The organism is Dyella sp. M7H15-1 (assembly GCF_004114615.1).
GTDB lineage: Bacteria > Pseudomonadota > Gammaproteobacteria > Xanthomonadales > Rhodanobacteraceae > Dyella_B.
The window spans coordinates 2,360,461-2,418,131 of the sequence record NZ_CP035300.1; the positions used below are offsets into that span (position 1 = coordinate 2,360,461).

Genomic DNA, 57,671 nt, shown 5'->3' on the forward strand with positions numbered 1-57,671 from the left:
AGTTCTTCATCAGTAGTTCGATCGGCTGACTGGTGTCCTTAGCGGCAGTTATCGCATCCTTGATCGCATCGGGATCGTAGCTGTGCCCGTTCACCGCAACGATCGTCATGCCAGGCGATACCCCAGCGTTGAAGGCCGGACCATCCCACAGTACATCGTTGATGGCGCCGTCCTTGCCGACCGAGACGCCCAGCGAGAAGGTGAGATCGGCGGTGTGGCGGAACGCTTCCATCGCTTTGATCGCGTCGGATGGTTTGTCGTTGTAGACCAGTTTCCAGCCGTGCGAGGCCAGACCACCAATCAACGGGCCATGACCATCCAGGCGCGTGCGCAGGTAGCTCGCCCAATCATACGGTGCAATGTCATTGAGCGTTTTGACCACATCCTCGAAGGTGTAGGGGTCCACGTCCCATGCACCGGGATTCACACCGAAGAATGCTTTGGCGAAATCGTCGATGCTCTTCTTGTTGCCGGTGAGTTCGCGCAGCTTGCCGTCCACATCCAGCCAGATCATCTGGCCCGCCGAGTAGTAATCCTCGCTGCCCTGGTAGTTGCGATACGGCAGTGGACTGCGTTGGGCGATGGTCGGGTCGTTGGTGGTGTCCTGCACGTTGCGCCAGCTCGCCAGACCCGGACGACCCTTGTCGTAGGTGGCAGCGACGAAGGCGAGCACCTCGTGGAATTGATCGCTGCTCCACAATCCCGAACGCGCGGCAACCACGTGACCCCAGAACTGGGTCTGGCCTTCATACACCCACAGTAGCGAATCGCCCATCGGCACATTGAAGTTCGGCGTGGCTAGGTCGGCGCCGCAGCGGTATTTTCCGTCCCAGGAATGGTTGAACTCGTGCGAGAGCAAGTCACGCATCAACCAGTTCTTGTCCCATTCGGTGAAGTAACCGGAGGGCGTACCATTTTCACTGGACCGGTGATGCTCCAGGCCATTACCACTCATCTTGTCGCTGAGCGAGAACAGGAAGTCGTAATGATCGTAATGATGCGCACCGTACAACTTATACATCTGCCGAATCAGTTGCTTGTGGACCTTGATCTGCTCGGGCGTGATTTGGAGATACTTCGGATCGTCCGCGACCAAGTCCATGTGCACCGGCGTGCTGGCGCCCGGATCAAGGTCGATGCGCTTTAAGTACTTGCCAGCATAAATCGGCGAATCGACCAGATCGTCGTAGTTGATCGACTTGAAGTGCGTGGTCTGGCCATCTTGTGAGGCGACCTCCAACGCTGATCCAAACTGCCAGCCTACGGGAAGCTTCACGCTGGGCTCGGCTTGAATCTGACGTGCGAAATAGCCTGCTGGATACAGGGAAACCGTGTTCCACTGCAGGTTGAGCATTTCCGGCGTCATCACCACGCGGCCCTGGCGGGTGTCCTGCGGCGAGAGATACTGGAATTCGACCTCCACGGCATTCGCGCCCTGCGGTACATCCACATGGAAGGCGTAGACGTTGTATTCGTCACGCGTCCACGACAGCACCTGACCGTTGGCTTTCACCACCAGGCCGGCGAACTTGTCGACCGGGCCGCTGGGCGAGTGATGGCCCGGAATCCATTGCGGATACAGCAAGGTGAGCGGACCCGGCGCTGCCGGCACCACTTCGTGCACGCGGAACACGCGATGGGCGACACCGGTGGCATCGACATCGATCTTCAGCGTACCTGCGCTATAGGGCACGTTCTGCGGAGCAGGCACATCGTCGGCATGAACAGCGAAGGCGGTGCATCCCAGCGCGGTGGCGAGCATGACGGCAGTAAGTGGATGTCGTTTCAAAGTGTTCTCCTGGAGCGGCAATTGGCTGCGGGTCACAGCGTGCTCGATCACGGACGTGTTTGATCACGGACGTGCTCAATCACAAAAGTGAACGCGGCATAAGTGCCCGATGCTAGCTATCCGCATGCATCGCTCTCTCCTGCCAGAGGTAACGGGCTAAAACAGGATTTGTTGGTTTTCGGCGCTGTGCAAGAGCGCGGCCTGGATCAGCAAATTCGTCAATTTTCGTAAGAGATCACGTAATTGTTTGTGACGGTTAAAACTGAACAGTAGCTTCCGCGTAGAAGGTTGCAGAAAGTTTGCGGTAAGAGAGATGTTACAATGTCGTTACATCGCGTATCCCCGCGCGATCCGCACTGTGACATCCCCATCACTAGTGTCGGCCAATAAAAAGAGATGGAGTCCTCCATGAACAAGCTAGCTCTCTCGGCCGCTGTGGCCGCCCTTGCCCTCTCCCCCGTGCTGAGCCAGGCCGCCCCCGCGGACGACACCAGCACCGCCACCTACGGCGCCAACGTCAACCCGAATTGGCAGGATAATTTCTTCGTTGCCGGTAACCTGGGCCAGACCCAGGCCCGTACCAGCGAACTCGACCACAAGAACAGCGTGTTCCAGAACGTGCGTTTCGGCTGGCGCTGGAATGGCATTATCGGTCCAGAACTCGGCTACGTGTACCTCGGACGTCCCAAGGCCGACATCGGTAACGGCTTGGCCTCGCTTTCGGCCAAGCCACAGGCCGCCACGATCGGCCTGAACGCCAAGTACAACTTCTACCAGGGCTGGTATGTGACCGGCCACGCAGGCTACCTGCGCTCGCGCACCAAGGCGACGCTTACCAGCGGCGACTATCAGTTCCGCGATCAAACCTGGAACAACGGCCTGTACGCTGGCCTGGGTATTGGCTACGACGTCACCAAGAACGTCAGCGTGGCGTTGAACTACGACGATTACCGCATCCAGACCGGCAACAATACTGACACCAATCTGCTGGGCCACAGCCGCACCAACATCGCTGCGTACTCTGCCTCGGTGGAATACCGCTTCTAAGCGAGTGCTTGACCACCATGCTCCGGCATGGTGGTCACCCTCAAAAATCCCCCCTCGTTTCTTGATCACATTGTTTGATCCATGGCCCGCATGGCGAGTTCATAGCCCGCCAGGCGCTCTTGAAGTCGAAACCAGCCATGCTAGATCGTGTCCCATTCGGGACGACCCGTTCGCTTGGTGTCGGGTTACATTCAGGCGATGCCCAAGAGAAAAATGGATGCTCCATCGCGTCAATGAAACGTGAAGAAGATCCGCTACTATCTACCTATCAAACATTTGCGCACGTATGCAAGACACTACTCTTTTGCACACATTTCCCCTGCTACATTGTTGCTTCCGGTAGGCAACTACCATTTACAAGGGGAAATCCCATGCGCACTAAAGCAAATTTCATTCGTAACGCCACACTGACCAGCCTGTTTGCTCTTTGCGCAAGCTCGACAGCCTTTGCCCAGACTGCCACGCCCTCCACCGGGCTGGGCCAAGCCTGGCCGAACGCTACCGACGTCAGTGCCAGCCCGAACTGGCACGTGTATGTGTTCGTACTCAACGGCGTGAAGTACATTCAGGTCAATGATTTGAACGGTACCGTGCACGCGGCGGTTGCTACCGCAAACGGCACGCTGATGGCACTTCCCGTGGGCGTGGACGCTCAGAATGTCACAACGACAACGGCAGCTCAGTCCGTGTCTTCGACAAATTCCGCCACGCAGACCGTTTACAACGACGGCACTACAGCCATCACCGCAACACCGCAGAGCAGCGGCGCCACGCAGATCAAGGTAAAGACAAACGCTTGCCCCACATTGGATTGCAGTGGTGGCTCCATCATGAGCGGTGGTTCGCTGTAATTGTTATTTCACCCAGAGGCGCAGAGGTGCGGAAGCCGGTTTTGAGCTCCGCACCTCTCGTGCTGCGTCATGCAGCAGTGCGGTAACTTGCAACTTGTTCCCAGGCGTGCGCGTATGCAGCACACCATCAAAGATGCGCACTTGATCGCGCATTTCTACCACGTCAAGCGCACTAGCTCCTAGCTTTGAAGCCAACCGCTGGCGCTCCTCGGACAGATAGACGGCGTTGGCGACGCCAGTTTCATCCAGGGATCCTTCCACACGTAGCACCACCCAACGCTTTCCATTGGTTTCTCCGCCGCGAAGCACCAACTTGACTCTTGTGCAGGCAAGCCGAGAGCTTACATAGACAACTGCCTCGCACGCCGTACGGTAGGTTGCGGTAAGCACAGCTGGCGCCAGACGCGTAAACCCACGCCCGGTGATTTCGCAGCGATAAGCAATGCCCGCTTCATCAAGTGCGCGCGCAATGGTCTCGTTCAATGCCGCCGGCAAGCCCCGTTCGCGCCACGCAACCGGGTGCATGCTTTCCGCGAGCTGATAGACCTGATTTTGCGTTGCCATTGCCTGTTTATAGAACGCATGGCTTTCAATGTTCGGCACGATACGCCGCATCTGCTCAAGCAGGCGCCCATTGGTGATGTGCAAGGTACCCGCAAGGTACTCCAGCGCCTGTGACGTCTGCCGCATGCGTTGCTCGCCAAGCTGAAGGCTTTGCCTTGCGATGCGTTGCACATTCAACATGCTTTCCCGTTCACACTCTTCTTGCATTAGCTGCGCACTGATACGCGCGCCCAGCGCAAACAGTCCCGTAACCGCAAGCATCAGAAATGCCTGCGGTGCATACATCCTGACATCCGGCTCGCTGGTGTATGACAAGGAAACGCAAGCAATGGCCAGTGGCGCACCCATCCCTACTGCCCGCCAGCCATATTTAAGCGTAAGCCAAGCTAACGGAATAAACATCGCCATGGGAGCTATTTGCTTAATTTCGTTACCACCCGAAAATTCCAGCCAAGCAAGAACAGCCAATGTAGGCATGAAGATAGCGACAATATCCAACAGCAATTTGCTGCGTAAAATCTGGTGCACTTGCTCCTTCACATGACCTGCGCGGTAATCCAGCTTTGCCATCACTGCCCATGGCATGACAGAAAGAATGGCCAAGTAAGGCCCCATGAAGAAAGCCGCAACGATTAAGGGATCCGAGGAGATCGGATGGCTTTGATCGATACTCAGCGAATAAACAATAGAGCTGTTAGCCGTGCCTGCCACGGAAGCGAGCAAAACACAGGCAATCAGTGCCCTGATATCCACAAGATGTTTGGAGGGGAAAGGAGGCATCCAGGTACGACACCACCAGATGACTGGCATCACCAACAACGAAGGTGGAACCGCGCGAGCCAACACCCAATTCAAGCCCTGAGAATCTAGGCATGCATAAGCGTTGTACGCATTAGGCAGTGCCTCACCCAACAGAAAGGCCGGCCAAAAGCGGTAAGGAAGCAACAGCAAGCCGACAAAACGCACGCCGGCAACGATTGGCCAATGCGCGGTCGAATAAGGGTGAAGGACGACGTAAAGCAAGGCATAACCGACAGTGACGCCGATCTGCGCCAACCACTCGTTTTTCCACAATACCTTTCCCATGCTCAGCGCCCCTTCTCGAACCACTTTTTGCGCCCGCCGCGTAGCTATCAGTATGCCTATAAAACTAATGAATTATGAAACAATTTCCGGCGTGAAGTCGGCGTGAGCCACACTCGGCGGCCACAGCCCCGTTCATAGTGTTGCCATCCTATACATATCAATGGGTTAACTGCATTACGCTATAACTTTCCAAGTTTAGACATTCATGAATGACCCACTTTGCTGCAGCCATCTATCCATACTTTCCGGCTCCGGGTTGGCTCGGATCTTTTCGACTGGCAACACCTATCGCGAGATGTCACGATCATGTGAATTTCAGCAGCACGACTCCCGCCATGATCCATGCCAAACCCAGCCATCCCGAAGCTCGCAGGCGCTCCCCAAACAGGGTGATGCCGAAGACAGCCGTGGCAATCAGACCCACGCCACCCCAGATGCCATAAGCCACTGAGAGCTGGATGCCTTCGATCGCATAGCTCAACGCCGTGAACGCAGCCAGCGCACAAACAATCGCCGTTACGGCGGGTAGCTTGCGCCGGAAGCCCACGGAAAATTTCATCAGCACGTTGGCGGCGATTTCCAACGCTATCGCGATGGCAAGGTAAAGCAGATGGATGGGCGCGAAATCAGGCAGCATGATCGCCTCCTGTCGCCATGGCATGCGACTTTTCATCGGTACCATGCTCCAGCAGCACGATGCCCGCGATGATTACAATGATCGCAACGATCTTAAGCACACCCAGCGACTCGGCAAACAGCCACGCGCTGCAAAGTGTGATCAGCACCAGTCCCAGGCTTTCCCAGGCGCCATACGCCACCGCCAGCGGAATGCGCGCCACCGCCAGGGCGAGTGTGGTGTAGGAAAGCACCAACATCACATACATCACGCCAAGGCCAAGCAGATGGGCGTTGTGGCTGGCGCCGTATTTCATGGCAAGGGTACCGATGACTTCGGTGAGAATGGCGCAGGCCATGAATAGCCAGTGACGCATGGGTCGACTCCTTATACCTGAATCAGGATCGCTTGCATCGATCATATCGACTTGCAATCAACGCTTTACACCAGAACGCTTCGATCATCAGTGCATGGCAATCAATGTTTCTTGCGCCTTGAAATGAACGCGACAGTTATGCATCCCGTCACATTTATGTCATAATAGTACGAATTACCCTCATCATTAGAGCTTTTTTCTTGGAAAAGATATCGCACGGACGCCGTTGTATTGCAGCTTGCTGCATGTTACTCGGCACAACCATCGCTTGCCCCGTCCAGGCCAGCAACAGTCCTTATTTATTGGGTGACTGGAACGGTGAACGTACTCACCTTTCCGATCAAGGCATTGATTTCAACTTCGGCTACACCAGCGAATTGGCGCACAATTTCAACGGTGGCACCCGACACCTGACGCGCTATACAGATCAGTGGAACTTCGGCGCCACGTTTGACCTAGACAAGCTGTGGGGCTGGAAAGGTAGCCGTTTCCAGATCATGGTGTCCGAACGCAACGGCCGCAATCTCACCGCTGATGCGCATTTGCCCGTGTATCAGCAGGTGCAAGAGGTGTATGGCCGCGGTCAGACCTGGCACCTGACCATCTTCGCCTTCAACCAGAGATTCTTCGGCGACAAACTCGAATGGAGTATCGGCCGCCTGCCGGTGGGCTCGGATTTCGACAGTTTCTCCTGCGATTTCCAGAACCTCACGTTCTGTGGCTCGCCGCCCGGCAATATCGCGGGTGACTACTGGATCAACTGGCCGACCAGCCAGTGGGCCACTTGGCTGAAGTGGAACACCACTGAGCAGACTTACATCAAGCTCGGTGCGTATCAACTCAATCCCAAGTACATCGACAACGACTGGGCGCGTACCAATGGCTGGAAACTCAATTTTCCCGGCGGCACCACCGGGGCGCTGATTCCGCTTGAATTCGGCTGGACGCCCAGTGTCAATGGCCTGCCCGGCAGTTACAAAGTGGGCGGCTGGTACAACAACGCTGGCGGCTCGGATCTCTATTACGACATCAATCGGCAACCGATCGCCATCACCGGCGAAGCGCCTTTGCAGGATAGTTCGCGTTACGGCGGCTATCTGGGTTTTCAGCAACAGATCAGCGGTATCGCTGGCGGAAACGGCGTAACGGTGTTCGCCAATGCCACCATGACTGATGCGCAGACATCGCCAACGGATCGCCAGTTCGCCATCGGCGCCGAGTACAAAGGACCGTTCAATCGCGACAACGACATGATCGGCTTCGCTGTCGGCGCCACCCATGGAAGCAGTCGCCTCGCGGCTTACCAACGCCTGTATAACCAGCTCAATCCGAACAATCCGGTACCTGTGCAAAGCGGCTACGAATACGCTGCCGAACTTTTCTACAGTTGGTCGCCGATCCCATCGATCCAACTGCGACCCAACTTGCAGTACGTAGCCCATCCAGGTGGCACCAGCCAAAACGGCCACGTGTTCGTGCTTGGCCTGAAGAGCATCATCGCGTTCTGACAAGACAGGGCCCAGTCTTGCGCCTGGGCCCTGTTGCACATCAAAGATGCGCATCCATGCGCATCACAACACACTCAGAAGTCCAGACCCCAACTGTTCAAGGTACCCGTGGTGCGCGAACTGGAGTTATAGATCTCCAAGTCCCAGGTGCCGTTGGCCCCTACGGCAGAGGCATTCACCGTCCAGGTGTTGTTGCCATGGGTGTTTTGCACCGGCAGTTCTGCATAGCCACCGTTCGGCGCCACGATGTAGACCGACAGCCCGTTCGCCGATCCGCCGTAAGTGATGTTTGCACTTACCTGAAGATTGGACGGCGCCTTGCTCGCCTGACCCGACACTGCGATGCTGCTGACGGCCCAGTTGTCGCCAGTGATGGCTACCGGCGTGTTGTTGGAGAACACACCTGAACCGCCACTACTGCTCACCGTTACCGATTGGCTGGCGCTATTACTGGCACCGGTGTTATCGGTCACCTGCAGTGTCACTGTGTAGGTGCCTGCAGCCGAGTAGGTGTGGCTGGGACTGGCCGACGTGGATGTGCTGCCGTCACCGAAACTCCATGCATACGAGCTGATCGTGCCACCCGTATCCGTAGACGTGTTGGTAAAGGCCACGGCCAAGCCATTTACACTATCGGTGAAGCTGGCCACCGGCTTGCCTGTAGCACCCGACGACACGGTCACCGAACCCGTCTTGGTATTGGTGGCACCGGTGCTATCGGTCGCTTTCAGGCTCACGGTGTAGGTGCCGGCCGCTGTATAGGTATGACTTGGACTGGCCAACGTTGAAGTGCTGCCGTCACCAAAGCTCCATGCGTACGATGTGATCGTGCCACCCGTATCGGTAGAGGTATTGGTGAAGCTCACTGTCAAGCCGCTCACTGTATCGGTGAAGTTGGCAACCGGATTTCCGCCCGAAGAACTGCCACCACCAGCAAGGCTGCTGAACTGACCCACGATCGCGCTACCCCAGCCGGTGGTGTAATCCCAGCCGGGACCGGCGGTTTCACCACTATTGTTACCCGAGGTAATGTCGTGGAAGGCGTTGGCGTAATTCGTCGACGAGGACTGCGCCACCTTATAGATCACCGGGGCGGCGAAGCCTAGACTGGTGCCATTGGCTTGCAGCACATGCGCCCAAAAGCCGACCGCCAACGGTGCCGCAAGGCTGGTGCCGCCGATCTGCTGATTGGCCTGGCCGTCCACTGTCACTAGCGCGCCGCTAACAGGGCTAGCATCGAAAGCGATATCCGGTACGCCACGGTAGGTCTGGTTGGTGATGCCGGCTACGCCTACCTGCCAGCTCGGGATCGGCTCGAAGGTACTGGGGCTGCCGCCGGTAGCACCTTCGTTTGCGCTGAGGTTGTTCCACACCGTTTCACTAGTCCAGGTGGTGGTACCCGTGGTGTACAGCTCCGTGCCACCCACTGCTGTCACATACGCCGAGCTGGCCGGCCAGCTCGGCGTGATGCCGCCGGTACCGCATTCGTCCGCACCGGAATCGCCGGCAGAGACGAAAAACGTCTGACCCTGAGCAACGGCTTGCTTGAACGTCGTGTCGTTCGATGCGGCAGAGCCGCTGGACTGCGCGTCGGTTTCGCATTCGCCCAATGACACGTCGATCGCCTTGAGCGAGTTATCCGAGACGACTTTCGCGTAATCGGTCTGAAGATCCGAATCATTCAGCGAAGCAGCATTGTAGAAGTAATACTGCTTGACACCCGTGAGCGCGATGATGTCCTGACTATCTAGATCCCATTCGCCATCACCGCTGTTGCTGCCAGTGCCGGTGTCGTTGTCATTATCGATGGTAATCGTAACACCCGAATCCATCGACTTCAGGTCGCTAAGCACATTGCCCATCGGACCGGAGGATATCGAACCCACCGGCACTGTCGTGACATTGCCCAGACTGCCAACACCATAGATCGCCGAAAAATCGGATGGCTGATGCCCCTCTGCGGTGCCGGATGCATCTGGATGCGTCGCCAATGCATGCGCAGCGATCGGATCGTGATAACGGGCAAAGACATTCGCGCGGTGCACGTTCTGCATGCCGAGTACGGCTTGCACGACCCCCTGCAGGCTGGCTGGAATCTGCACGGCACTGCTGTTGGCATACGCATCACGTCCGTCATGCGTCTTTACATGCACGAAGTTTGTGCTGAACGCTGCCTGGGCCGTATCAGCATGGCCATCTGCTTCAACCAGCGCGTTGTTGGCCGCAATCGTCACGTTGGTGAAGCCAGCCTTGGTCAGGTAAGCCGCTACCGACTGCGCCTGATCCGCGGTAGGCGCGTATTGCGCATTGAACTGTGCCGAGGTCAGCGGCGTGAAGCCGGGCTTGGCAATGTACGCATCCAACTGCCGCTCATTGCGCAGTTTCAGCGTCACAACAACATGGATCGGCTGCGTAAACGCCAAAGGCCCTACCACGTTGTCACCCTTTCGCAAGGCCACGGCCGGGTGCAAGGTCACCAGCGAGGGGCTGGCAACAGCAGCCACAGCATTGCTGGCTGCCGGCTGTGCCACGATACCCATGGAACCGCCTAATGCAACAAGACCTATAGCCACAACAAGGGCTTTCACACGGAGATTGCTTGGCATTTCTAAACTCCTCAAGAATTGAGGACAAACGACCTCGTTGAGGTCGCAAGTACCCCATGACAGTAAAGTCGCGTATCAACGCGACACCGTTGTTTCAATAGAGATTGCCCAGCGATTCCCTCGAGCCTCGGTGTATTGCCGTTCCCCTCTGTTTCCGGTGTGGGCAGTGCCGACGCATCGCTCGAACAACGCATAGTCCCCAGACAGTGGCGCCGTTGCGGAATCATTCGCCGCATGCTCCTCGCGACGAATGCGATCGAAATTATCTGTCGAACAAATCTTCGTCAAGCCACAAAGATAGAGCCCATTCGCAAAAATTCATGACATTTCAAGGCCCATAAAAAGGCCTATTCTCTTCACAAAAATTAATGAACGACCGTGGCGCATGAACTTGCATGATGTTATCGATAGTAGTTTCGATGCTTGCAAAAATCGCAAATTGCCATCCGCTGTGAAGCACGCTGCGCATCAACGTTTATGGTGTCGATGTGCCCTGAAGACGAAGATGTCTTCCACGCAAGATATTTCGGAAAATGATCATGGACAACGTGCGCACGCACGGCACACACCATCGACCGACAGCCACGTGTAAGCAAGCATTGCATCAACTGTCATGTAGCATGCTTCCGAATTTCACGTTTGCTCGATCTAAATAATCAAATGTTTCGATGGATTGCATGGCACATCGCATCAAAAGCATGAACGGATGCTGACAAACACACTCCCACCCATGAGTGATTTATTAGGTGCCGCGCGGTTTAGCACGATGCGTAGGCGTGGCCGTCCACGGATCATCCGGCCAAGGATGCTTGGGATAGCGCCCCTTCAATTCCTTTTTCACTTCCGGATAAGTGCGTTCCCAAAAACCTTTCAGATCCTGCGTGACCTGGATGGGACGCCCTGCTGGCGACAGCAGATGCAGGGTGACCGGAATACGGCCACCCGCCACCGACGGTGTGTCGGCAAGGCCGAACAGTTCCTGCAATTTCACGGCAAGCACCGGTGCCTCACCCGGATGGTATTCAAGCCGGCGCGTCTGCCCACTTGGAACCGTCAGGCTGTCTGGCACCTGGGCATCGAGTTGTTTGCGCTGCTCGTAGTTGAACAAAGCTGACAGTGCCTGTGACAGATCATCTTGAGACAACGCATCGAGCTTGTGCTTGCCTTGCAGGTAAGGTGCAAGCCAGTCCTGCAGGGTATCGAGCAGATAGGCATCGGACACATCAGGCAGGCCCAGCTCCGGCATCCACTCGCGCAAGGACTGCATGCGCATGCGCAAACGCCGTGCTGCTTCACTCCATGGCAAGGCATCCAATCCACGACTGCGGATAGCTGCCAACAGCGCTGGCATAGCATCTTCGGCTTGCACGGGTACGCTACGGCGTTCGAGTACAATCGCGCCGAAACGGTATTCTTCAAACGCCTCCACGGCGGCACGTTCGTCGCTCCAGCGCATATGGCGGGCACGCTGGAATTGATCCGGGTAATCCTCTTCCAGCACACGCGGGTCGAGTGGCGCGGCGGAAAGGATTAGACTGTCGCGCGCTTCATGTCGCAGATCCAGCACCACCAGCCATGACTCACCCAGCAGGGCGGTCTGTTCGTGCAAACGCGCACCACGGCCATTGGCCAGGGTGTAGCGCAAGGGATGGGTGTCGTCCTTTCGCGCAATGCGATCAGGAAAGGCATGCAACAGCACATCGCCGATCGCGTGACTGTGAGGCACCCCGCTCGCGGCATTGCGCACATTCAAACGGCGACGCCAACCTTTGCTGGTCTGCTCGATGGCTGCCAGCGCTCCGGCATCGGCGCCGCCATGATGTCCTGTGGCACTGCGTCGGTCACGCCAGGCGTGCAGCGCATTCACGCGCAGGCGAAAATCGTCGCTGCGTGCCTGCTCGCCGCGCATAGGTGAGCGTGCTTCCATCAAGGCGAGCAAGTCGGCGATCAACGCATGCAAGGTTTCCGGTGCGCGCATGGCTGCTGCGCCCAGACGCGGTGTCGCGCCAAGCTCAAGCATGCGTCGCCCTAATGGTGTGATGCGCTGCTGCACATCCAGTGCGCCGAGGCGCGTCAGCAGTTCTCGCGCCTGCGCCAAGGCACCGGTGGGCGGTGCGTCCAGCCAAGGTAGTTCGGCGCTGCCCCACGCAACCAATTCCAGCACAAGCCCAGACAGTTCCGCCTGCGCGATTTCTGCCGAGCGCGAGGGATCAAGCCGCCGGCTCTGCGGCCACAAGCGATACGCCGTGCCTTCGGCCACGCGACCGGCACGGCCGGCGCGTTGGTCCGCCGAGGCTTGCGAAATGGTTACCGTCTCCAGGCGGGTAAACCCCGAGTTGGGATCGAACCGCGGTTCCCGCGCCAAACCTGTATCGACGACTGCCCGAATGCCCGGCAACGTGACGCTGGATTCAGCCACGTTGGTCGCCAGCACCACGCGGCGCATGCCTTGATCGGCTGGAGCCAGTGCGAGCTGTTGCTCGGCCAGTGACAGCTCGCCATGCAAGGCCACCCGTTCTACATCATCCGGCAAGGTTTGCGTGAGCAAGCTTTGCACGCGAGCGATTTCACGCCGCCCCGGCAGAAAGACCAGTACGTCACCGGCATTTTCATCCAATGCCTGCTTTACTACGCGCGCAAGATGATGCTCCACGCTTTCTTGTGTGCGCGCTGGCGGATAGTCGACACGCACCGGAAAACTACACCCTGGACTACTGATGCGCGGCGCGTCCAGCCATTGCGCGATACGTTCGCCATCCAACGTGGCGGACATGATCGCGATGCGCAGATCCGGCCGCAGCGTGGCCTGGATATCCAGTGCCAGCGCCGCGCCGAGATCTCCCGCAAGATGCCGCTCGTGAAATTCATCGAACAGGATCGCGCCGATACCAGACAGCTCCGGATCATCCTGAATCAAGCGCGTAAGAATGCCTTCGGTCACCACTTCGATACACGTAGCTGCGCTGACTCTCGATTCGAAGCGAATGCGATAGCCCACCGTCTGCCCGATCGGCTCACCCAACTGCTGCGCCATGAACTGCGCTGCCGCGCGCGCCGCGATGCGCCGCGGCTCCAGCATTACGATCTTTCTTCCCGCCAGCCAAGGTGCTTCGCGCAAGGCCAGCGGCACTTGGGTGGTTTTGCCAGCGCCAGGTGGCGCCTCCAGTACCAGGCGGGGGCGCGCGGCCAGTGCGGCGCGGATATCCGGCAGCAAGGGAGTGATCGGGAACATCGGCGCATTCATACGCGTGACACCAAGAGCTTCAAGCCGCGTCATGGTCTGCACCCTTTCTGTGGTGGTCGAGTCTTTTCAGACACCCGATAAGCCCGCTCATGAAATTAATAAATATTCCATCAAGGCTTAACGCTATGTTTGCCTGGCATGCAGTAAGAAATACAACCTAAATTGCATCGCCCCATGCCAGATCGGGAGCTACCCCGGTCAATAACTATCCATCAGCGCGGACCCGAGCACGATCGCAAGCACAAGCACAAGCACAAGCACAAGCACAAGCATCGTGTTCCACCGACGCCAGGCTGTTGTGAATGAGCGGTTCTTGCATGGAGCAGTGACAAGGCTTCAGGTGAAGAAAGCGGTGTGTCGTAAGGGGCGACCGCCGTCATGTGGTGTGCATCGCGCCACGAACGATTGGCCATCCAACCACCTATAACGAGCCCCCGAATCGGCTCGCGGGGTGATGTTGTCACCAATACCATCGCAAGTTTACCCCTGTGGGAGGGTACGGTTTATGAAACGTCATGCTTTGGTTCAACCGCGCTGGCTCGCGCTGTGTGTGATGAATGCGTTGTGTCTGGGCGTAGCGCCGCTCGCGCTGGCTCAATCCACCCCGCCGGTGCCCTACACCTTAACCTGGATTCCGAATCTGACCGGCACCAGTGACGGTTCGGCCGCCGGCGTGAACAACGCCGTCCAAGCTATCGGCAGTCTGCGCAACGCCTCTGGCACCTATGCCGCGTTCCTGTTCAACAATGGTGCCCCCGCACCGCTCGAACTGACGCCCTTGTCGGGCACGCTCTCCAGCGTGGCGGCGGGGATCAACAGCGCCAGCACCGCGGTGGGCACGCGCACGTTATCCGTCGCGGTGTCACGCAAGTCGTCTTGCACGATCACGCATGCGTTTGTCTATACCAGCCAGATGGTGGACCAGGGCGATCGCGCTATGTTGCGCCCCCAAACAACAGCCCGCATCGATATTCCAGGTTGGCGAAAGCCTTCATCTTTCGGCGGCGCATGCTCAATTTGCTGGAGGGATCTCGTCGCAGCAGATTGAGTGCGGCGCGACGGATAACTCCCAGGTTGGCGGCCGCTCGCCGTCTCGGCTCCCCCGTAACGTCTTCCCATCAATGGCCACCTGTTTGCCGGCGAGCGCTGGCAGGCCGGCACTGACCCATTCGGCAAACGCCACAGCAAAGGCTCGCCGGTCTAGGCGACCGATCACGTCGCTCAATGTGTCGTGAGAGGGAATGCCGTGGGGCAACTCCAGAAACTGGCACAGCCAAGCCTCGTTCTCGCAGCCAAAATCCTCTATCCCCACCCAGTCTTCCACCCCGCACACGACTGCGCATAGGGTAATCATCAGTATGTCGCTGAGCTTGTGCAGCTTATTGCGGGTCTGCCGACGTGGATCGGCCAGGTTGCTGAAAAAGGGCATGGGATTTGGCAGCATCCCCATACTTTCGCCGATTGTCGCCACACTCCACCACCGCCTACCTGGGGAGATAGCGCGATCGCCCTGCCCTCACGCGAGCCTCGTAAGACACCAGTGTGCAAAAGCAGCGATGCTTTACAGCAGCGAAGCTGGTCAATGACACGCATGAGAATGACGACACTCTTTCCTCGCTTGAGAAAAAACTGAAACAGTTCGCACGCCAACAACGCAGTAGTCACAAACTAATTGTAAAATTCCCCTTTCGCCGCATCGGGCTGGTGACATGCTGTCGCTAGCATCTGTTGTAAGGAGTTGTCATGAAGATCAGGTTTGCTTTCGCATTGTCCACGGCCCTACTGCTTGCCGGTTCGGTTCACGCACAGCACGCGTGGCAAGATCAGCCCACGGGTGACCTGGTGCCGCCAACCCGTGCCAGCGATTTCACCGCCAGCCAGCTCGATGCGGTGCTAGCCGGTTCCTGGCGTTCTGCCACCAACAAGGCGCGCGATATCTATCGCCATCCCAAGGCCACGCTGCGGTTTTTCGGTTTGCAGCCAGACCAGACGGTGATCGAAATTACGCCAGGTGGCGGCTGGTACAGCGAGATCCTGGCGCCGTTGCTGCACGACAACGGTCACTACATCGCAGCCGTGCCGGGCGGCGACGGCTCTGAACAGCGGCAGGATGCTGCCACATTACGTACAAAGTTCGGCGCGGATGCTACGGAATACGGCAAAGCAAGCATCGTTACCTACAATCCAAAAGCGCCGGTGTTTGGCGCCCCCGGATCAGCCGACATGGTGCTGACCTTCCGCAACGTGCATAACTGGGCCATGGCCGGCACGGCATCGGCCATGTTCAAGGCTTTTTATGCGGTGCTCAAGCCGGGTGGCACGCTGGGCGTGGTGGATCACCGCGCTGCAGAAGACGCCCGTTTCGATACTGTCAAAAACAGCGGCTACCTGCCCACCGACTACGTGATCAAGCTCGCTACCGATGCAGGTTTCAAGCTAGATGCGCAGAGCGACATTAACGCCAATGCCAAGGACACCAAGGATTATCCGAAGGGAGTGTGGACCTTGCCGCCCAGGCTGACCCTAGGGGTCCAGGACCGCGCCAAGTATCTGGCCATCGGTGAGTCCGATCGCATGACCTTGCGTTTCGTGAAAGTGGCGAAGGCACCCGCTTCGATTTCCTCCGCGCCTGCGAAACCCACGGCCGACTAAGGCGAGCGAATGCCATGCTTGTTGCGCTGAACAAGCCGTTCGGCGTCCTGTGCCAGTTCACCACCCACGACGGCCGGCCCACGCTGGCCGATTTCGTGTGGCAGAAAGACGTGTACCCAGCCGGTCGCCTCGATCACGACAGCGAGGGTTTGCTGTTGCTTACGGATGATGGTGCGTTGACGCATCGGCTGACCGACCCCAGACACAAGCAGCCGAAGACGTATCTGGTGCAGGTGGATGGTGCAATCACGGATGAAGCGATCAAGGCGTTATGCCGCGGTGTCATGTTGAATGACGGCCCAACCCTGCCCGCGCAGGCCGAACACGCTGACGAACCGTCATGGCTGTGGCCACGCGATCCGCCGATACGATTTCGCAAGAGCATTCCCACCCGTTGGCTGTCGATCACCTTATGTGAGGGGCGCAATCGGCAGATCCGGCGCATGACGGCGGCGGTGGGTTTTCCGACCTTGCGTTTGATACGGGTGCAGATAGGCGCTTATGCGCTGGATGGATTGGCCCCAGGCGAAACGCGCAGGCTGTTGTAGGTTAACCCCACCTACCCCGAATGATTCAAATTTCCGGCAAGCCAAAAAATGCCCTTGCCGTCGCCACACTGTTTGCTGCCGTCACTTCCACCGCCTCGCCGCGATCCCGCGCGATCTCCTCGCAGATATGCTTCAAATACATCGGCTCGTTGCGCCGATGACTTGGCTGTGGCCGCACTGTGCGCGGTAACAGATACGGCGCATCCGTTTCAATCATCATGCGATGGGCGGGAATCTCGCGTACGAACTCGCGCAAGTGCGTGCCACGGCGCTCATCGCAGATCCAGCCGGTGATGCCGATATGGCAATCCAGTGCCAGGTAATCGAGCAGCGCCTCGCGCGTGTCGGTGAAGCAATGCACCACCACCGCAGGAATCTTGTCGCGATAGCGCTTGAGCAGGGCGAGAAAGTCGTGATGTGCATCGCGCTGATGCAGGAACAGCGGCTTGCCGACGTCCACGGCGATCTGCAATTGCTGCTCGAACACCTGCAACTGCACATGGCGCGGTGAATAATGGCGGTGATAATCCAGGCCCGTTTCACCGACCGCGCGAACTTCCGGCAATCGCGCCAGTTCGCGCAGGCGGGCGTCAGTCACATCGCTGTAGTCGATGGCGTGGTGCGGATGCACGCCAGCCGTGGCATACAGTACACCGGGATGGGCGCGGGCTAGTTCCAGGGCATGTTCACTACCCGTATGTGACGCACCCGTAACGATCATATGCATCACCCCGTGCGCCTTGGCACGGTCGAGTACGGCATCGAAATCGTGCCGGAAAGATTCGTGGGTAAGATTGGCCCCGATATCGATAAGCTGCATAGAGAACCCTTTTTAAGTTTTTATTGTCCCATTCATTGAGCATCATCTCCCAGTCCATCATGGCTGTTGACCTGTAGTCGCCGGGCATCTGCCAAGCAAAGCTCGCCAGCCGCTTTGTGGATGTGTTAACTATGGAACTTGCCTGTTCGACGTCAGGGAACACAGGGTAGGGGTAGGCAAGGATTTGTTTTGACGAAGTAGTCATGAGCGGGGTGTACAGCATGTCGACAGTCGTAAAGCCGGCATCCGTGGGACCCGCAAGGGCCGCGGATGACCATGAGTCGGCGGTGTGCGCGCTGCTGGTGGCGCGTGGACGCCTGAAAGACAACGATTTGGCACGTGCCAGACGCCTGCATGAGGAGGCCTCCGATGGCACCCTTACCACGTTGCTGGCCCGGCTGGGTCTGGTTTCCGAGCGCGATCTGGCCGAAACCTGGGCGGAGCGCCTGAGTGCTCCGCTATTGGTGGTCAGGGACGTGCCGGACATGCCGCCCGCCGAAGTCGATATTTCGGTGCGGTTCCTCAAGCAGCAGCATGTTGTGCCGGTGCGCTATGGCGAAGACGGGTTGAGCCTGGTCGTGGCTGACCCGGCCGACCCTTACCCCTTGCATGCGGTACGGCTTGCTTCGGGCAAGGCGGTTTCGCTGTGCATCGGGCTGCGTTCGGAAATCGACGACCTGATCGAACGCTATTACGGCCAAGGGCGTTCGGCCATGGGCACCATCGTGGAAAATCTCCATGGCGCCGCTGCGGAAGAGGATGACGTGGAACACCTGCGCGACCTCGCCTCCGAGGCGCCAGTGATCCGCCTGGTAAACCTGATCCTGCAGCGCGCCGTGGAGCAGCGCGCTTCGGACGTGCATATCGAGCCGTTCGAGAATCGCCTGAAAGTGCGCTATCGCATCGACGGCGTGCTGCACGAAGTGGAGGCGCCGCCGTCCAGTTCCACCGCGGCGGTGATCAGTCGCGTCAAAATCATGGCCAAGCTCAATATTGCCGAGCGCCGCCTGCCGCAGGACGGCCGCATCCAGTTGCGCGTGCAGGGCAAGGAGCTGGACTTGCGCGTGTCCAGTGTGCCGACCAGCTTCGGTGAATCGGTGGTGATGCGTATTCTCGATCGCGAAACAGTGGTGTTCGATTTCGCCTCGCTCGGTTTTACCGACGCGTTCCGCGCGCGCTTCGTGGAAGTGCTGCAACGTCCGCATGGCATCCTGCTGGTCACCGGTCCGACCGGTTCGGGTAAAACCACCACGCTCTACACGGCGCTGTCGAAGATCAACACACCCGACGTGAAGATCATCACCGTGGAAGACCCGGTTGAATACCAGCTCGAAGGCATCAACCAGATCCAGGTGAAGCCGCAGATTGGCCTGGATTTCGCCAACGCGCTGCGCTCGATCATGCGCCAGGATCCGGATGTGATCATGATCGGCGAAATGCGCGATCTGGAAACCTGCCGTATCGCCATCCAGTCCGCGCTTACCGGCCACTTGGTGCTATCCACGCTGCATACCAACAGTGCTGCCGGCGGAGTCACACGCATGCTCGACATGGGTGTGGAAGATTACCTGCTTGGTTCCACCGTCAATGGCATCCTTGCGCAGCGACTGGTGCGCCGTCTTGACCCGGAAACTGCGATTCCCTACGACGCGCCGCCGGAAGTCATCGAGGAATTCGAGCTGGAGAAATACACCGATGAACGGCCGATCCGCTTGTGGAAGCCAGGCAGCAGCACCTCCAATCCCACGGGTTACCGTGGTCGTCGCGCCATCATGGAGTTTCTGGTAATGAGTGACCCTTTGCGCCGCCTGGTAATGCATCGCGCCGATGCCAGCGAAATCGAGAAGCAGGCTCGCGCTGAAGGCATGCGCACGATGTACGAGGACGGCATCGCCAAGGCGGTGGCAGGCATCACCACTATTGAGGAGGTGTTGCGTGTTACGCAAGAGGGCTGACGTCGCTCGTAGGTTGGGGTGCAAACCCCAACTTTGCCATTTCCATACGGATCGCCATGTTGGGGTTTGCACCCCAACCTACGCGCTGCAGTCTTACGTCGGAGCGTGCTTCGATGCGGCCTCTACGCAAGATTGGCCCCTCACCTCAATCCTCTCCCCGAAGGGGAGAGGAGGCGAACGCGAAGAGCTGTTCTTTCTATGAGTCAATTCCGCTACCGTGCCGTCAGCGCCGCCGGTGAAATCTTGCAAGGACAGATGGAGGCGGCCAGTCTCGACGAAGTGATCGTGCGGCTGCAGGATCAAGGCTACACGCCGCTGGAAGCCAACTCTGCCGATGCGGGCGGCGAGGGTCATGGTTTTACGGGCCTGTTCAAGCGCGGACCTTTCAATGGCGATCAACTCGCACAGTTCACACACCAACTCGCCACCTTGCTCGGTGCGGGGCAGCCGCTGGATCGGGCGCTGGGCATCCTGATGGATCTGCCTGAAGGCGAGCACGCCAAGAAGCTGATCGAGCGCGTGCGCGATCGCGTGCGTGGCGGCACGCCTTTGTCGCAGGCATTGGACGAAGAGCATGGCGTGTTCCCAAAGCTTTACATTGCGCTGGTGCGCGCGGGCGAAGTAGGTGGTTCGCTGGAAGATACCCTGCGCCGTCTCGCGGATTACCTGGAGCGCGCGCAGCAACTGCGCGGCAGCATCATCAACGCATTGATCTATCCAGCCTTCCTGATGGTGGGCGTCTTCGGTTCGCTACTGTTGCTGCTGACTTACGTGGTGCCGCAGTTCGTACCGATCTTCCAGGACATGCAGGTGCCGATTCCATGGATCACCCGCGCGGTGCTGGCGCTGGGCACCACCTTGCAGGATGGGTGGTGGCTGATCGCGATGATCATAGGCGGTGCCATTTTCATCTGGCGTGCACGCATGCGAGATCCCGCCTTGCGCATGGCCTGGCACGAACGCTTGTTGAAAATGCGCATGGTCGGCCCGCTGGTATTGAAGGTGGAAACCGCACGCCTGGCGCGTACGCTTGGCACGCTGGTGAAGAATGGCGTGCCCTTGTTATCCGCGCTTGGCATTGCGCGCATGGTCACTTCGAACAAGGCCCTGGACGAATCGCTGATCCAGGCCACCGAGATGGTCAAGGGCGGTGACGGTCTAAGCCTTGCACTAGCGCATTCGCAGCGTTTTCCGCGTCTGGCCATTCAAATGGTGCAAGTGGGCGAGGAGGCTGGCCAGCTTGATACGATGCTGCTCAAAGTAGCCGATACCTTCGAACTGGAAAGCCGGCGTTCCATCGATCGCCTGCTGGCCGCCCTGGTGCCCGCGCTCACCATTGTCATGACAGTCTTTGTGGCCACCATCATGGCGGCCATCCTGCTGCCACTGCTCAGCCTTACCAGCAGCATCCAGTAATCGGTGTTGCCTGACCTACATCCTTTCTTGGTCCACGCATAAAACGGAGAACCCAGCCCATGCAGTACAGATATCCCCGAACCCGGCAACTGCGCCACCCCCATCGCAGCGCCGGCTTCACTCTGCTGGAAATGCTGGCGGTGATCGTGCTGATCGGCATCGTCGGCGCCATCGTGGTCCGCCAGGTCGGCAGCAGCGTGGACAAGGGCAAATACGGTGCCGGGAAGGCGCAGATCACCACCCTCAGCCAGGCCATCGACAGCTATGCCCTGGACAACGGCTCGCCGCCGGCGCAGTTGGCTGATCTTGTCATCAAGCCGGCCAACGCCAGCAACTGGCAAGGCCCGTACGTAAAACCTTCGCAGCTCAAGGATCCTTGGGGCCATGACTTTGGCTACAAGTACCCCGGCGAACACGGCAATTACGACCTGATTTTCTATGGACGTGACGGCAAGTCCGGTGGGGAGGGTTATGACGCGGATGTAGGGAACTGGCAGTAATGTGTTTGCGTGAATCGTGAATCGTGAATCGTGAATCGTGAATCGTGGCAAGCAAAGCACTTGCGGATCGGGCAATACCGCCCCGAGATGCCGTATGGCGCTTGCGATTCCCGATTCCCGATTCCCGATTCCCGCCAGCAGGGCTTCACCCTGCTGGAAATGCTTGCCGTCATCATCCTGATCGGCATCGCCGCGGCGGCAGTGTCGATATCCGTGGCGCATGGCCTGGCGAGTGCACGCATCAACGCGGCAGCCGGCGAGCTTGCTGCCGCATTGCGCGCTACTCGTACGCAAGCGATCGTGCATGGTCAGCAGCGCATCTTTCAGCTCAACACGCGCGACGATACCTATCGCGGAGCTGACAAGCGCGATGTGCGTTTGCCCAAAGGATTGCAGCTGTCAGTCACCAGCGCGACCAGCGACCAGAGCAACGGTGATGTCGCGCGCATCCGCTTTTTCCCCGATGGCAGCTCCACCGGGGGGCGCATCACCATCCGCAGCGGTCAGCGCGAATGGCACGTCAATGTGTCATGGCTGACCGGTGCGATTACCTTGTTCGACACGGCCGAGCACTCATGAAAGCCTCGGCTCGCCCCGCACGTGGATTCAGCCTGCTTGAAGTGATCGCCGCCATTATGTTGCTGGCCATCACCTTCGGTGCGCTGATGGAAGTGGCGGGTGGTTCGATCCGCCTTTCGGAAAATGCTTCCGAACACACGCAGGCAGCATTATGGGCGCGTTCGCTGCTAGATACGCGCTTTGCACTGGACCCCATGCAGCCCGGCGTCACCGAAGGGAAGTTCGACAATCGTTATCGCTGGCGCCTGCAAGTTACGCCGTGGACAGCGCCGGGCGTCAGCCTTGCAACCCAAGCCAACGCCCTCCAGATGTATCGGCTTGACCTGGATGTGATGTGGGGTTCAGCACCGTTCGAGCGCAAGGCGCATTTCAGCACGCTGCGCATCGGCAACCCCAGCAGTGCAACACCTTCGCTATGAAGCGCGCAGCCGGCTTCACCTTGCTGGAAGTTCTTGCTGCGCTCGCGCTGCTGTCGCTGCTGTTGCTGGGTGTCTATTCCGGCGTGCGCTCGGCCACGCACACGGTCAAGGCGGGCACAAAAAAAATCGAACAGCTCGACGATGTGCGTTCTGCGCAGATGTTTCTGCGCCGCGAGCTAGAGCAGGCAATGACACAAGCCATCGCGCGCGACGAGAACGGCAATAATATCTACTTCATCGGCAGCAGCAACGAGATGCGCTTCGTTGCGCCATTACCCGGCTATCTTGGCCAGCTCGGGCCGCAGCTTGTAGACGTGAAACTGGTTTCCGCCGGCGACAAGGGCAAGCAATTGGTGGCGAGCCTGGTGCTGCTGCCACCGGATGGCAGCAAGCCCAAACCACTGGGTGCGCCACAAGTGCTGGTCGATGGCGTGATCGATGGTGGCTTCTCCTACCGTGGCTTGAATCAACAAGGCCAGCCGATGGATTGGCAGAGTGATTGGAAATACATGGGCAACATGCCGAACGTCGTCACCATCAAGCTGGCGCTTCAGAACGGTCGCGAATGGCCGCAACTCAGTGCACCACTGCGTGGGAATGCTGCTGCATCGCAAGGCCCGGGTAACTTGTTGCGTGGCTTGCGTGGTCCCGGAGTTGGGCCATGAAGAGTTGGGACTTGGGACTCGGGACACAAGACTCGGGAAAGGCGGTCGGCGGCAAGCAAACCGCTTTGCGTGCCGTGTCACGCTTCAACGTTCGATACGCAGCGTCACAAGCGTCACACGGTGGCTTCGAGTCCCGGGTCCCAAGTCCCGGGTCCCACGCTACCCAGCGCGGCGTCGCGCTGCTGCTAGTGATGTGGGCCTGCACCTTGCTCGCCATCCTGCTTGGCGGCTATGCCGTGCTCGCGCACACGGAAAGCTTGCAGGCCAGCTACCAGTTCCAGCAGACGCGCGCTCATTACGCTGCCGAAGCAGGCATCATGCGTGCCATCTACGCATTGCAGGCTCCGAACCTCCAGGATCGCTGGGTGGCGGACGGCCGGATTTATCCGTTTGCCTTCGAGGATGCGAAGGTCGGGGTATCCATCATCTCCGAAAGCGGCAAGGTGGACCTCAATGCAGCCACGCCGGACGTGCTTACCAACCTGTTCCGCAATGTCGGCGTCGATCCACAGCATGCCGCGGCGATTGTGCAGGCCATTATCGACTGGCGCAGTTTCCCCATGGGGCAGCAACAGGCCGCGCAGCGTGCCGCAGTCTACACGGCGGCCGGTCGCGATTACGGTCCACGCAACGGTCCGTTCGCCAGCGTGGAGGAACTGCAGATGGTGTTGGGCATGAATCCAGATTTGTACGGAGCCGTCGCGCCCTACGTCACCATCTGGTCAGGGCGCACCAGTCCGGATCCGAATACCGCACCGCTACTTGCGCTAGCCTCCATTCCGCCTGGCATGGATCTGCAACATGCGGCAGCCATTATCGCCGCGCGCCCGGGCAATGCTGCCGCCAATGCGGGAACAGGGCTAGTCGTCAACAATGGCATCACGCATAGTATTCGCTCAGAGGCTGTGCTTGCCGATGGAACGCGGGCGGTATTGCGCGCCACAGTACGTCTGCAAGGATTTCGGCCCGGTTCGCAAGCTTTTGCGGTATTGCGCTGGCAAGAGGGAGACGGCGAGTGAATTCGGTTACGCAGACACTGCGACCGCAACTTGAACGCGCACGCCGCGCATGGCGCGGATCACCCTTGCCAGGTTTCATGGCCTGGTGGGGTGGTGAATTGCGCGCTTTGCTGCCGGTGCGCTGGCAGGCGTTTTTTAGCGGCGGCAACGTGTGGTGCCTGCTGCGTCACGAAGACGGGCAGTGGCACGTCCTGCGTAGCGGCGAGCCGCAGACCACCGCATTGTGGAGCGATACACTGGACGCCGCCGAGCAGCAGGCCATGCTCAACGTGGCGGTGGCCGGCGTGGATCGCCAGGACCTGCGGCTTGCCTTGTGCCTGCCGCATGAGTCGGTGTTGCGCCGCTACCTGTTGTTGCCGGAGGCCGCGCGCGACAACCTGCGCCAGATAGGCGCCTTCGAAATGGACCGGCAGACGCCATTCCGTGTTGATCAGGTGTACTACGACCTGCGCGAATTGCCGGGATCAGCACCGACAGGCCGCATGGCCGCAGAATTGATCGCGACACCACGTGCGGTGGTGGACACCAAGCTTGACCACTTGCGTCACGCAGGCATTGCCATGGATGCGGTAGACCTTTACGACGGCGACAAGCGGCTCGGCGTGAATCTGTTGCCGCCGGAGATGGAGCGCGTGCATCGTAATCCGCGCCGCCGCCTGAATGTCGCGTTGGTAGGTAGCGCGGCGTTATTGCTGTTGCTGTGCCTGGGTCAATGGTTGCACAACCGTACGGACGCCCTGGCGACCATGCAGGCGCAGGTTGATGACATGCATGCGGACGCGCAAAAGGTGGCCGAGCTGCGCAAGCAACTGGAAAACAGTGTGAACGCGTCAGGCTTTCTGGCCCGCCGCAAAACCGAATCCGTCGCAGTCGTGGATGTGCTGCAGGATCTGACCGCACGCATTCCCGATGACACCTGGCTGGAACGCTTTACGGTGGATTCCAGCGGGCGCGTTGGCATGCAGGGGCAAAGTGCCAAAGCGGCATCGCTGATCGATGTTTTGCAAGGCAGCAAGTTGCTGACCGGCGCCAATTTCCAGGGCGTGATCCAGCGCGATCCGGCTACCAACAAGGAACGTTTCTACATGGATGCGCAATTGCGCAGTCCCGGCAGCGCCAAGCCGGCTTCATCCGGCAGTAGTGCGGGAGCCGCGCGATGAAACTTAGGCCGATGAAGCCGCTGGAAAGCCGCATCGCAGCCATCGGGCTGCTGGTACTGCTCGCGCTGCTGGCCTATTTCGTGCTCTTGCACTGGTGGTTTGTGGCGCCGTTACGCGATATCGACAGCCAGATGAATGACTTGCGCGACACCCAAAGCCGCTACGCTGCAGCGATCGCCGAGAAGCCGCAATTGCAAAAACGCCTGGCCGAACTGGGACATGATCAGGCCGACAGCAGCACCTTCCTGCCCGAAACGGATCCCAATGCCGCTACGGCGGGATTGATGCAGCGCGTGGTCGATGATGCTGCCGCCCATGCACTGGAAGGCAGTTGCGAGGTGACCCAGAAAATGCCGGTATCCAATCCGGCAATGGCGCCCACTGATCCCTATCGAAAAGTAGTGGTAAGCATCAGCCTGCATTGTGATATGCAGCCGCTAATCGGTTTGCTATACACGCTGGAGAAAGGCAAGCCGTATTTGTTCGTGCAGGATTTCAGCGTTTACCGTAATCCTCTTCTCAGCATGCAGAAGACAAGTGTCGCGCCGCTGGAAGTACAGTTCACACTCGCCGGATATCTCCATGCCGCCGCGCAGACGGCGGAAGCTAACAGTTCCAATCCGGATACATCAAACCAGGCGCAAGGAGGGGGCAACTGATATGAACGCCGCCGCCCAGCGCCGTCTTACTCCGGTTTTTGCCGTGGCTGCCGCCGTCCTCGGCATCATGTTGCTGGCCCTGCTGTTTGGCGTGGGGCGCGGCGTGCGATGGGATCCACCACGTGTCACGCCACCACTGCCTGCCATACATAACGCGGCCTTGCCCACACCACCGGCCTTGCAAAGCTTCACGCAAGTGTGGGAGCACCCGCTATTCAGCAACGATCGCAAGCCGTTTGTGAGCAGTGGCGGCGAAGCCGGTGGGGTGAGCCTGGGTGACCTGCAACTTACCGGCGTGATTCTCACCTCCACCCTGCACATGGCCCTGCTTAGCCCCGCGCAGAACAACAACCAAAATAACAATCAAAATAATAACCAAAATAACAACAAGGCCAATGACGGGCAGGAAGTGCGTGTGAAGGAAGGCGCCAATGTACCGGGTACGTCCTGGGAGCTGATCAAAGTGCTGCCACGTTCGGCGGTTTTTGCATCGCCCAGCGGACGGACGGAACTAAAGTTGCCGGCGGGTGCACCTATAGATCAGCTCGAATCGAACCCCGCTCCACCCCATGCGATATCGATGAGCGGGCCGTCTGGCATGCAAGTGCAAAACCACGCCACGCCACCGCCACCAGGCGGACCTATGCTGCCGAACGACCCGCAAGCTCAACGATTGCAAAAACTCAGGGCTGCCATTCTTAAGCAGCGTGCCGAGCAAGCCGAAAACGCTCAGGGAGAACATTAATTCATGTCACACACGCGTATGCACCTTTACCTACGCAACGGATTGCAGACAGGCGCGATCGCGCTGGCAGTCTTCCTAAGCGGCTGTGCTTCCAATCACCCGCGGGCCAAACCCAATCTTTCACTGGAACGCGAAGCCGTTGCCGGGACCGAAAAGCCGGCGCCACGACCGCAGGCACTGAACGAAAACCTCAGTAACGCCACGCCGGCCCCTTCCGTCGCCAGCATCTCGACGGGTACCGGACAGTTCGTCAGGCCCACCGAGCTATCCAAGCCCAGGCCCGCTGCAACAGGCAGCAATGCGGTCACCTTCAATTTCGAAAACCAGCCCGTACAAGCCGTCGTTAAGGCGATCCTGGGTGATCTGCTGCAACAAAACTACACCATTGTTCCGGGTGTGCAAGGCAACATCTCTTTCTCCACCTCCGAACCGGTGGACCGTAATCAGGCTATGCCGATCCTGGAAACGCTGCTTTCCTGGACGCATAACGCACTGGTCAAGACTAATGGCCGCTATGTGGTCATGCCAGACAAAGATGCCGTACAAGGCAACGTCGCGCCGAGTCTAGGTGCAGTGGCGCCCGCCGGCGGTTTGCAGGCGCGGTTGTTCCCGCTGCATTACATCGCCGCCGATCAGATGCAGAAATTGCTGAAGCCGTTTGCACGGCCGGATTCGATTCTGCTGGCGGATAACGCGCGCAATGTCATCGTGGTGGCAGGTACGCCCGATGAACTGGAAAACTACAGTCGCACCGTGCGCACGTTCGACGTGGATTGGCTGCGCGGCATGTCGGTAGGTGTGTTCAATCTGCAGCACGCAACGATTGAGGACCTGATGCCGCAGCTCGACGGCATGTTTGGTCCCAAGGGCGATACCCCCTTGGCAGGCATGCTGCGCTTCATCCCGATCAAGCGTACCAATGCACTGGTGGTCATCAGCACACAGCCGAATTACCTCGGTGAAGTCGGCAATTGGATCGCCAAGATCGATCTGGGTGGCGGTAACGAACCGCAGCTATACGTCTACGATGTCCGCAACGTCAATGCGTCGGACTTGGCGCACTATCTGGCGCAGATTTACACCGACAATGCTGGCGCTAGCAGCAATGATCGAGGTGGCGCCGTTGCGCCCGGTGCAGGTGGCTCCACCACGTTGGGCGTTGGCAACAATGCCAGTGGTTCCGCCAGTGGCATGGGCAGCACCGCGGGCAGTTTCGGTAGTTCCACCACCGGCGGATTGTCCAGCGGGCTCGGTGGCAGTTCCGGTACGACGGGCTCGTTCCCGTCGACATCGACCTCGTCGACCGGCGGATTGGGCAGCACTTCGTCCGCAGGCGGCACGGGTGGCATTGGTGGCAGCACCGGTGTCAGCGGGGTTGGCATGAATGGTGGCCTGTCCAGCAATAACAATCAGGATCAAGGCTACAGTTCGAAGGATGGCAGCGTCCGCATCAGTTCGGTGGATGCCAATAATCAGTTGCTGGTGCGCGCGCGGCCCGCCCAGTGGCAGGAAATTCTCGGCGCCATCAAGCAACTCGATGTGCCTCCGTTGCAAGTGCAAATCGAGACGCGGGTTTTCGAGGTGGATCTGATCGGTGATCTTCAATACGGCGTGCAGTGGTATTTACAAGGATTGGCTCGCACCACTTCCAATAATGGCACCTATACCCCGGGCAATCCGGAGGCACACCGCATGATTGGCCTTGGTGGCGGAAGTGGCAGCAATTCGACCAATACGTACAGCGGGCAACCATTTTTCTATTCTTTCCTGAGTTCGAATGGAAAATTCCAGGTTGCCCTCAATGCGCTGGAAAGCAACGGCAGTACCAAGACGCTGTCGGCGCCTTCGCTGGTTGTACTCAACAACCAGGTGGCGCACATCCAGGTGGGCAATCAGATTCCCGTCAACCAGACCTATTACACCGGCCTGGGAACCAGCACCACGGCGACCACCGTAGGCCAGGTGGCATATCTTCCCACCGGCATCATTCTCGATGTGCAGCCGCGCGTGAATCCAGGTGGGCTGATTTATCTCAACATCGATCAGCAAGTCAGCGATCTTGGGGCGCAGAATGCGCAAGGTAACTACACGATTATTCAGCGCCAAGTCGCCACTCAGCTAGGTGTGCAGAATGGGCAGACGGTGCTGCTAGGTGGATTGATCCAGCAAACCAATACGGATACCAACAGTGGCGTGCCGGTCTTGAGCGATATTCCCCTACTGGGCAAGTTGTTCGGCTCAACGGGCCGGAACAAGAGCCGCACCGAGTTGATCGTGCTGATCACGCCGCGTGTGATCACCAATAGCGACGATGCCAAGCAGATTACGGACGATTATCAAAACGGCTTCGAATCGCTGGCGCCTTTGCGCACGCAGCCTGTTCCGTCCACGGCACCGCCACGTGCAGCGCTAACCTCTCCGCTCAAGCAGTAACTCAGTATGGAGGTAAGCCATCGGCTTTGCCGGTGGTGATATAACAATGAGGCATCCCTCTCTCCGAATGGAAAAGGGATGCCTCTTCAGTCGTGCGCCCAACCGGGTAAGGCGGTGCCTTAGCCCAAACGGCTTTAGGGCGTGATCTTAAAGACCGTGCCTTGTTGTTCGACGCCACCATTAATTGTCGTGCCATAAAGATTGCCACTCGTGTCTTGGATGACTCCCGCATAGGGCAGAGCGCCATCGTTCCCTCCCATAAACGCATAGAGCACGTTTTCCGTATACCCGCCCGAACCATTGGGAGCGAGTTTGAACACCGTGCCTACGTTACTAGCACCACCTGTGTATGTAGTGCCATAGAGATTGCCGCTCTCGTCTTGGAGGAGTCCCGCTAGGGGCTGATTGCCATCGCGTCCTCCCGTAAACGCATGGAGTACGCTTTCCGTGTACCCTCCTGAGCCATTGAGGGCAAGTTTGAACACAGTACCATTATTACTAGCACCACCTGAGAGTGTAGTGCCATAGAGATTGCCACTCGTATCCTGGATGACTCCCGCTGCGGGGGAGCTTCCATCGCTGCTTCCCGTAAACGAATAGAGCACGCTTTCCGTGTACCCGCCCAAGCCATTGGGAGCGAGTTTGAAAACCGTGCCAGAGTTAGTGCCAAGGTCACCACCTAGGGATGTGGTGCCATAAAGATTGCCACTCGTGTCTTGGAGGAGTGTTCCGCGTGGGCCGCTGCCATCGAGTATCAAAAACGTATAGAGCGTGCTTTCCGTGTACCCGCCAGAGCCATTGGGAGCGAGTTTGAAAACCGTACCGGCGCCATCGCCACTGTCACCACCGACACTAGCCGTGCCATACAGATTGCCATTGCCGCTCGCGTCTTGGATCAGTCCGCCATAAGGGAAGGCACCAGCGTTGCCGACGTACGAAAACGTATAGATCACGCTTTCCGTGTACCCGCCAGAGAGATTGGGAGCGAGTTTGAACACCGTGCCGCTGTTGTTACCGGCACCACCTCGGTATGTGGTGCCATAGAGATTGCCGCTCGCGTCTTGGATGACTCCTGCAGCAGGATTAGCGCCATCATTTCCCCCTTGGAACTGATAGAGCAAAGTTTCCGTATACCCCCCCGAGCCGTTGGGAGTGAGTTCAAACACCGTGCCATCGTTCTTGTCACCGCCGTCATAAGTCGTGCCATACAGATTGCCGCTCGCGTCTTGGATCAGTCCGCCATAAGGGGCGACGCCATCGTTGGGGGCGCCCTTAAACGCATAGAGCACCTGCTCGAGGGGCGTGGGCATCACATATGTGTACGTCACCGCGTTGGTGGTGACTGATGCATTGGACACCGTCACGGCATAGCTACCGGCCGGCTCCGCCGGCGGGACGAAGCTGATCTGGGTGCCGTTGTTGCTCACGCTGAAGTTGGTGACCGACGTGCTGCTGCTACCCAGGGTCACGTTCACGCTGGTCGCCCCGACAAAGCCATCGCCGGTCAGGGTGACAGCGGGGAGATTGCTGGTATTGGCTGCGCCACTGTTGGGACTGATGCTGGTGATTTCAAACGGTGCGGCGATAAACCCTTCCGTCACCCCGTTGGCGAGCGTGCCGGTCCCGCTGATATCGCCGTTGTTATCGATCGCGTAAGCGGTGGTCAAGACACCACCGTTGAGCTGGCTCGCGGGCATCAGCGTGTTAAGGTCCGTCATCGCGCCGTTCTGGTACACAAACGCATGCTGCGCATTCGGGTTGCTGGTACTCCAGGAGCTGGCGCCGACAATCTGGTTGGCATTGTTGATCGCATACGCGGTACTGGATACCGTCACGGCCTGGCCGGCGAGCGTATACAAATCCTGTCGCTGGGTGGCGCCATACGGCGATACGGTGAGAAACGCGTGCGATCCCTGCAAACCCTTCAAGGCACTGACGCCCACCACCGCGCCGCTGTCGTTGACGCCGTACGCCACCGCCACACTGCCGCTGCCCAAGGCGCCTAAATCCTGCATATTCGCCGCGGCATACGGGGCGGAGGTCAGGAACGCGTGCGCGGCTGGGGTTTTCGTACCGCCGGCCAGGCTGGTACCGACCACTTGTCCGCTGCTATTGATGCCAAAGGCCGATGCTTGGCTCAGTAATCCGGAGGGGCCATTGAGGGTGCCGAGGTCTTGCATGGTGCCGGGGGTGTACGGTGCGCTGATCAAAAACGGATGCACATTAGTGCCCGTCGAACTCGAGCCGACCACTTGTCCTTGGCTATTGATGGCAAAGCCGGCACTGCGATTGCACGACTGACTGTTGTTCAACGTGCCTATGTCCACCATCTGGCTGGTATAGACAAACGCATGCGTGATCGTGCAAGACGACTTGCGTGACACCGCGACGGATAACGTGCGCGTGCCCACCGCGGTGCTGGCGCTGTTGATCCCCGCCGCCACGCTGGAGAGCGTGCCCGATAAGGGCGTCAGTTCGAGCGGTGCGGGGGCACCATTGTTGAACAGGAAGGCGGCATAGGTGCCAGAGGCGTTGCGCAGACTGCCGATGGCTTGGACGGCGTTGTTCACGCCGGCGGCCGAACCGGCACTGGTGCCGGTCAGATTCGGAATCCAGGTTAAGGTGTAGGGCACCGGCGGGGTGGATTGGGCCAGCGCGAGCGGCGCTACGCCCAGACACAACGCATTCATCACACACAGCGCGAGCCAGCGCGGTTGAACCAAAGCATGACGTTTCATAAACCGTACCCTCCCACAGGGGTAAACTTGCGATGGTATTGGTGACAACATCACCCCGCGAGCCGATTCGGGGGCTCGTTATAGGTGGTTGGATGGCCAATCGTTCGTGGCGCGATGCACACCACATGACGGCGGTCGCCCCTTACGACACACCGCTTTCTTCACCTGAAGCCTTGTCACTGCTCCATGCAAGAACCGCTCATTCACAACAGCCTGGCGTCGGTGGAACACGATGCTTGTGCTTGCGATCGTGCTCGGGTCCGCGCTGATGGATAGTTATTGACCGGGGTAGCTCCCGATCTGGCATGGGGCGATGCAATTTAGGTTGTATTTCTTACTGCATGCCAGGCAAACATAGCGTTAAGCCTTGATGGAATATTTATTAAGGCAATGCCGAAAGAGTTCCAACAAGTGGCAACATAGGCCATGCCTCATCCGCGCGCGACTCATGAAACAGCAAGCGCTATCGATGGCCGCCGATCAGGCGGCCGAATTCGAAAAACACTGCCGCCGCACCCGGCGAAATGTGTTGCCTCAAAACGGGCGCGGGCAAACCGACTGCAAGCCGTCGATGTGTTCGTGCAGATCCGGCGCAATACCTTGCCACATCGGGTCGAGGATGAAATCGATGCCTTCGTAGCGCGCCAGCTTGGCTGCCGGAATGAAGTCGGCGTCGCCGGCCACCAGGATGATCTGGTCCACTTGCTTTTTGTAAGCCAGTGCAGCGATATCGATACCGATCTTCATGTCCACCTGGGTCTGGCGCATATCTGGCTCGAAGTGTTCGTCGCCTAGTTCCTCCCAAAACAGAGTCTCATCGCGCAATTGCTGATAGGCCTGGTACTTGAGCTTCCACTCGCCGCGATCGGCCAGCCGCCCCAATCGCAGCGCCATCTTGCGCTGACGACGTAGCTGATCGTGCAGGTCGCGCCGGAAACTCGCGGCAGCCGTGCGCGAGAAATCCATGTTTTCGCCGCTGATCGGCTTCACCAGCACCTTTTCCAGAGGTGGGCAGTCGTAGAAGAAAATGCGATACAGCGCCTCGCGCGGCCGATCCAGCACCTTCAGATGCTCCAGGGCCATACCGAAAACGGTCTTGGCAACGGTGCGCGCGTCATTGGCGTCTCGATCACCCCAGACCTTGCGATAGCGTGCAAGGAAAAAAGCGCCGTCGACGAGGATAGCGGTACTCGGCATAGGAAATCCTTATAAATGCCACGAATGAGATGTAGGGCCGATAGACAAAGGCCAGCCATCCGTATTTTATGCCAAGTAGCCGACCATTCGTCATCGGCATGTCTTCCTGCCATCACGTCATCCGAGGATTTCTCCATGCAACGACGCCAACTGGGCCATTCCGGCCTGTCCATCGCCCCCCTTGCCTTCGGCGGCAACGTGTTCGGTTGGAGCGCGGACGAACAACGCTCCTTCGATCTGCTCGATGCCTTCGTTGATGCCGGCTTCAACCTGATCGATACCGCCGACGTCTATGCCGCGTGGGCGCCCGGCAATCGTGGCGGCGAATCGGAAACCATCATCGGCAAGTGGCTCAAGCGCAGCGGCAAGCGCGACAAGGTGATCGTCGCCACCAAGGTCGCCAAATGGGTCGAGCATCGTGGCCTGTCGCCGATGAATATCAACCAGGCCATCGAAGGTTCGCTCCAGCGCCTGCAGACCGATCATATCGACCTGTACCAAGCGCATGAGGACGATGCCAGCGTGCCGCTGAGCGAAACGCTGGGCGCCTTTGGCGGGTTGATCGAGCAAGGCAAGGTCCGCGCGATTGGCGCGTCGAACTATCATGCCGATCGACTCGCCGACGCACTCCAGATTTCGAAAGAACACAACCTGCCGCGCTATGAAAGCCTGCAGCCGGAATACAACCTGGTCAGCCGTGCCAGTTACGAGCAGGAACTGGAACCGCTGATCCGCCGGGAGAACATCGGCGTGATCAACTACTACGCCCTGGCCAGCGGCTTCCTCAGCGGCAAGTACCGCAGCGAGGCAGATCTTTACAAGAGCAGCGCGCGTGGTAGCGCAGTAAAGAAATACCTCACCCCGCAAGGCATGAAAGTCCTTGCCGTGCTGGACGAGATCGCCGCCGCGCATAAGGCAACGCCCTCGCAAATCGCCCTGGCGTGGCTGACGGCCCGCCCCGGCATTACCGCACCTATTGCCAGCGCTACCCGCGTGGAACAGTTGCACGAGTTGCTAGGTGCCGCATCGGTGTCACTCGCAGCAAGCGAAATATCCGCCCTTAACGATGTCAGTGCTGGTTTCTAGACACTGGGTGTGGCGGTGACGAAGGCCGTCATAGTCGTCGTTGCGTTAGTTGTCTCTTGATCCATCCATTATCGAGTGAATCCATACACCCCGAGGCGACTGTAGTAAGGACAGGATTATCGGTATCTGTAAGGATTCATGGGGTCTGCTCGTCAGGGGCTTGCACCGTATAGCCCTTAGCTTTCAGATAGGCGAGATAACCATTCGGAGACAGCACATCCTCCATCGACAGCAGGGCGAAGGTCTGGGTGTTATGCGCCATGGCTTCTTGCGCGGCATTCAGCCATGCCAGCTCCATACGCTGAGGCAAATCCTGCACGCCAAGTTGCTGGGCAAAGTCGGCATTGATCACTGCCATCACGCAGGATTCGTGGCGATCGCCCAAAGCAAAGCCTTGCAGGGCTTGGATATCCCCGGTTGACCACGCGTTGGCCCGTTCGGTTAGCCCGCCCATGCCATCCTGCACTAGGGTCAAGGTTTGATTGAAGCAACTGATATCGTGCAGGTGGGTCTGCTTGATGGCGTTCAATGCATCACGCGGGTGCTCGATTACCACTTTGTATTCCACCGGTATGCGTTTGACACCATGCTGATCGGCCATCTTGAGCACGGCAGAGCTGACATAGTTATTGCTGGTCAACCCTGCCTTATCCAGCGCCCGGCGGTAAAGCTTCAACGCGACCATGATCGGACGCCAGTACTCGACACCGCGATCGTTGCCGAAATACTGCTGCTTGAGCACCTCCCAACGCGCATACATATCCGCGGGAAGTATTTGCTCAAGGCTTGCGCCACCGGGATTTTTGCGCGCGCTGTAAGCGGAAGGAAGCAGGGCGAGCTTGCCGAAAAAACCTACATCCACACTCAATTTGGCGGCAGGCTGCTCCAGCACAGCTTGCGACTGAGCAAGGGTCTGCTCCACTTCCGCCGAGTGCCATTGCATATTCCTGGGAAGCGGCGTGAGAATTCCGAGCACCCACATCACGTGATCGCCCTTGCTCACTTTCCACAAGCCCGGACCTGGCTGTACGCCCGTGACGGTTATCGCTTGCAGCAAAGGCGCATTGGCACTGGATGATGTTGGAGCGGCGCCTGAAACGCCCGGAACCGTTTGCGTCCATGCAGGCGTCACCAGGAAAACGATGAGCAAACCAGCAAAAATGCGCATGCGTAATGGTTCCTGGATGACAGAGATAAGGTCGCCGCGATAATCGGCAGATTCTAACTGACCCGGTGGAAAGCATAGGGTTCCGGCTGGATCATTCCCCGCAAAAAGGGCCCCGAACAGGGGCCTTTCTTGTTGCACAACCATCCTGCTTACAACGCAGCCAGCGCCGCATTGAAGGTTTCGCTGGGCCGCATCGCCTTGCTCACCCGCGTCACATCCGGGTGGTAGTAGCCGTGGATGTCGTTGGGCCTGCCTTGCGCGCCGTTGAGCTCACCAACGATCTTGGCTTCGTTTTCGGTCAACACCTTGGCCAACGGGGCGAACTTGGCCTTCAGCGCCGCATCGTCATGCTGCTCAGCCAGAGCTTGCGCCCAATACATGGCGAGGTAAAAGTGGCTGCCGCGGTTATCCAGTTCACCAACCTTGCGCGCGGGTGATTTGTTGTTGTCGAGGAACCTGCCGTTGGCCTGGTCCAGCGTTTTGGCCAGCACTCGCGCCGTAGCGTTGTCGTAGCGGTTCGCCAAGTGTTCAAGCGAAGCGGCCAGCGCCAGGAACTCACCCAACGAATCCCAGCGCAAGCAATTCTCTTCCAGGAACTGCTGCACGTGCTTGGGCGCGGAGCCGCCAGCACCGGTTTCGAACAGGCCACCGCCCGCCATCAGCGGCACGATGGAGAGCATCTTGGCACTGGTGCCCAGTTCCATGATCGGGAACAGGTCGGTGAGGTAGTCGCGCAGTACGTTGCCGGTGACGGAGATGGTGTCCTGGCCCTTGCGGATGCGCTCCAGCGAAAACTGGGTGGCAGCCACCGGCGACAACGTGCGGATGTCCAGACCACTGAGATCGTGATCCTTCAGGTAGCGCTCGACCTTCGCGATGATCTGCGCGTCGTGCGCACGGTCCTTGTCGAGCCAGAACACGGCCGGCGTGTTGCTCAGGCGAGCACGGGTCACGGCCAGCTTCACCCAATCCTGCACCGGGGCATCCTTGGTCTGGCACATGCGCCAGATGTCACCGGCCTCCACGCTCTGTTCCAGCAACACGTTGCCGCTGGCATCGGTAACGCGCACCACGCCATCGCCGGCGATCTGGAAAGTCTTGTCGTGCGAGCCGTATTCTTCGGCAGCCTGCGCCATCAGGCCGACATTGGGCACACTGCCCATGCTGGACGGATCGTAGGCGCCGTGCGCTTTGCAGTCTTCGATCACGGTCTGGTAAACGCCTGCGTAGCAGCGATCCGGAATCACCGCCTTGGTGTCCTGCAGCCTGCCTTCGGTGTTCCACATTTTGCCGGAGTCGCGAATCATCGCCGGCATGGAGGCATCGATGATCACGTCGCTGGGCACATGCAGGTTGGTGATGCCCTTGTCGGAATTGACCATGGCCAGCGCGGGGCGCTTGGCGTATTCGGCGTCCACATCGGCCTTGATCTCGGCCTGCTTATCGTCCGGCAGTGAACCGATACGCGCATACAGATCACCCATGCCATTGTTCGGATTGAAACCGATGCCCTTGAGCGTGTCGGCATGCTTGGTCAGCACATCCTTGTAGAACTCGGTGACCACGTTGCCGAACATGATCGGATCGGAGACCTTCATCATGGTGGCCTTAAGATGCAGCGAAAACAGCACACCCTGCTGCTTGGCATCGTCGATCTGCGCGTCGATGAAACTGGCCAGCGCCCGCTTGCTCATCACGGCGGCGTCGATGATTTCACCAGCGGTAAGGCTGATCTTTTCCTTTAGCACGGTACTGCTGCCATCCTTGTCAAACCATTCGATCTTGGCGGCCGTGGGCTGCTCAACCACGATGGATTTCTCGCTACCGTAGAAATCGCCGCCGGACATATGCGCTACGTGAGTTTTGGAGTCGGCGCTCCATATACCCATCTTATGCGGATGCTTGCGTGCGTAGTTCTTCACGGATGGCGGCGCGCGACGGTCGGAGTTGCCTTCGCGTAGCACCGGGTTCACCGCACTGCCCTTCACCTTGTCGTAGCGCGCACGCACATTCCAGTCGCTGACGCCCTTGGGTTCTTCCGGATAGTCCGGCAAGGCATAACCTTGGCCCTGCAATTCCTTGATGGCGGCTTTGAGCTGCGGCATCGAGGCACTGATGTTGGGCAGCTTGATGATGTTGGCGTCCGGCGTGGTAGCCAGCTCACCCAGTTCGGTCAGGTCGTCGGAGACCCTCTGGTGGTCTTTAAGGATATCCGGAAACTGCGCCAAGATGCGGCCAGCAAGGGAGATATCGCGCGTCTCGACAGTGATCCCCGCGGTGCGCGTATAGGCATCGATGATCGGCAGCAGGGAGTGCGTGGCGAGATACGGCGCCTCATCGGTCAGCGTGTAAATGATCTTCGGCGTTTGTGACATGGTCTGCATGGGCCTCTGTGGCTACGACGTATCAATGAGGGTCGCGGCCGCCTGGTGTTACCGGGGAAGGGCATCCGCGAAAGCCGCCCATTGTCGCGTTTTCATCCTCGAGGTGAAAGCGACTGGTCTTGTCACGACGAATTTTCAGGGCGAGCTTTCACATTGGTAACCGGCTCCATGACGTGCTCGGCCTTATGGCACGACGAACTTTTGTGCATCGACCGGATAAGTCGACGTCGCGAGAGCGACCCAAACCGCATAAACCGGCAGGGTACAAGGCATGTTGAAGGTGGCTATGCATTAACTTGGGTAGATTGAGTACGCAAGGCACATTACAAATTCAACCGATTTAAAGAATCCCGCGCATGAATGCGTAATTAATTAATTGTTACCGAATTTTTCGACGTCAAACCCATTATCCAACCGCGCGCGCATCGACGTGTAGCACGCACACGTCGAATGCATTATTTACACCGCCGGCCATCACCTTTGCAAGCGACTGATTACGCACAGGAATGAGCAAATTCGTCGCGCACAAGCCCACATACCTGACGCGTATAAATTATGTGTCACACATTATCTCCATGTCTGGTTAATAGACATGTCGCGTGACATCCCGCAACGCGATGCACACATTTTCATGACCAAGCGTCACTTTATACTCGGCGCGGCGTTAATATGTCCTTCACGCATTGCGTACACCCACGCTACACAGCGCAGTGCCACAGGGGCGCTACCAAGGGTAGGAAGTCAAGCCACGCTGTAATCACACAGTATGACTGGGGAGTACGACCTTGAACATACAGCATCAAAAAATCGCGCTTGCGATCCGTGCGGCATTGATATGGGGCAGTTGTGTACTGACAACGACCGTAGCTGTAGCACAGACATCTACGTCTACTCAGCAAAGCCCCGCCGATCAGACAACGGCAACGCCGTCCCAGACCACCCCACCATCAACAGCCACACCACCGCCGCCACCGTCGAACAAAACGGTGACGCTGCAAGGCGTAACCGTTACCGGTTCGCTGATTCGCAATGTGGATGTGGAAACGGCACAGCCCGTGACCGAACTCTCACATGAAGCGTTGCAACAGCAAGGCTTCGTGACGGTTGGCCAGATTCTGCAAAACGTGTCTTCCGTTGGCTCGTCGGGTACCAGCAACCAGAGTGCCCTGGGCAATATCATCGGCCAGTACGCCAGCCTTCGCGGCCTCGGCGCGCCGCGTACCCTGATCCTGGTCGATGGACAACGCTACACCACCGATATTTTCGGCCAGACCGACCTGAGCACCCTGCCCAGCTCGATCATTGATCACGTCGAAATCTTGCAGGACGGTGCTTCGGCCATCTATGGTTCCGATGCCATCTCCGGCGTGATCAATATCATCACGAAGAAAGACTTCGATGGTGTACAGATCGATACCTACAACAGCGTTTATTCACCCGGAAGCGATGGTCGCACAGGACAGTTCAGCCTGACCGCAGGCAAGAAGTTCTCGCGCGGATCGTTCGTGTTCAATGCCACGATGCGGGACCAGAACGCGCTTAATGCACCGGATCGTGCTTACAGCCGGTATGGCTTCTTCACTTTCGGCCCTAATTACCCGCAAGCGGTGGGCCCGTCGGATTATGGCCAGATCACCGGCGCACTCAATCCAGCGACCGGTCAGCCGGTAAACATACCCGCTCTAGCTAATTCGATGGTCGCAGGCACGCCGGCGCCGCTGATCGTCAATGCCGGTGGCAATGGCATGAACATCGCCGACTACCATCCCGATACGTTCGGCATCATCTACCCATCGCCGACGTTCAACAATGACTACTTGAACTCGGCGTTTCTCAATACGCTGATTCCGAACAACCGCTTGCGTTCGTACACCTTGAAAGGCGACTACAAGCTTACCGACCACATTACCGCCAACTTCACGGGCACGTACAACACCAACTACTCCTATGTGATGATCGGCGGTTATCCGTTGAGTTCGGCCACGCCGATCAACGGCAACAATCTTGCTGCGGCGCTGGGACTGCCTGCAGGCAGCTTCCCTTCCACCTATTTCCCGGTGCTGTCTTCGCAGAGCTATTACAATCCGCTGCCCGGCAACAATCTGCAATTCACCTTGCCGCTGCTCTATCCCGACCGCGCCCTTCCTAACAAGGTCAAGCAGGCCGGCTTCCGCGTCGGGTTGGAAGGTGATTTCTCGATAGGCGAGCGCCTGTTCAACTGGGATGCCGGTTATAGCGACTACCGTTATGTGCAGGATAGCTTCGGTTACGGCAACCTCAATCTGGTCCATGTATACCAAGGACTCGGGCCATCGTTCATGGAGCCCAATGGCCAGGTGGTGTGCGGCACGCCAGGTAACGTGATTGCCGGTTGCGTGCCGATCAATCCGTTTTCCGGCGCTGGCGGCCTCACCCAGAACCAGATCAACTACCTCAACATTCTTGCTGGCACACATTCTTTCAGCGAAGCGCGCAATCTCAGCGCCAACCTGTCGGGCGACATGTTTACCTTCCCTGATTCATTGGGTTCTGGTGATGCTACGTTCGCGTTCGGTGGTGATCACCGAGATATCTCCGGCGGCGCCACGCCGGACCTCTATACGCAGGAAGGCCTGAACACGAATCTGCAGCAAAACCCGGGCCGTGGTTCGTATGGCATCAATGAGGCCTATGCCGAGGTCAATTTTCCGCTATTGAAAGACATGACGGGTGCGCAGTTGCTGAACTTCGACATCGCACACCGCTTTTCGCATTACACCAATTTTGGTGATACCAACAACAACCAGTACAAGATCTCGTACAAGCCGATCGATGACCTGCTGATCCGCGGCAGCTACGGCACCGGCTTCCGTGCGCCATCCATTGCCAATTTGTACGGCGGTATGATGCAGAGCTTTACCACCTACACCGACCCCTGCGACGTGAATTTCGGCCTTACCGGCAACTCGACCGTAGCCTCGCGCTGCCTCGCCGGCTTCGGCGGCATTCCTGCGGTCGGCCCGGGCTTCACGCAGCTCACCGCCTCCGGTGTGCCTGTCCCAGGCCCGAACAGCACCAGCGCCACGCCGTTCTTTACGGGTGCGAATGCCGCCCTGCGGCCCGAAACATCGAAAAGCTATACCGCAGGCCTCGTCTACAGCCCGAGTTGGTTCAGCGGCTTCAATATCACTGCGGACTTCTACCGTATCCGTGTCGACAACGTGATTACCCTGCCGACAGCCAGCAGCATTCTCAACAACTGCTACCTGCTGGGTGAACTGCAACAATGTGCACAATTCCAACGCAACGCCGCAGGCCAGGTCGTCAACCTGCTGCAAGCCTTGGTCAATCAAGGTTTCCTGGATGAACGCGGCGAGGACTTCACCGCGAGCTACTTGTTCCCGGATACACCTGTCGGCAAGTTCAAGATCGACACCAATGCCACGTACATCAATTCGCTGAAAGAACAGCAGGTCGCTGGCGGCCCCGTTATCTCCAACACGCTGGGTAGTTACGACACCGTACTGGGTGCGGTGTGGCGCTTCCGCGATACCACCAATATCAACTGGAGCTACCGAAGCTTCGGCGCAACGTGGACGATCCGTTATTATTCCTCGCTGACCGAATCGTGCCATCCCAACAACGTGGCGCTGAATGAATACTTCCCCTGCAATATGCCTGATGCGGATCTGGTCAACTCGCCCACCGGCCTGCAACGCCAAGGCGCACTGGCCTTCAACGATCTGCAGGTGAATTGGGATGCGCCATGGAAGGGCCGCATTGCTCTAGGTGCTACCGACGTATTCAATCGCAAGGCGCCGCTGTCGTATACCGGCGTATTCAGTGTGGCAGGCCCGCTGGGGCCGACAGGTACCGATGGCTACAGTCAGTATCCCTATAACCCGACGTACGACATCGGTCGCGTGATTTATCTGAAATACGAGCAGAAGTTTTTCTGATTAGCAGCGGGGGTCCGGCAGGATGTTGCGCAACATCTTGCCGGACATTCACCATGTAAAAAGCACGGTGTCGAAAGCACGGTGTCGAAGTCTATTGTCCTCGCTAGCGGCTCCACTCCACTTATCCCCATCTGTCATCCTGTACCATGGCGCCATGAGCGAACAGCCCACCACCCACTTCGGTTTCCGCGACGTTCCTGTAGCGGAAAAGCAAAAGCTTGTCGGCCAGGTGTTTACCTCGGTTGCCCGCCATTACGATCTGATGAACGACCTGATGTCGTTCGGCATCCACCGCTTGTGGAAGCGCCATTTTGTGGCGATCAGCGGCATCCGCCGCGGCGACCGGGCGCTGGATCTGGCGGGTGGCACCGGTGATATCGCCGCGCTGATTAAGCCGATGGTCGGTGAGGAAGGCGATGTGGTGGTGGGTGATATCAACGCCGCCATGCTGACGGTGGGGCGCGACCGACTAACTGATCGCGGGATGGTATCCGGCCTGCGCTGGGCGCAGTTGAACGCCGAGATGCTGCCCTTCTCCGACAACAGCTTCGATGCGGTGACCATGGCCTTTGGCCTGCGCAATGTCACCGACAAGGACAAGGCGTTGGCGGATATCCGCCGCGTGCTCAAGCCCGGTGGCCGCGCCTTGGTGCTGGAGTTTTCCAAAGTGCAGAGCGAGCTTTTCAGCAAGCTCTACGACTTTCACTCCTTCCAGGTATTGCCGAAGCTGGGGCGGTTGTTCGCCCGCGATGCGGATAGCTATCAGTACCTGGCCGAATCGATCCGCAAGCATCCGGATCAGGAAACGCTCAAGGGCATGATGGAGCAGGCTGGCTTTGGCCGAGTGGAAGTGCGCAACCTCAGCAACGGGATCGTGGCGATCCATCGGGCGTACAAGCTCTAGGGATGCTCTGCACACACAACTTTCCTCTCGAAAAGTGCAACGGTTGTCAAACATCCGAGATATGACTCATGGTTCGCAAGTCGGCTTGGACGCCACTGGCGCCATGGGTGTAACCGATACGCGCCGCGAATTGGCTAACACCACGCCACCCACCGTAATCACCCCGCCGACAAGGGTGAGCCAGCCTGGCTGTTCATTCAGCCATACCCAGCCAATGAAAACAGCAATCGGCGGCGAGAAGTAAATGAAGCTGGAAACCTGCGAGGCCGGAGCACGTCGCAGTGCTGCATTCCAGGTGAGATAACCCACGAAGCTGGGTGCAATCCCCAGCCACAGCAACGCTGCACTATGCGACCAAGGCGCCAGCATAAGTGCGTGGGGCAGGCCCAGCCCGAACGGCACAGTGCCCAAGGTGCCTGCAAAGAATCCGAACGCCGTCACCCCGATCACGTTGTTACGGGCAAACAGTGATTTCTGTCCAACGAAGAAGATAGCGGACGCGATCACACTGATCAGCACTAACCCAACCATGGGCTGGAACGTCACCTGCTTGCCGCTAGCCAGCACCACCAGCACCACGCCAAGCAATGCCACGCCCAGTCCCAGCATGCGACGCGGGCTGAGGTGCTCGCCGATCCACCATGCTGAAAGCGTAGCGGTGGCTGCGGGAACCAGCGAAATGATGATGGACGCCGTGCCGCTGGCGATGCGCGTTTCGGCGTAGTTGAGGCACAGGTGATAGACCGTCAGGCCGAGTACGCCCAATACCGTAAGCTGCAGCCAGTCACTGCGCTGCGGCAGTGGCACACGCTTGACCCACACCAGCAGAGCAAAACACAACGAACCGATGGCAAGCCGCGCCAAGGCCACCTCGCCTGGCGTAAATGAAGCCAGAGCGTAGGCAATGGCGGCGTAGGCCGACGACCAGGTGATCAAGGCGATGCCGATATAAATCAAAGCGCGCCCGTCGAGGTGCTCGGAGCTGTTCACGAATAGATTCCTAGGGAATAGGAATAATAGCCCTTTCAGCGCCAGCGAGTTGCCGTAACGAACCTTCGCCATGGGCCGGGAACCGGGCTGGAGTGGCATACTCGCCGCTCTTGAGTCCCACAGGAAGCCGCAGATGCTCCCGCTTCGCACCCTGGCCCTTGGCGCACTGGTCCTGCCCCTGGCAGCCCGTGCCAACGATCCCTATTCCTATGCCCAACCGGATGAGGTGCGCGTCACTCATCTGGATCTGAAGCTGAAAATCGATTTCCCACAGCGCCAATTGAATGGCCAGGCGACGCTCACGCTGGACTGGAAAGATCCCAAGGCCACTGATCTGGTGTTGGACACACGTGACCTGAACATCGCCCGTGTCGAGTCGGTCGATGCCAGCGGCAAGACCGCATCATTGCAGTACGCATTAGCTCCACGCGACCAGCAGCTCGGCAGCAAGCTCACTATCAAGACGCCGCAGCATCCGCACGAGGTGCGCATTGCCTATACAACGTCACCGGGGGCCAGCGGCCTGCAATGGCTGCCGCCTGCGCAGACGGCGGACAAGAAGCAGCCTTTCATGTTCTCGCAATCCGAATCCATCCATGCGCGCTCCTGGGTGCCGCTGCAGGATTCGCCAGCGATTCGCTTCACCTATGGCGCGCATGTCACGGCGCCTGTTGATACGCGCGTAGCGATGAGTGCACCGAATGATCCGAAGCATCCCTTGAACGGCGACTTCGTCTTCACCCAGACGCATCCCATTCCGTCTTACCTGCTGGCGATTGCGGCGGGTGATCTCACGGTGAAGGAAACCGGCCCACGCTCGGCGGTTTACGCAGAACCATCGGTGGTCGGCAAGGCGGCGCATGAGTTTGAAGACACCGAGAAAATGATCCAGACGGCGGAAAAGCTGTACGGTCCGTACCGCTGGGGCCGCTATGACATCCTGGTGCTGCCGCCAAGCTTTCCATATGGCGGCATGGAAAATCCCAACATGACTTTCGCGACACCCACCGTGTTGGTAGGCGACAAGAGCCTGGTATCACTGGTCGCCCACGAGCTGGCGCACTCATGGTCAGGCAACCTGGTCACCGCCGCATCGTGGCGCGACATCTGGCTTAATGAAGGCGTGACCACTTACGTGCAGGGCCGCATCACCGAAGCACTGTACGGCAAGCGCCAAGCCAATGAAGAAGACCTACTCAGCATCCAAAGCTTGCAGAAGGAGCTGCCAACGCTACCGGAGAATGCACAGCGCCTGGCGCCAGAGCCGAGCAACATCAGTGCCGATGATACGCTTTCCGACGTTGCCTACAGCAAAGGCTCCTGGTTCCTGCGCACGCTTGAGCAGCGCTTCGACCGGGAAACTTTCGACCATTACCTAAAAAGCTACTTCAACCATTTTGCCTTCCGAAGCATCACCACCGAACAGATGCTCGACTTCCTGAAGCCGAACCTGATCGACAAATATCCCGGCAAGATGAGTTGGAGCGAAGTGCAGGACTGGGTCTACGGCACCGGCGTTCCGAAAAATGCACCCGTGCCCGATTCGCCAAACTTCGCCACCATCGACAAGGAACGCAGCGCTTTCCTCACAGGCACGTTGACCGCGGACAAGCTCGATGCCAAGGGCTGGAATACGCAGGAATGGATGTACTTCCTCGACGGCCTGCCGGATGCGCCACCGCTCGCCAAGATGCAGCAGATCGATGCGGCATGGCACCTCACCGGCACACCGAATGCGGAAATCGGCATGCGCTGGTACGTGCATGCGATCCATGCAGGTGATAAGGCTGTATGGCCGGCTGCAGAGGAACATATGACACGCATTGGCCGTCTGTACCTAACCATGCCAATCTATACTGCACTGGTGAAGACGCCCGATGGCCTTGCCTTTGCCGAGCAGGTGTATGCCAAGGCGAAGAGCGGCTATCACCCGCTTACCCAGCAAGCGGTTGAAGCGTTGTTTGCAAAAGCTCAAGCTGGCAAACCATAAATACGACTGCAACATCATGCACCATGTGTGCGCAAAACCTCCCGTCGTCCCGACGAAGACCGGGACGACGGATCGGCGAGCTTGATGCATCTGGATAGTTCGCCGCCCTCTCACCGTGGCAAGTCACCCACGGGCCGAGTGCGGAACACCGTCTACCGCGAGCAACGGAAATGAATACACCCGCAAACACCAACACCCGCCCCTTATGGCAGCGACTGCTGATCCGCCGCCTGAAATTCCTCGGCATCATCACCGCGCTGCTGATCGTGCTTCTGGGCGGCAGCTACCTGTTTGCGCCACGCTGGCTACTCAAGGCCAATGCGATGCGCGAAGCGCTGGCCGCAGGACTGGAAAAACATTCGGTGCAGGCGGGCGACACACGGTGGGTGTATTACGAAGGTGGCCAAGGCCCCACCATCGTCCTGCTGCATGGGTTTGCCGCCAACAAGGAAGTCTGGCTTAAAGTGGCACCCATGCTGACCGCGCACTTCCACGTGATCATTCCGGACCTGCCGGGCTGGGGCGAGTCCTCACACATTCCCGGTGCTAGCTACAACATCGACAACCAGGCCGCGCGCTTGAATGATTTCGTGCAGACCTTGCACCTGCAGCACTCGCTGATCGTGGGTCATTCGATGGGTGGCGCCATTGCCGGCATGTACGCCGCCGAACATCCGCAGGATGTTGCCGAGCTTGCACTGGTCGACTCGTTCGGCTTGAAGTTCAAGGAAAACGCATTTACCAAGGAGGCGATGGCGGGCACGAATCCATTTATCTATGACGATCGCGCGGGCTTCGAACGCGCTATCGCGCTCGCCTTCGCGCATGTGCCCCATATTCCTGGCCGCTTCATCGACGTGTTCGTACAGGAAAACATCAAGAACCGCAGCTTTCTTGAAAACACCTTCAACGAATTGCGCGAGCCATCGCAAACCACCTCCCTGCAGGATCGCCTGGACAAGCTGACCATGCCGACCATGGGCCTGTGGTGCCGTGATGACAAGATCATCGACGTTTCCGCGCTGGACAGCCTGCGCACCGGCCTCACCCACGCACCGGCCATTAGCACCAGCATCCTCAACGGCTGCAATCACATGCCACAAATGGAGAAGCCGCAGGAATTCTCGCAGGTCCTGACCAGCTTCATTCTCCAGCACTGACTTGATCCAAAGTCACAGCCCCCAGGGAATCAGCGCCTTCACACGCGCCATGTAATCGCGATACTGGTCGCCAAACAGTTCGCACAGCCAGTGCTCTTCCAGCCGCAATTTGCGCCAAAACGAAACCCCCACGATCAGTAAGGCGAGTAAAGCGCGCCACTCACCGACAGCGAGTGCGCTGCCCAGGAGAGCCAGCAACAATCCGGTATAGATCGGGTGACGCACGATGCTGTACGGACCGCGCACGATCAGCTCGTGATCTTGTTTCAGTTGCACGACCCCGCTCCAATTGCGGCCGAGGATCACGCGTGCCCAGCAAGTGAAGGCCAGGCCAGCCACGGTGAGGAAAAAGCCCAACCACACCCACCATCGCTCATTTGGCACGAAGCGTTGATCAAGAACGGTTCCACGCAACCAGCCATGTGCATCCCATAGCAAGAGTACTGCGATGATGAGGGGCAGCATGTATTTGCCGAAACGCGATGCGCCGGATTCGACCCGCACCGCCGGCTTCACCCCCATCGCACTCACGCACCAGTAAAGCAGCCACAGCAACCAGACACCACCGAACAACTCGCCGAACGGAATCGTCATATACGTTCCCCAACGTCGAAGATCACAGATCATGGCTGATGAGGCAAGATGGCGCCCATCGGATGCATTTTGAAGTGACACCTGTAATCGATCTTAGAGGAAAGACGACCGGCAGGGGTGATGTGAAGAAGAAACGATTATTGTGGTTGACGCCTCTTCCATGCCACCAGACATGCCGTCAATCGGCAACATCAGCGATCAGTCGATCCAGTTCCGCTTTCAACATAGCACCGTTCTGGCGCAACCCGTCGCGCTGCTCACGCCAGTCCGGAAAAATAGACTCCACATGCGCCCAGAAACGCGGCGAGTGATTGCGAACTTTCAGGTGGCAAAGCTCATGCGCAAGCACATAGCGCAAGGCAGCGGGCGGAGCCAGCGCCAGGGCGAGATCCAGATTGATGCGATCACGCGTATCCAGGCTGCCCCACAGACTTTTCATGGGACGAATGCGCAACGCCGTGGGCGCCAAGCCAAGCTGCGGCACGTAGCCGGCAAGCCAACGCGACACATCGCGGCGAATCTGATTTTCGAAATACGAAGCAAGCAAACCACGCGCAACCGGGAGCGCGCGGCTGTGCGGACGAGGAATTTCCAGCGTGAGGCCGCCTTCATAAGCAACGACGCGCGGATACGCGCCTTCGGCCCAGTCCAACATGACGATTTCGCCGCGCAGCGGAAACTCGATCGGCGTTCCTACACGCAACGGCGGCAACGGTTCGACGACCAAGTTCAGTTCGTCTAGCTTCTTCTCCAACCAGTCCGCGTTATGACGAAGAAATGCGTTGACCTGTGACGGGTGCGTGCCTTGCGGATAGGTGAGGCGCGCACCTTTCGGCGATACGGTCAGACGCAACCGCCGCGCACGCGGATGCGATGCTTTGAGCACACGGATGGTATTGCCGCTGGGTGTTGCCAACTCCAGCCAGTCGCCTTCAAGGTGCGCCATGATCCTGCCTTCAAAACTACCGCCGGGGGCCGAAGCGCCCCCAGGCGCAAGCAGGATGTGGGGCGCCGGGGGCCATGCGCAAGAGCCTTTTTGCCCCACCCCCGGGAAGCCCAGCGTGGTGCGCGTCTCAGGAGCTCGTGGGACGAGGAAGGCCGAACCATTCTTCCCATTTGACCAGCAAACGCTCCAGTTCCAGGGTCAGGAGAGCGAACCGGGCGTCCATCTCGGCGGCGGCGTCCTGCTGGCTATCGCCCAGTTCATCGAGCACCGCATCGAGGAATTTCAGCTTGCGCACCACCAGATCTTCGCCCAGCACGAAGCTGATGCGGTCATCGAATACCAGACCAAGCTGGAACACCTGCTTGCCGTTGCGCAGGTGTTCTTTCACTTCCTCGGCTTCGAGGTCCTGGCGGCGACAGCGCGCAATCGCGCCGGTCGCGGTGGCTGGGTCGCGCAGTTCGCATTCATCACCCAACGCAAGACCGCCCGGCAGGTTGCCGTTGGTGAGCCAATCGGTCATCAGCACGCGCGGGCCTTCTTCTGGCGCCAATGGCACGGCCGGAAAACTGCCGAGTGCTTCGCGAACTTGCGTCAGCGCGTTTTCCGCCGATTTGCGGCTGGACGTATCCAGCACCAGCCAGCCGTTCTTGCGATCAACGTAGGCAGACATGCGCGAGCTGCGCACGAAAGCACGCGGCAGTAGTTCGGTAAGCAAGTCTTCCTTGAGGCGCTTGCGTTCGCGGCCACCCACCTTGCGGCCTTCTTCTTCGGCGATCTTTTGCACCTTGCGCTGCAGTTCGTCGTTCACCACAGCGGAAGGCAACAACTTTTCCTCGCCACCAACGGTGATGAGCGTGCAGGCATTCACCCCATGTGTCATCGGCGCATCATCGCCACGACCGACCGGCGGCACGAAACCGCGCGTGCTCATTTCCAGTGGGCCGCAGGGACGCAGGCGATGTTCACCCAGCGCCTCTTCGAGGCGTTTCAGATCTTCGGCAACGGCGGGGGAAAAGCGGAATAGCGTGAGGTTGCGGAAAAACATGGAGGATCCAGTTCACAAATATCCGTCATCCCGGCGCAGGCCGGGACCCAGCGTCTTGATGCAACAAGCCACTGGGCCCAGCCTTCGCCGGGGCGACGATGTTGGGAGTGTCAGCGGATAACAGCGGTGACAGCAGCCACGACGTTATCGAGATTACCGCGATTGAGCGCAGCCACACAGATGCGGCCAGTGCCAATGGCGTAGATTGCGTGTTCTTCGCGCAGGCGATCCACTTGCGCCTTGTTCAAGCCCGAGTACGAAAACATGCCTGCCTGCTTTTGGATGAAACCGAACTGCGGCGCACCGTTGGCAGCAAGCTTTTCCACCATGCCGGCACGCATCGCATGGATGCGTTCGCGCATGCCGGTGAGCTCATCCTCCCACAATGCACGCAGCTCTACGCTATTGAGCACGCCGGCGACCAGCGCGCCACCGTGTATGGATGGGCTGGAATAGATCGAACGGATGATGCGCTTGACCAGCGACTGCACACGCAAAGCTTCTTCGCGGTTCGCACCGACGATCGACAGCGCGCCCACGCGCTCCCCATACAGCGAGAACGACTTGGAGTACGAATTGGCGACCACGAAAGATTCAATACCGGATTCGGCAAACAAGCGAACCGCTGCGGCGTCCTCGTCGATGCCCTTGTCGAAGCCCTGATAAGCCATGTCGATGAAGGGCAGCAGACCACGCTCCTTCACCAGCGCCACCACTTGCTTCCACTGCTCGACGGTCAGGTCGACGCCAGTGGGATTGTGGCAGCAGGCATGCAGCAGTACGACCGTGCCCGGCTCCAGCTTGCCGAGATCGGCGAGCATGCCCGCGGAATCCAGGCCATGCGTGACTGCATCGTAGTAGGCGTAATCGACGACCTCAAAACCGGCGGCATGGAAGACCACGCGATGGTTTTCCCAGCTCGGACGGCTGATGGCCACCTTAGCCTTGGGCAGCGCCTTGTGTAGCAAGTCCGCACCAACACGCAGCGCACCGCTGCCGCCCACCGTTTGCGATGTCGCCACGCGGCCGGCAGTCAGTAGCGGAGAGTCGGCGCCAAATACCAGTTTCTGGGTTGCCTGCGTATACGTCGGTAAGCCGTCGATCGGCAGGTAACCGCGCGGCTTGGCTTCGCGCGCCAGCGCTTCTTCCACTTCGCACACAGCGCGCAGCAGCGGGATGCGGCCCGTTTCGTCGTAGTAAATACCCACGCCAAGATTGACCTTGCCGGGGCGGGCATCAGCCACGAAAGCCTCGGTAAGCCCCAGGATCGGATCGCCTGGGGTCATTTCAACGGATGCAAAGAGGGACATTGGAAGCCTAGAAGTAAGTAAAGAGGAGTGAGAAGTGGGCGAAGAACCCACTCAAGCAAAAGGGAGACGCGTGGAAGTAAAAAAACGTACGAAGAACAACCGTCGCACAAGCGATAGGTTTCTCTCTCACTCCTTTTCACTCACTCCTTTATCCGCAAGCCAACCATGGACATCGGCTCGCCGGGCACCTTCGCGGGAACCTAGCGAAGCAAAGTCGAAAAACTGGCGATCCGCCAATTGCGAGGGCGCCACGTTGCCCAGCGCGTGAAACATGCTTTCGCTACGCCCAGGATGCTGGCGCTCCCACTCGTGCAACATGCGGTTTACGGCCTTGCGCTGCAAGTTTTCCTGCGAACCGCAGAGATTACAGGGAATGATCGGAAACTGCCTGTGCTCGGCATAGTCCGAAATGTCACTTTCCTTGCAGTAGGCCAGCGGACGGATGACCACGTGACGGCCATCGTCCGAGCGCAACTTCGGCGGCATGGCCTTGAGAGCGCCCTGATAGAACAGGTTGAGGAAAAAGGTACCGAGGATATCGTCGCGATGGTGGCCTAACGCGATCTTGGTTACACCATTGGCCGCGGCCCAGGCATATAACGCGCCACGGCGCAGCCGCGAACAGAGGCTGCACAGGGTCTTGCCCTCAGGAACCACCCGGGTGACCGTGCTGTAAGTATCCTGCTCAAGAATATAAAAGGGCACCCCGCGTTCAGTCAGATACTGTGGCAGCACATGCTCCGGGAATCCGGGCTGCTTCTGATCCAGATTCACCGCAATCAACTCGAAACGAACCGGTGCTTTGATCTGCAAGCAAAGCAGGATGTCCAACATGGTGTACGAATCCTTGCCGCCGGACAGGCACACCATCACCTTGTCACCATCTTCGATCATGTTGTAGTCGGCAATCGCCTGACCTACCTGATGGCGGAGGCGCTTGGCCAACTTACCGGCCTCATAGGCGTGCTTGCGGGCGGTTTCTGGCAGGGGTGCAGACATGGTGACGACATCGGACGACGGGCAAGCGCCTATTGTACCTATCCCACCTACCCCATTCCGACGCGCTACAATCACGGCTCTATCGCCGCCCTTTACGATTGCCCGCCATGCAGGCCCAGGATCCGACCCAGATCGCCCATCTACTGGCCGAACTACGCCAGGAGCATCGTGATCTGGATGTCGCCATCGAACAACTCATCACCTCGATCGGCTGCGACGAACTCCAGATCACCCGCATGAAAAAGCGCAAGCTGCTGCTGAAGGACACCATCGCGCGGCTGGAAAGCAAACTCATTCCCGACCTCGACGCCTGAGCCTCATGCCCATCCTTACCCCGGCCGCCCTGCAGGACGAGCACGTCCTGCTCGAACCCCTCGGCCCACGCCACGCGCCCGCTCTTGAAGCCGCTGCCGCGGATGGCGAACTCTGGAAGCTGTGGTTCACCAGCGCTCCGGAACCTGGCCAGGCCAGGGCGTACATCGACAAAGCGCTCGATGGCCTGGCTGCCCATACGATGCTTCCCTTCGCGGTACGCGAGAAAACCAGCGGCCAGATCGTCGGCGCCACACGTTTCTATGACTTCGTCCCGGAATTGCCACGCATCGCGCTTGGCTACACCTGGTACGCCAAGCGCTGGCAGAAGAGCCACCTCAATACCGCCTGCAAACGCCTGCTGTTGAAGCATGCCTTCGAGGTACTCAATTGCGTGGCGGTGGAATTTCATACCGATCATCGCAACCTGGATTCACAACGCGCCATCGAGCGCCTGGGTGCGCATAAGGACGGCGTGCTTCGCGCCCACAAGCGTCGGCCGGACGGCACGCTGCGCGACACGGTGTGTTACTCGATCATTGCCAGCGAATGGCCGGATGTGCAGCGTTGGCTGGATATGCGGTTGGCGCGGCTGACATCGCTGGGGTGCAAACCCCAACATCGCGATGCGCGGCTGTGACGATGTTGGGGTTTACACCCGAATGGCGCTTACTTAAGCCCCTCTCCCTTTGGGGCTGGGGGTGAGGGTACGGTCGGAGTGCAATGACAAACACTTGTACAAGAAACGATCCCCGCGCTCCGCCCGAACCCTCACCCCCAGCCCCTCTCCCGAAGGGAGAGGGGAGTGTTCCGCGCGCATTGCAATCGACGAGCAAGCGTTTAAGTAAGCACCATTCGGTTTACAACCTACGCCATTTTCGTCGAAACGCCGCATGGTTTCGAATGAAACAACATCGTTGCGCATGAAACCAAACTACTTGCGAGTGCTTGATTCATATGGACGTTTAGCCATCCATACGCACGCGAATCGACAATTTGGAAAATTTCTCAAAAAATAGTTGACACATCTACACAACATACCGTACGGTCGACGATATGCCGCAACGCAACAGCCACCGCGAATTCATCGCTGCGATCCGTCCACCGACGTTGATCGACATGCTGCCGCTTACCGGCCTCCTTCTTATTTCCCTTGTACTCGTACTCCTTATTACCCACGGAGGTGCGGGCTGAAGGCGCGTGTCAAGGTAAAGCAAAACTAACCTAGATACCCCAAGGAACCCCGCATCCGACCAGGATGCGGGGTTTTTTATCGCCCTCGCCATCACCTAAACGGAGCCAGGCCATGACCAGCGAAACCCCACAACCGAACGATCCCGACGAAGCCGGTGACAGCACCGAAGATCGCGTACGTATTTTCGATACCACCTTGCGCGACGGCGAGCAGGCACCCGGTTTTTCCATGGATCGGCGCGCGAAATTGTGCATGGCACAAGCGCTGGAAACACTAGGCGTGGACATCCTGGAAGCCGGTTTTCCACAGGCATCGCCGGATGATTTCGCTGCTGTCGACGAAATTGCGCGAACGTTACGCAACACGACGGTCTGCGCACTGGCGCGATGTCAAACCGGCGACATCGACACCGCCGCCCGCGCACTGGAACGCGCCAGACGATCACGCATTCACCTGTTTCTCTCCACCAGCCCACTGCATCGCGAACACAAGCTTGGCATGAGCAAGCAGCAAGTGCTGGACACCGCCGTCGCCTCCATCCAGCACGCACGCAAGTACTGCGCCGACATCGAATTTTCGGCCGAAGATGCGATGCGCACCGAGCCGGAATTCCTGGTTGAAGTCTTCAGCACCGCCATCGCCGCCGGCGCCACCACCGTCAACGTTCCGGACACCGTGGGGTACACCACGCCCGCTGAAATCTACGAACTGTTTACCTACCTGCGCCAAAACGTGCGCGATGCGCACAAGACGGTGTTCTCCTCCCATTGCCACGACGACTTGGGCATGGCCGTGGCCAACAGCCTGGCCGCCGTCAGCGGTGGCGCGCGTCAGGTGGAATGCACCATCAACGGCATCGGCGAGCGCGCCGGCAATGCCGCATTGGAAGAAATCGTGATGGCGCTGAAGGTACGCGCACCACGCTTCGGCTTGCGTACCCACATCGATACGCACAAGCTTTTTCCCACGTCACGCCTACTGAGCCAGGTCACCGACCAGGTAGTACAACGCAACAAGGCCGTGGTGGGTGACAACGCGTTTGCGCATGAGTCGGGCATCCACCAGCACGGCATGCTCAAGCATCGCGGCACTTACGAAATCATGCGACCAGAAGACGTCGGTATTGCCGAAACCACGCTGGTGCTGGGCAAGCATTCTGGTCGCCACGCGCTGCGCCAACGCCTGGAAACACTGGGACACGCCTTGGACGACGAAGCGCTGGACAGCGTGTTCAAGCGTTTCAAATCGCTGGCTGACCGCAAGCGCGAAATCCGCGATGAAGATCTGGAAGCACTGGCCTTGAACCAGGACCCGGATGCCACCGGTCCGTGGCATCTCACCCAACTCAACACTAACTCGCACCTGGGCGGAAGCGCCTCGGCCACGGTGAAACTGAGCCACGAAGACGGCCGTGAAATAGGCGAAGCCGCCATCGGCGACGGCCCCGTCGACGCGGTGCTGCGTGCCATCAAGCGAGCCACCGGCACCGACATGGTGCTGACGCGCTTTCAGGTGCGTGCCATCAGTGAAGGTGGCGACGCGCAAGGCCATGCGCAACTCGTCGCGCGCCACGCCATGCGTGACTGGCACGGCAGCAGTGTCAGCACCGACATCATCGAAGCGACCGCATATGCCGCACTCGCCATCGTCAACCGCATCGAGCGGCAAACCCGCGACAACAGCGCCGATGCATCTGCACTCCAAGGAGCCACCGCATGAGCGCGCGCACACTATTTGAAAAGATTTGGGACGCTCACATCGTAGCGCCCGAAAGCGCCGATACGCCGACCGTTTTGTACATCGACCTGCATCTGGTGCACGAAGTCACTTCACCGCAGGCGTTCAGCGAATTGCGTTCGCGTGGCTTGAAACTGCGTCGCCCGGATCGCACGCTGGCGACGCTGGACCATTCCACGCCGACCTTGCCCGTGGCAGCGAACGGCGAGCGTCCGTATGCGAATGCGGAAGCAAAAGCGCAGGTCGCACAGTTGGAAGCCAATTGCCGTGAATTCGGCGTGCCGTTGTACGGCTGGGACAGCAGCGACCGTGGCATCGTGCATGTGATCGGTCCCGAATTGGGCGCCACCCAACCAGGCATGACCATTGTGTGCGGCGACAGCCACACTTCCACGCACGGTGCGTTCGGTGCACTAGCGTTCGGTATCGGCACCACGGAAGTCGGCCACGTGATGGCGGCGCAATGCCTATTGCAGCGCAAGCCGAAAACCTTCGCGATTCACGTCGACGGCAAACTGCCGCGTGGCGTCGGCGCGAAGGATCTGATCTTGCACATCATCGGCGAGATCGGCGTCGACGGTGGCACCGGCTACGTGCTCGAGTACCGCGGCGAAGCGATCGAAGCACTGTCGATGGAAGAGCGCATGACGGTGTGCAATATGTCGATCGAAGCTGGTGCACGCGCAGGTTTGATCGCGCCGGATGAAACTACCTTTGCCTGGTTGAAAGGCCGCCCGCGTGCACCGCAAGGCGCTGCGTGGGATGCAACAGTGCAACGCTGGTGCGGGCTGCGCAGCGACGAAGGCGCGAAGTACGATCGCGAAGCGCGTATCGACGCCAGCCAGATTCGCCCCACTGTCACCTACGGCACACATCCGGGCATGGCGATCGCGATGGACAAGCCGGTCCCCGTCGCACGCAATGCGGTCGAGCAACGCGCGCTGGATTACATGCAGGCGAAGGCGAACCAGCCGATGCAGGGCACCGCGGTGGATGTGGTGTTTATCGGCAGCTGCACCAACTCGCGTCTTTCCGATCTGCGCGAAGCCGCCAACGTGATGCGCGGTCGCCACGTTGCCAATGGCGTGCGCGTGCTGGTCGTGCCTGGCTCCGAAGCGGTGCGTCGCGATGCGGAGAAAGAAGGCTTGCACGAAGTGTTTCTGGCCGCCGGTGCGGAATGGCGCATTCCCGGTTGCTCGATGTGCATCGCTATGAATGGCGACTTGGCACAGCCGGGGCAGCTGGTGGTGAGCACGTCGAACCGCAATTTCGAGGGTCGCCAAGGCAAAGGGGCGCGCACCGTGCTGGCCAGTCCGGCTACGGCTGCCGCTTCTGCGATTGCCGGCGCGATTGCCGACCCACGCGAATACCTGACGGAGGTGGCTGCATGAACGCCACACACTCGCGTGAACAGTCCCCTCTCCCCTCCGGGGAGAGGGCTAGGGTGAGGGGCGAATCTCGCCGCGCGCTTCATGCGAAGCGCTCCCCCTCACCTCAATCCTCTCCCCAAAGGGGAGAGGAAGCCTGCTTCGCTGGAGTTTTGCTATGAAACCTGTCACCCGCATCCACTCGCGCACCGCTGTGCTGCTCGACGAAAACATCGACACCGACCGCATCATCCCCGCGCGCTTTCTCACCACCACCGAACGCGCTGGCCTGGGCAAGTTCTGCTTCAACGATTGGCGCTACGCCCAAGATGGCAGCGATAACCCGGATTTCCCGCTCAACAAACCCGAAGCGAACGGTTGCGCCATCCTGGTCGCGGGCCGCAACTTCGGCTGCGGCTCCTCACGCGAGCACGCACCGTGGGCGCTGCTGGATGACGGCATCCAGGCCGTGCTGTGCAGCGAGATCGCAGACATCTTCCGCGGCAATGCATTGAAGAACGGCCTGCTCGCCATCGTGATCGATGAAGCCGAGCACCGCTGGTTGCTGAATAATCCGGGCATCGAACTATCCATCGATGTGCGCGAACAGGCCATCCAGCTTCCCAATGGCGGACATATCCGCTTCCAACTGGAGCCGTTCGCACGCCATTGCCTGTTGAACGGCGTCGATCAGCTCGGCTTTCTGCTTCAGCACCATGACGCAATCACCCAATACGAACACCAACAGGAGAAAGCGGCATGAACGCTCGCATCGTCACCCTGCCCGGCGACGGCGTAGGTCCGGAAGTTACCGACGCGGCAGTTGCCGTACTGAAAGCCGTGGCCGAACGCAGCGGCCACACGTTTGAATTCGAAACGCATCTGATCGGCGGCTGCGCGATCGATGCCACCGGCGAGCCGCTGCCCGCGGCGACATTGGAAGCGTGCAAGAAAGCCGACGCGGTGTTCCTGGGCGCCGTCGGCGGTCCGAAGTGGTCCGATCCGCAGGCCAAGGTGCGCCCTGAACAGGGATTGCTGGCGCTGCGTGCAGCCTTGGGCGTGTTCGCCAATCTGCGTCCATTGCATGTGCATCCGGCACTGGCGGCACTGTCGCCGCTGAAGAATGAAAAACTCAAAAACGTCGACGTGCTGTTCGTGCGCGAACTAACCGGCGGTGCGTACTTCGGCGCCAAGACCCGTACCACCGACACCGCGACGGATGAGTGCAAATACACCGTGGCCGAAATCGAGCGCGTCACCCGCCGCGCGTTCGAACTGGCGCGCGAGCGCAAACAACACATCACTTCCGTCGACAAAGCCAACGTGCTGGAAACCTCGCGCCTGTGGCGCAGCA

General features: G+C 58.9%; 46 protein-coding genes (2 of these 46 only partly in view). 28 read left to right on the forward strand and 18 right to left on the reverse strand.

The window, feature by feature from the left end; translation table 11 throughout:
* A protein-coding gene (locus EO087_RS10975; protein WP_205744486.1) for a M61 family metallopeptidase crosses the window boundary here: on the reverse strand, positions 1-1,762 show its 5' portion. Its footprint begins 113 nt before the window's first position; only the first 1,762 of its 1,875 coding nucleotides appear in the window; it begins with the start codon at positions 1,760-1,762; the stop codon falls past the left edge of the window.
* Positions 1,763-2,197: 435 nt separating this feature from the next.
* Here EO087_RS10975 and EO087_RS10980 point away from each other — a divergent pair, with 435 nt between their 5' ends.
* Positions 2,198-2,836: an outer membrane beta-barrel protein gene (locus EO087_RS10980; protein WP_164931823.1), complete on the forward strand. Its 639-nt coding sequence runs from the start codon at positions 2,198-2,200 to the stop codon at positions 2,834-2,836.
* Between the two features lie 371 nt (positions 2,837-3,207).
* A complete protein-coding gene (locus EO087_RS10985; protein ID WP_205744353.1) occupies positions 3,208-3,687 on the forward strand; it encodes a hypothetical protein in 480 nt (159 codons plus the stop codon).
* Positions 3,688-3,690: 3 nt separating this feature from the next.
* Here EO087_RS10985 and EO087_RS10990 read toward each other — a convergent pair whose 3' ends face one another.
* From EO087_RS10990 to EO087_RS11000, 3 genes are all read right to left on the reverse strand, one after another.
* On the reverse strand, positions 3,691-5,337 hold the full coding sequence (locus EO087_RS10990) for a hypothetical protein (RefSeq protein WP_128898900.1): 1,647 nt from the start codon (positions 5,335-5,337) through the stop codon (positions 3,691-3,693).
* Between the two features lie 304 nt (positions 5,338-5,641).
* Positions 5,642-5,974: a multidrug/spermidine efflux SMR transporter subunit MdtI gene (gene mdtI / locus EO087_RS10995; protein WP_128898901.1), complete on the reverse strand. Its 333-nt coding sequence runs from the start codon at positions 5,972-5,974 to the stop codon at positions 5,642-5,644.
* Positions 5,964-6,329, reverse strand: coding sequence for an SMR family transporter (locus EO087_RS11000; protein WP_128898902.1), 366 nt, complete (start codon positions 6,327-6,329; stop codon positions 5,964-5,966). The genes mdtI and EO087_RS11000 overlap by 11 nt, the downstream gene beginning before the upstream one ends.
* A 245-nt stretch (positions 6,330-6,574) precedes the next feature.
* Here EO087_RS11000 and EO087_RS11005 point away from each other — a divergent pair, with 245 nt between their 5' ends.
* Positions 6,575-7,837 (forward strand): carbohydrate porin, encoded by a 1,263-nt coding sequence (locus EO087_RS11005; RefSeq protein WP_128898903.1) that lies wholly within the window; start codon positions 6,575-6,577, stop codon positions 7,835-7,837.
* A gap of 74 nt (positions 7,838-7,911) precedes the next feature.
* On the opposite strand, the gene EO087_RS16915 is transcribed toward EO087_RS11005, so the two are convergent.
* Together EO087_RS16915 and hrpB are read right to left on the reverse strand one after the other, a co-directional pair.
* Positions 7,912-10,443 (reverse strand): PKD domain-containing protein, encoded by a 2,532-nt coding sequence (locus EO087_RS16915; protein ID WP_128898904.1) that lies wholly within the window; start codon positions 10,441-10,443, stop codon positions 7,912-7,914.
* A gap of 742 nt (positions 10,444-11,185) precedes the next feature.
* Complete coding sequence (gene hrpB / locus EO087_RS11015) at positions 11,186-13,687, reverse strand: ATP-dependent helicase HrpB (RefSeq protein ID WP_128899908.1); 2,502 nt, start codon at positions 13,685-13,687, stop codon at positions 11,186-11,188.
* A 505-nt stretch (positions 13,688-14,192) separates the two neighbouring features.
* On the opposite strand from hrpB, the gene EO087_RS11020 reads away from it, so the two are divergent.
* Complete coding sequence (locus EO087_RS11020; RefSeq protein WP_128898905.1) at positions 14,193-14,735, forward strand: hypothetical protein; 543 nt, start codon at positions 14,193-14,195, stop codon at positions 14,733-14,735.
* Here the strand turns inward: EO087_RS11020 and EO087_RS11025 are convergent.
* Positions 14,700-15,158 (reverse strand): ISAs1 family transposase, encoded by a 459-nt coding sequence (locus EO087_RS11025; RefSeq protein ID WP_128898906.1) that lies wholly within the window; start codon positions 15,156-15,158, stop codon positions 14,700-14,702. The genes EO087_RS11020 and EO087_RS11025 overlap by 36 nt on opposite strands.
* 272 nt (positions 15,159-15,430) lie before the next feature.
* On the opposite strand from EO087_RS11025, the gene EO087_RS11030 reads away from it, so the two are divergent.
* The gene (locus tag EO087_RS11030; RefSeq protein WP_128898907.1) at positions 15,431-16,339 is read left to right on the forward strand and encodes a class I SAM-dependent methyltransferase; all 909 of its coding nucleotides are present in this window, start codon (positions 15,431-15,433) and stop codon (positions 16,337-16,339) included.
* 14 nt (positions 16,340-16,353) lie between these two features.
* Positions 16,354-16,887, forward strand: a complete 534-nt coding sequence (locus EO087_RS11035; protein ID WP_128898908.1) for a pseudouridine synthase — start codon at positions 16,354-16,356, stop codon at positions 16,885-16,887.
* A 25-nt stretch (positions 16,888-16,912) separates the two neighbouring features.
* On the opposite strand, the gene EO087_RS11040 is transcribed toward EO087_RS11035, so the two are convergent.
* Positions 16,913-17,707: a TatD family hydrolase gene (locus EO087_RS11040; protein ID WP_128898909.1), complete on the reverse strand. Its 795-nt coding sequence runs from the start codon at positions 17,705-17,707 to the stop codon at positions 16,913-16,915.
* Positions 17,708-17,928: 221 nt separating this feature from the next.
* Between EO087_RS11040 and gspE the strand changes: the two genes are divergently transcribed.
* From gspE to gspD, 11 genes are all read left to right on the forward strand, one after another.
* Positions 17,929-19,662, forward strand: coding sequence for a type II secretion system ATPase GspE (gene gspE, locus EO087_RS11045; protein ID WP_128898910.1), 1,734 nt, complete (start codon positions 17,929-17,931; stop codon positions 19,660-19,662).
* A 198-nt stretch (positions 19,663-19,860) separates the two neighbouring features.
* Positions 19,861-21,078 carry a type II secretion system inner membrane protein GspF gene (gspF, locus tag EO087_RS11050; protein ID WP_128898911.1) on the forward strand — a complete coding sequence of 406 codons (1,218 nt, stop codon included), beginning with the start codon at positions 19,861-19,863 and terminating at the stop codon, positions 21,076-21,078.
* A gap of 59 nt (positions 21,079-21,137) precedes the next feature.
* Entirely contained in the window at positions 21,138-21,578 is a 441-nt protein-coding gene (gene gspG / locus EO087_RS11055; protein ID WP_128898912.1) for a type II secretion system major pseudopilin GspG, read from the forward strand.
* A gap of 30 nt (positions 21,579-21,608) precedes the next feature.
* Positions 21,609-22,157: a GspH/FimT family protein gene (locus tag EO087_RS11060; RefSeq protein ID WP_343132881.1), complete on the forward strand. Its 549-nt coding sequence runs from the start codon at positions 21,609-21,611 to the stop codon at positions 22,155-22,157.
* Entirely contained in the window at positions 22,154-22,576 is a 423-nt protein-coding gene (locus EO087_RS11065) for a prepilin-type N-terminal cleavage/methylation domain-containing protein (RefSeq protein WP_128898913.1), read from the forward strand. The genes EO087_RS11060 and EO087_RS11065 overlap by 4 nt, the downstream gene beginning before the upstream one ends.
* Complete coding sequence (locus EO087_RS11070) at positions 22,573-23,241, forward strand: prepilin-type N-terminal cleavage/methylation domain-containing protein (protein ID WP_128898914.1); 669 nt, start codon at positions 22,573-22,575, stop codon at positions 23,239-23,241. The genes EO087_RS11065 and EO087_RS11070 overlap by 4 nt, the downstream gene beginning before the upstream one ends.
* Complete coding sequence (locus EO087_RS11075; protein ID WP_343132883.1) at positions 23,238-24,260, forward strand: type II secretion system protein GspK; 1,023 nt, start codon at positions 23,238-23,240, stop codon at positions 24,258-24,260. The genes EO087_RS11070 and EO087_RS11075 overlap by 4 nt, the downstream gene beginning before the upstream one ends.
* A complete protein-coding gene (locus EO087_RS11080; protein ID WP_128898915.1) occupies positions 24,257-25,420 on the forward strand; it encodes a PilN domain-containing protein in 1,164 nt (387 codons plus the stop codon). Before EO087_RS11075 ends, EO087_RS11080 begins: the two co-directional genes overlap by 4 nt.
* The gene (gspM, locus tag EO087_RS11085; protein WP_128898916.1) at positions 25,417-26,079 is read left to right on the forward strand and encodes a type II secretion system protein GspM; all 663 of its coding nucleotides are present in this window, start codon (positions 25,417-25,419) and stop codon (positions 26,077-26,079) included. Before EO087_RS11080 ends, gspM begins: the two co-directional genes overlap by 4 nt.
* 1 nt (position 26,080) lies before the next feature.
* On the forward strand, positions 26,081-26,824 hold the full coding sequence (locus EO087_RS11090; protein WP_128898917.1) for a general secretion pathway protein GspN: 744 nt from the start codon (positions 26,081-26,083) through the stop codon (positions 26,822-26,824).
* Between the two features lie 3 nt (positions 26,825-26,827).
* A complete protein-coding gene (gspD, locus tag EO087_RS11095) occupies positions 26,828-29,257 on the forward strand; it encodes a type II secretion system secretin GspD (protein WP_240669029.1) in 2,430 nt (809 codons plus the stop codon).
* 134 nt (positions 29,258-29,391) lie between these two features.
* Here gspD and EO087_RS11100 read toward each other — a convergent pair whose 3' ends face one another.
* Positions 29,392-31,995 (reverse strand): choice-of-anchor tandem repeat GloVer-containing protein, encoded by a 2,604-nt coding sequence (locus EO087_RS11100; protein ID WP_164931824.1) that lies wholly within the window; start codon positions 31,993-31,995, stop codon positions 29,392-29,394.
* A gap of 534 nt (positions 31,996-32,529) precedes the next feature.
* Positions 32,530-33,192, reverse strand: coding sequence for an NYN domain-containing protein (locus tag EO087_RS11105; protein ID WP_128898919.1), 663 nt, complete (start codon positions 33,190-33,192; stop codon positions 32,530-32,532).
* A 135-nt stretch (positions 33,193-33,327) separates the two neighbouring features.
* Here EO087_RS11105 and EO087_RS11110 point away from each other — a divergent pair, with 135 nt between their 5' ends.
* Entirely contained in the window at positions 33,328-34,278 is a 951-nt protein-coding gene (locus tag EO087_RS11110; RefSeq protein ID WP_128898920.1) for an aldo/keto reductase, read from the forward strand.
* Between the two features lie 136 nt (positions 34,279-34,414).
* Here the strand turns inward: EO087_RS11110 and EO087_RS11115 are convergent, their stop codons facing one another.
* Positions 34,415-35,446, reverse strand: a complete 1,032-nt coding sequence (locus EO087_RS11115) for a TraB/GumN family protein (RefSeq protein WP_128898921.1) — start codon at positions 35,444-35,446, stop codon at positions 34,415-34,417.
* A gap of 149 nt (positions 35,447-35,595) precedes the next feature.
* Positions 35,596-37,821 carry an NADP-dependent isocitrate dehydrogenase gene (locus EO087_RS11120; protein ID WP_128898922.1) on the reverse strand — a complete coding sequence of 742 codons (2,226 nt, stop codon included), beginning with the start codon at positions 37,819-37,821 and terminating at the stop codon, positions 35,596-35,598.
* 794 nt (positions 37,822-38,615) lie between these two features.
* Between EO087_RS11120 and EO087_RS11125 the strand changes: the two genes are divergently transcribed.
* Both EO087_RS11125 and ubiE read left to right on the forward strand, forming a co-directional pair.
* On the forward strand, positions 38,616-41,768 hold the full coding sequence (locus EO087_RS11125; protein WP_128898923.1) for a TonB-dependent receptor: 3,153 nt from the start codon (positions 38,616-38,618) through the stop codon (positions 41,766-41,768).
* 154 nt (positions 41,769-41,922) lie between these two features.
* Complete coding sequence (gene ubiE / locus EO087_RS11130) at positions 41,923-42,672, forward strand: bifunctional demethylmenaquinone methyltransferase/2-methoxy-6-polyprenyl-1,4-benzoquinol methylase UbiE (RefSeq protein WP_128898924.1); 750 nt, start codon at positions 41,923-41,925, stop codon at positions 42,670-42,672.
* Positions 42,673-42,738: 66 nt separating this feature from the next.
* Here the strand turns inward: ubiE and EO087_RS11135 are convergent, their stop codons facing one another.
* The gene (locus EO087_RS11135) at positions 42,739-43,662 is read right to left on the reverse strand and encodes a DMT family transporter (RefSeq protein ID WP_128898925.1); all 924 of its coding nucleotides are present in this window, start codon (positions 43,660-43,662) and stop codon (positions 42,739-42,741) included.
* A 133-nt stretch (positions 43,663-43,795) separates the two neighbouring features.
* Between EO087_RS11135 and EO087_RS11140 the strand changes: the two genes are divergently transcribed.
* Positions 43,796-45,652, forward strand: a complete 1,857-nt coding sequence (locus tag EO087_RS11140; RefSeq protein WP_128898926.1) for a M1 family metallopeptidase — start codon at positions 43,796-43,798, stop codon at positions 45,650-45,652.
* A 170-nt stretch (positions 45,653-45,822) separates the two neighbouring features.
* Complete coding sequence (locus EO087_RS11145) at positions 45,823-46,812, forward strand: alpha/beta fold hydrolase (protein WP_240669030.1); 990 nt, start codon at positions 45,823-45,825, stop codon at positions 46,810-46,812.
* Positions 46,813-46,824: 12 nt separating this feature from the next.
* On the opposite strand, the gene EO087_RS11150 is transcribed toward EO087_RS11145, so the two are convergent.
* From EO087_RS11150 to ttcA, 5 genes are all read right to left on the reverse strand, one after another.
* Positions 46,825-47,406: an isoprenylcysteine carboxylmethyltransferase family protein gene (locus EO087_RS11150; protein WP_128898927.1), complete on the reverse strand. Its 582-nt coding sequence runs from the start codon at positions 47,404-47,406 to the stop codon at positions 46,825-46,827.
* Between the two features lie 178 nt (positions 47,407-47,584).
* Positions 47,585-48,355 (reverse strand): YgjP-like metallopeptidase domain-containing protein, encoded by a 771-nt coding sequence (locus tag EO087_RS11155; protein WP_128899913.1) that lies wholly within the window; start codon positions 48,353-48,355, stop codon positions 47,585-47,587.
* A 124-nt stretch (positions 48,356-48,479) separates the two neighbouring features.
* Positions 48,480-49,397, reverse strand: coding sequence for a recombination-associated protein RdgC (locus EO087_RS11160; RefSeq protein ID WP_128898928.1), 918 nt, complete (start codon positions 49,395-49,397; stop codon positions 48,480-48,482).
* Positions 49,398-49,507: 110 nt separating this feature from the next.
* Entirely contained in the window at positions 49,508-50,707 is a 1,200-nt protein-coding gene (locus EO087_RS11165; protein WP_128898929.1) for an amino acid aminotransferase, read from the reverse strand.
* Between the two features lie 126 nt (positions 50,708-50,833).
* A complete protein-coding gene (gene ttcA / locus EO087_RS11170; protein ID WP_128898930.1) occupies positions 50,834-51,706 on the reverse strand; it encodes a tRNA 2-thiocytidine(32) synthetase TtcA in 873 nt (290 codons plus the stop codon).
* Between the two features lie 107 nt (positions 51,707-51,813).
* On the opposite strand from ttcA, the gene EO087_RS11175 reads away from it, so the two are divergent.
* The 6 genes from EO087_RS11175 to leuB all read left to right on the forward strand — a co-directional run.
* Positions 51,814-52,020 carry a DUF465 domain-containing protein gene (locus tag EO087_RS11175; protein ID WP_128898931.1) on the forward strand — a complete coding sequence of 69 codons (207 nt, stop codon included), beginning with the start codon at positions 51,814-51,816 and terminating at the stop codon, positions 52,018-52,020.
* Between the two features lie 5 nt (positions 52,021-52,025).
* Positions 52,026-52,658 (forward strand): GNAT family N-acetyltransferase, encoded by a 633-nt coding sequence (locus tag EO087_RS11180; RefSeq protein WP_128898932.1) that lies wholly within the window; start codon positions 52,026-52,028, stop codon positions 52,656-52,658.
* A 666-nt stretch (positions 52,659-53,324) separates the two neighbouring features.
* Positions 53,325-54,932, forward strand: coding sequence for a 2-isopropylmalate synthase (locus EO087_RS11185; protein WP_128898933.1), 1,608 nt, complete (start codon positions 53,325-53,327; stop codon positions 54,930-54,932).
* On the forward strand, positions 54,929-56,341 hold the full coding sequence (gene leuC / locus EO087_RS11190; protein WP_128898934.1) for a 3-isopropylmalate dehydratase large subunit: 1,413 nt from the start codon (positions 54,929-54,931) through the stop codon (positions 56,339-56,341). Before EO087_RS11185 ends, leuC begins: the two co-directional genes overlap by 4 nt.
* Before the next feature lie 154 nt (positions 56,342-56,495).
* Positions 56,496-57,080 carry a 3-isopropylmalate dehydratase small subunit gene (leuD, locus tag EO087_RS11195; protein ID WP_128898935.1) on the forward strand — a complete coding sequence of 195 codons (585 nt, stop codon included), beginning with the start codon at positions 56,496-56,498 and terminating at the stop codon, positions 57,078-57,080.
* Positions 57,077-57,671, forward strand: the 5' portion of a protein-coding gene (gene leuB, locus EO087_RS11200) for a 3-isopropylmalate dehydrogenase (RefSeq protein ID WP_128898936.1). 497 nt of this gene lie beyond the right edge of the window; the window shows 595 of its 1,092 coding nt (coding positions 1-595); it begins with the start codon at positions 57,077-57,079; its stop codon lies beyond the right edge, outside the window. Before leuD ends, leuB begins: the two co-directional genes overlap by 4 nt.

Bases quoted from the DNA above. Each gene is read 5' to 3' on its own strand.
- gspF (WP_128898911.1), top strand. From the start codon at position 19,861: ATGAGTCAATTCCGCTACCGTGCCGTCAGCGCCGCCGGTGAAATCTTG.
- hrpB (WP_128899908.1), bottom strand. From the start codon at position 13,687: ATGAATGCGCCGATGTTCCCGATCACTCCCTTGCTGCCGGATATCCGC.
- EO087_RS11180 (WP_128898932.1), top strand. From the start codon at position 52,026: ATGCCCATCCTTACCCCGGCCGCCCTGCAGGACGAGCACGTCCTGCTC.
- EO087_RS10990 (WP_128898900.1), bottom strand. From the start codon at position 5,337: ATGGGAAAGGTATTGTGGAAAAACGAGTGGTTGGCGCAGATCGGCGTC.
- leuC (WP_128898934.1), top strand. From the start codon at position 54,929: ATGAGCGCGCGCACACTATTTGAAAAGATTTGGGACGCTCACATCGTA.
- EO087_RS11115 (WP_128898921.1), bottom strand. From the start codon at position 35,446: ATGCGCATTTTTGCTGGTTTGCTCATCGTTTTCCTGGTGACGCCTGCA.
- EO087_RS16915 (WP_128898904.1), bottom strand. From the start codon at position 10,443: ATGCCAAGCAATCTCCGTGTGAAAGCCCTTGTTGTGGCTATAGGTCTT.
- EO087_RS11075 (WP_343132883.1), top strand. From the start codon at position 23,238: ATGAAGAGTTGGGACTTGGGACTCGGGACACAAGACTCGGGAAAGGCG.
- EO087_RS10980 (WP_164931823.1), top strand. From the start codon at position 2,198: ATGAACAAGCTAGCTCTCTCGGCCGCTGTGGCCGCCCTTGCCCTCTCC.
- EO087_RS11105 (WP_128898919.1), bottom strand. From the start codon at position 33,192: ATGCCGAGTACCGCTATCCTCGTCGACGGCGCTTTTTTCCTTGCACGC.
- EO087_RS11185 (WP_128898933.1), top strand. From the start codon at position 53,325: ATGACCAGCGAAACCCCACAACCGAACGATCCCGACGAAGCCGGTGAC.
- EO087_RS11100 (WP_164931824.1), bottom strand. From the start codon at position 31,995: ATGAAACGTCATGCTTTGGTTCAACCGCGCTGGCTCGCGCTGTGTGTG.
- EO087_RS11160 (WP_128898928.1), bottom strand. From the start codon at position 49,397: ATGTTTTTCCGCAACCTCACGCTATTCCGCTTTTCCCCCGCCGTTGCC.
- EO087_RS11090 (WP_128898917.1), top strand. From the start codon at position 26,081: ATGAACGCCGCCGCCCAGCGCCGTCTTACTCCGGTTTTTGCCGTGGCT.
- gspG (WP_128898912.1), top strand. From the start codon at position 21,138: ATGCAGTACAGATATCCCCGAACCCGGCAACTGCGCCACCCCCATCGC.
- EO087_RS11030 (WP_128898907.1), top strand. From the start codon at position 15,431: ATGAAGATCAGGTTTGCTTTCGCATTGTCCACGGCCCTACTGCTTGCC.
- EO087_RS11145 (WP_240669030.1), top strand. From the start codon at position 45,823: ATGAATACACCCGCAAACACCAACACCCGCCCCTTATGGCAGCGACTG.
- mdtI (WP_128898901.1), bottom strand. From the start codon at position 5,974: ATGCTGCCTGATTTCGCGCCCATCCATCTGCTTTACCTTGCCATCGCG.
- EO087_RS11005 (WP_128898903.1), top strand. From the start codon at position 6,575: ATGTTACTCGGCACAACCATCGCTTGCCCCGTCCAGGCCAGCAACAGT.
- EO087_RS11150 (WP_128898927.1), bottom strand. From the start codon at position 47,406: ATGACGATTCCGTTCGGCGAGTTGTTCGGTGGTGTCTGGTTGCTGTGG.
- EO087_RS11035 (WP_128898908.1), top strand. From the start codon at position 16,354: ATGCTTGTTGCGCTGAACAAGCCGTTCGGCGTCCTGTGCCAGTTCACC.
- leuD (WP_128898935.1), top strand. From the start codon at position 56,496: ATGAAACCTGTCACCCGCATCCACTCGCGCACCGCTGTGCTGCTCGAC.
- gspM (WP_128898916.1), top strand. From the start codon at position 25,417: ATGAAACTTAGGCCGATGAAGCCGCTGGAAAGCCGCATCGCAGCCATC.
- EO087_RS11175 (WP_128898931.1), top strand. From the start codon at position 51,814: ATGCAGGCCCAGGATCCGACCCAGATCGCCCATCTACTGGCCGAACTA.
- EO087_RS11020 (WP_128898905.1), top strand. From the start codon at position 14,193: ATGAAACGTCATGCTTTGGTTCAACCGCGCTGGCTCGCGCTGTGTGTG.
- EO087_RS11000 (WP_128898902.1), bottom strand. From the start codon at position 6,329: ATGCGTCACTGGCTATTCATGGCCTGCGCCATTCTCACCGAAGTCATC.
- EO087_RS11120 (WP_128898922.1), bottom strand. From the start codon at position 37,821: ATGTCACAAACGCCGAAGATCATTTACACGCTGACCGATGAGGCGCCG.
- EO087_RS11140 (WP_128898926.1), top strand. From the start codon at position 43,796: ATGCTCCCGCTTCGCACCCTGGCCCTTGGCGCACTGGTCCTGCCCCTG.
- EO087_RS11040 (WP_128898909.1), bottom strand. From the start codon at position 17,707: ATGCAGCTTATCGATATCGGGGCCAATCTTACCCACGAATCTTTCCGG.
- gspE (WP_128898910.1), top strand. From the start codon at position 17,929: ATGTCGACAGTCGTAAAGCCGGCATCCGTGGGACCCGCAAGGGCCGCG.
- EO087_RS10985 (WP_205744353.1), top strand. From the start codon at position 3,208: ATGCGCACTAAAGCAAATTTCATTCGTAACGCCACACTGACCAGCCTG.
- gspD (WP_240669029.1), top strand. From the start codon at position 26,828: ATGTCACACACGCGTATGCACCTTTACCTACGCAACGGATTGCAGACA.
- EO087_RS11070 (WP_128898914.1), top strand. From the start codon at position 22,573: ATGAAGCGCGCAGCCGGCTTCACCTTGCTGGAAGTTCTTGCTGCGCTC.
- EO087_RS11110 (WP_128898920.1), top strand. From the start codon at position 33,328: ATGCAACGACGCCAACTGGGCCATTCCGGCCTGTCCATCGCCCCCCTT.
- ttcA (WP_128898930.1), bottom strand. From the start codon at position 51,706: ATGTCTGCACCCCTGCCAGAAACCGCCCGCAAGCACGCCTATGAGGCC.
- EO087_RS11065 (WP_128898913.1), top strand. From the start codon at position 22,154: ATGAAAGCCTCGGCTCGCCCCGCACGTGGATTCAGCCTGCTTGAAGTG.
- EO087_RS11165 (WP_128898929.1), bottom strand. From the start codon at position 50,707: ATGTCCCTCTTTGCATCCGTTGAAATGACCCCAGGCGATCCGATCCTG.
- ubiE (WP_128898924.1), top strand. From the start codon at position 41,923: ATGAGCGAACAGCCCACCACCCACTTCGGTTTCCGCGACGTTCCTGTA.